The sequence below is a fragment of the Lacipirellula sp. genome (genome assembly GCF_965279485.1).
Classification (GTDB): Bacteria; Planctomycetota; Planctomycetia; order Pirellulales; family Lacipirellulaceae; genus Lacipirellula.
In genome coordinates this window covers 3,681,100-3,738,770 of record NZ_CBDIIC010000002.1, presented here as the reverse complement: position 1 = coordinate 3,738,770, position 57,671 = coordinate 3,681,100, and the positions used below count along the sequence as shown (strand labels likewise).

General features: G+C 62.1%; 46 protein-coding genes (2 of these 46 only partly in view). 21 read left to right on the top strand and 25 right to left on the bottom strand.

Going from position 1 to position 57,671, the window contains the following annotated elements; all coding sequences use genetic code 11:
* A protein-coding gene (locus ACQY7R_RS22610) for a hypothetical protein (RefSeq protein WP_428307817.1) crosses the window boundary here: on the bottom strand, positions 1-1,012 show its 5' portion. It extends 314 nt beyond the left edge of the window; the window shows 1,012 of its 1,326 coding nt (coding positions 1-1,012); its start codon is at positions 1,010-1,012; its stop codon lies off the left edge, out of view.
* A gap of 206 nt (positions 1,013-1,218) precedes the next feature.
* Here ACQY7R_RS22610 and ACQY7R_RS22605 point away from each other — a divergent pair, with 206 nt between their 5' ends.
* Genes ACQY7R_RS22605 through ACQY7R_RS22595 form a run of 3 tightly spaced genes read left to right on the top strand, consistent with a single transcriptional unit; the run spans position 1,219 to position 5,334 of the window.
* Positions 1,219-2,952, top strand: a complete 1,734-nt coding sequence (locus ACQY7R_RS22605; RefSeq protein ID WP_428307816.1) for an Hsp70 family protein — start codon at positions 1,219-1,221, stop codon at positions 2,950-2,952.
* On the top strand, positions 2,945-3,658 hold the full coding sequence (locus ACQY7R_RS22600) for a hypothetical protein (RefSeq protein ID WP_428307815.1): 714 nt from the start codon (positions 2,945-2,947) through the stop codon (positions 3,656-3,658). Before ACQY7R_RS22605 ends, ACQY7R_RS22600 begins: the two co-directional genes overlap by 8 nt.
* Positions 3,658-5,334 (top strand): J domain-containing protein, encoded by a 1,677-nt coding sequence (locus tag ACQY7R_RS22595; RefSeq protein WP_428307814.1) that lies wholly within the window; start codon positions 3,658-3,660, stop codon positions 5,332-5,334. The genes ACQY7R_RS22600 and ACQY7R_RS22595 overlap by 1 nt, the downstream gene beginning before the upstream one ends.
* A gap of 124 nt (positions 5,335-5,458) precedes the next feature.
* On the opposite strand, the gene ACQY7R_RS22590 is transcribed toward ACQY7R_RS22595, so the two are convergent.
* The 8 genes from ACQY7R_RS22590 to ACQY7R_RS22555 form a co-directional block, all read right to left on the bottom strand.
* Entirely contained in the window at positions 5,459-6,925 is a 1,467-nt protein-coding gene (locus ACQY7R_RS22590) for an Nramp family divalent metal transporter (RefSeq protein WP_428307813.1), read from the bottom strand.
* 116 nt (positions 6,926-7,041) lie between these two features.
* Positions 7,042-7,389 (bottom strand): ArsR/SmtB family transcription factor, encoded by a 348-nt coding sequence (locus tag ACQY7R_RS22585; RefSeq protein WP_428307812.1) that lies wholly within the window; start codon positions 7,387-7,389, stop codon positions 7,042-7,044.
* Positions 7,376-7,834, bottom strand: coding sequence for an SRPBCC family protein (locus tag ACQY7R_RS22580; protein ID WP_428307811.1), 459 nt, complete (start codon positions 7,832-7,834; stop codon positions 7,376-7,378). The genes ACQY7R_RS22585 and ACQY7R_RS22580 overlap by 14 nt, the downstream gene beginning before the upstream one ends.
* 258 nt (positions 7,835-8,092) lie before the next feature.
* Positions 8,093-9,595 carry a S1 RNA-binding domain-containing protein gene (locus ACQY7R_RS22575; protein ID WP_428307810.1) on the bottom strand — a complete coding sequence of 501 codons (1,503 nt, stop codon included), beginning with the start codon at positions 9,593-9,595 and terminating at the stop codon, positions 8,093-8,095.
* Between the two features lie 207 nt (positions 9,596-9,802).
* Positions 9,803-10,867 (bottom strand): amidohydrolase family protein, encoded by a 1,065-nt coding sequence (locus tag ACQY7R_RS22570; protein WP_428307809.1) that lies wholly within the window; start codon positions 10,865-10,867, stop codon positions 9,803-9,805.
* 339 nt (positions 10,868-11,206) lie between these two features.
* Complete coding sequence (gene fhcD / locus ACQY7R_RS22565) at positions 11,207-12,094, bottom strand: formylmethanofuran--tetrahydromethanopterin N-formyltransferase (protein ID WP_428307808.1); 888 nt, start codon at positions 12,092-12,094, stop codon at positions 11,207-11,209.
* 89 nt (positions 12,095-12,183) lie between these two features.
* Positions 12,184-13,272: a hypothetical protein gene (locus ACQY7R_RS22560; RefSeq protein ID WP_428307807.1), complete on the bottom strand. Its 1,089-nt coding sequence runs from the start codon at positions 13,270-13,272 to the stop codon at positions 12,184-12,186.
* 340 nt (positions 13,273-13,612) lie between these two features.
* Positions 13,613-14,800, bottom strand: a complete 1,188-nt coding sequence (locus ACQY7R_RS22555) for a TlpA family protein disulfide reductase (protein WP_428307806.1) — start codon at positions 14,798-14,800, stop codon at positions 13,613-13,615.
* A gap of 293 nt (positions 14,801-15,093) precedes the next feature.
* Here ACQY7R_RS22555 and ACQY7R_RS22550 point away from each other — a divergent pair, with 293 nt between their 5' ends.
* Positions 15,094-16,587, top strand: a complete 1,494-nt coding sequence (locus tag ACQY7R_RS22550) for a hypothetical protein (RefSeq protein WP_428307805.1) — start codon at positions 15,094-15,096, stop codon at positions 16,585-16,587.
* 108 nt (positions 16,588-16,695) lie between these two features.
* Here the strand turns inward: ACQY7R_RS22550 and tnpA are convergent, their stop codons facing one another.
* Positions 16,696-17,148, bottom strand: coding sequence for an IS200/IS605 family transposase (gene tnpA / locus ACQY7R_RS22545; protein WP_428307804.1), 453 nt, complete (start codon positions 17,146-17,148; stop codon positions 16,696-16,698).
* Positions 17,149-17,616: 468 nt separating this feature from the next.
* Between tnpA and ACQY7R_RS22540 the strand changes: the two genes are divergently transcribed.
* Positions 17,617-18,111, top strand: a complete 495-nt coding sequence (locus ACQY7R_RS22540) for a pyridoxamine 5'-phosphate oxidase family protein (protein WP_428307803.1) — start codon at positions 17,617-17,619, stop codon at positions 18,109-18,111.
* A gap of 165 nt (positions 18,112-18,276) precedes the next feature.
* Here ACQY7R_RS22540 and ACQY7R_RS22535 read toward each other — a convergent pair whose 3' ends face one another.
* Positions 18,277-19,338: a 3-isopropylmalate dehydrogenase gene (locus ACQY7R_RS22535; protein ID WP_152097142.1), complete on the bottom strand. Its 1,062-nt coding sequence runs from the start codon at positions 19,336-19,338 to the stop codon at positions 18,277-18,279.
* Positions 19,339-19,728: 390 nt separating this feature from the next.
* Between ACQY7R_RS22535 and ACQY7R_RS22530 the strand changes: the two genes are divergently transcribed.
* On the top strand, positions 19,729-20,319 hold the full coding sequence (locus tag ACQY7R_RS22530; protein WP_428307802.1) for a hypothetical protein: 591 nt from the start codon (positions 19,729-19,731) through the stop codon (positions 20,317-20,319).
* Between the two features lie 141 nt (positions 20,320-20,460).
* On the opposite strand, the gene ACQY7R_RS22525 is transcribed toward ACQY7R_RS22530, so the two are convergent.
* From ACQY7R_RS22525 to ACQY7R_RS22510, 4 genes are all read right to left on the bottom strand, one after another.
* Positions 20,461-21,897 (bottom strand): sulfatase family protein, encoded by a 1,437-nt coding sequence (locus ACQY7R_RS22525; protein ID WP_428307801.1) that lies wholly within the window; start codon positions 21,895-21,897, stop codon positions 20,461-20,463.
* A 59-nt stretch (positions 21,898-21,956) separates the two neighbouring features.
* A complete protein-coding gene (locus ACQY7R_RS22520; protein WP_428307800.1) occupies positions 21,957-23,861 on the bottom strand; it encodes a sulfatase family protein in 1,905 nt (634 codons plus the stop codon).
* 175 nt (positions 23,862-24,036) lie between these two features.
* A complete protein-coding gene (locus tag ACQY7R_RS22515; protein ID WP_428307799.1) occupies positions 24,037-24,612 on the bottom strand; it encodes a tRNA-(ms[2]io[6]A)-hydroxylase in 576 nt (191 codons plus the stop codon).
* Between the two features lie 109 nt (positions 24,613-24,721).
* Positions 24,722-25,588 (bottom strand): SDR family NAD(P)-dependent oxidoreductase, encoded by an 867-nt coding sequence (locus tag ACQY7R_RS22510; protein WP_428307798.1) that lies wholly within the window; start codon positions 25,586-25,588, stop codon positions 24,722-24,724.
* A gap of 107 nt (positions 25,589-25,695) precedes the next feature.
* Here ACQY7R_RS22510 and ACQY7R_RS22505 point away from each other — a divergent pair, with 107 nt between their 5' ends.
* On the top strand, positions 25,696-27,024 hold the full coding sequence (locus ACQY7R_RS22505; protein ID WP_428307797.1) for a hypothetical protein: 1,329 nt from the start codon (positions 25,696-25,698) through the stop codon (positions 27,022-27,024).
* Positions 27,025-27,161: 137 nt separating this feature from the next.
* On the opposite strand, the gene ACQY7R_RS22500 is transcribed toward ACQY7R_RS22505, so the two are convergent.
* The 4 genes from ACQY7R_RS22500 to ACQY7R_RS22485 all read right to left on the bottom strand — a co-directional run bounded on the left by ACQY7R_RS22500 (position 27,162) and on the right by ACQY7R_RS22485 (position 33,026).
* A complete protein-coding gene (locus ACQY7R_RS22500) occupies positions 27,162-28,532 on the bottom strand; it encodes a dihydroorotase (protein ID WP_428307796.1) in 1,371 nt (456 codons plus the stop codon).
* A 74-nt stretch (positions 28,533-28,606) separates the two neighbouring features.
* Entirely contained in the window at positions 28,607-29,740 is a 1,134-nt protein-coding gene (gene corA, locus ACQY7R_RS22495) for a magnesium/cobalt transporter CorA (RefSeq protein WP_428307795.1), read from the bottom strand.
* Positions 29,741-29,763: 23 nt separating this feature from the next.
* Positions 29,764-31,389, bottom strand: a complete 1,626-nt coding sequence (locus ACQY7R_RS22490; protein WP_428307794.1) for a sulfatase family protein — start codon at positions 31,387-31,389, stop codon at positions 29,764-29,766.
* Between the two features lie 134 nt (positions 31,390-31,523).
* Complete coding sequence (locus ACQY7R_RS22485) at positions 31,524-33,026, bottom strand: sulfatase family protein (RefSeq protein WP_428307793.1); 1,503 nt, start codon at positions 33,024-33,026, stop codon at positions 31,524-31,526.
* Between the two features lie 301 nt (positions 33,027-33,327).
* Between ACQY7R_RS22485 and ACQY7R_RS22480 the strand changes: the two genes are divergently transcribed.
* The 8 genes from ACQY7R_RS22480 to ACQY7R_RS22445 all read left to right on the top strand — a co-directional run bounded on the left by ACQY7R_RS22480 (position 33,328) and on the right by ACQY7R_RS22445 (position 43,065).
* A complete protein-coding gene (locus ACQY7R_RS22480; protein ID WP_428307792.1) occupies positions 33,328-34,293 on the top strand; it encodes a metallophosphoesterase family protein in 966 nt (321 codons plus the stop codon).
* Between the two features lie 431 nt (positions 34,294-34,724).
* Positions 34,725-35,276 (top strand): sigma-70 family RNA polymerase sigma factor, encoded by a 552-nt coding sequence (locus ACQY7R_RS22475; protein WP_428307791.1) that lies wholly within the window; start codon positions 34,725-34,727, stop codon positions 35,274-35,276.
* Entirely contained in the window at positions 35,273-37,102 is a 1,830-nt protein-coding gene (locus tag ACQY7R_RS22470; protein ID WP_428307790.1) for a LamG domain-containing protein, read from the top strand. The genes ACQY7R_RS22475 and ACQY7R_RS22470 overlap by 4 nt, the downstream gene beginning before the upstream one ends.
* Entirely contained in the window at positions 37,099-38,136 is a 1,038-nt protein-coding gene (locus ACQY7R_RS22465; RefSeq protein ID WP_428307789.1) for a DUF1559 domain-containing protein, read from the top strand. Before ACQY7R_RS22470 ends, ACQY7R_RS22465 begins: the two co-directional genes overlap by 4 nt.
* Before the next feature lie 45 nt (positions 38,137-38,181).
* The gene (locus tag ACQY7R_RS22460; protein ID WP_428307788.1) at positions 38,182-38,358 is read left to right on the top strand and encodes a hypothetical protein; all 177 of its coding nucleotides are present in this window, start codon (positions 38,182-38,184) and stop codon (positions 38,356-38,358) included.
* A gap of 113 nt (positions 38,359-38,471) precedes the next feature.
* Complete coding sequence (locus ACQY7R_RS22455; protein ID WP_428307787.1) at positions 38,472-40,004, top strand: PEP-CTERM sorting domain-containing protein; 1,533 nt, start codon at positions 38,472-38,474, stop codon at positions 40,002-40,004.
* A 99-nt stretch (positions 40,005-40,103) separates the two neighbouring features.
* Positions 40,104-41,666 (top strand): PEP-CTERM sorting domain-containing protein, encoded by a 1,563-nt coding sequence (locus ACQY7R_RS22450; protein WP_428307786.1) that lies wholly within the window; start codon positions 40,104-40,106, stop codon positions 41,664-41,666.
* A gap of 100 nt (positions 41,667-41,766) precedes the next feature.
* The gene (locus ACQY7R_RS22445) at positions 41,767-43,065 is read left to right on the top strand and encodes a Gfo/Idh/MocA family oxidoreductase (protein ID WP_428307785.1); all 1,299 of its coding nucleotides are present in this window, start codon (positions 41,767-41,769) and stop codon (positions 43,063-43,065) included.
* Between the two features lie 127 nt (positions 43,066-43,192).
* Here ACQY7R_RS22445 and ACQY7R_RS22440 read toward each other — a convergent pair whose 3' ends face one another.
* A complete protein-coding gene (locus tag ACQY7R_RS22440) occupies positions 43,193-44,344 on the bottom strand; it encodes a rhomboid family intramembrane serine protease (RefSeq protein ID WP_428307784.1) in 1,152 nt (383 codons plus the stop codon).
* 198 nt (positions 44,345-44,542) lie between these two features.
* On the opposite strand from ACQY7R_RS22440, the gene ACQY7R_RS22435 reads away from it, so the two are divergent.
* The gene (locus ACQY7R_RS22435; RefSeq protein WP_428307783.1) at positions 44,543-45,403 is read left to right on the top strand and encodes an EcsC family protein; all 861 of its coding nucleotides are present in this window, start codon (positions 44,543-44,545) and stop codon (positions 45,401-45,403) included.
* Positions 45,404-45,554: 151 nt separating this feature from the next.
* On the top strand, positions 45,555-48,302 hold the full coding sequence (locus tag ACQY7R_RS22430) for a PAS domain S-box protein (protein WP_428307782.1): 2,748 nt from the start codon (positions 45,555-45,557) through the stop codon (positions 48,300-48,302).
* 228 nt (positions 48,303-48,530) lie between these two features.
* Here ACQY7R_RS22430 and ACQY7R_RS22425 read toward each other — a convergent pair whose 3' ends face one another.
* Together ACQY7R_RS22425 and ACQY7R_RS22420 are read right to left on the bottom strand one after the other, a co-directional pair.
* Complete coding sequence (locus ACQY7R_RS22425) at positions 48,531-49,325, bottom strand: ABC transporter ATP-binding protein (protein ID WP_428307781.1); 795 nt, start codon at positions 49,323-49,325, stop codon at positions 48,531-48,533.
* 5 nt (positions 49,326-49,330) lie between these two features.
* Positions 49,331-49,549, bottom strand: a complete 219-nt coding sequence (locus ACQY7R_RS22420; protein WP_428307780.1) for a DUF1992 domain-containing protein — start codon at positions 49,547-49,549, stop codon at positions 49,331-49,333.
* Between the two features lie 235 nt (positions 49,550-49,784).
* Between ACQY7R_RS22420 and ACQY7R_RS22415 the strand changes: the two genes are divergently transcribed.
* The 4 genes from ACQY7R_RS22415 (at position 49,785) to ACQY7R_RS22400 (ending at position 54,025) form a co-directional block, all read left to right on the top strand.
* Positions 49,785-50,810: an HAD family hydrolase gene (locus ACQY7R_RS22415; protein WP_428307779.1), complete on the top strand. Its 1,026-nt coding sequence runs from the start codon at positions 49,785-49,787 to the stop codon at positions 50,808-50,810.
* A 109-nt stretch (positions 50,811-50,919) separates the two neighbouring features.
* Positions 50,920-51,852: a YybH family protein gene (locus ACQY7R_RS22410; protein WP_428307778.1), complete on the top strand. Its 933-nt coding sequence runs from the start codon at positions 50,920-50,922 to the stop codon at positions 51,850-51,852.
* On the top strand, positions 51,849-53,459 hold the full coding sequence (locus ACQY7R_RS22405) for a hypothetical protein (RefSeq protein ID WP_428307777.1): 1,611 nt from the start codon (positions 51,849-51,851) through the stop codon (positions 53,457-53,459). Before ACQY7R_RS22410 ends, ACQY7R_RS22405 begins: the two co-directional genes overlap by 4 nt.
* Positions 53,460-53,575: 116 nt before the next feature.
* Complete coding sequence (locus ACQY7R_RS22400; RefSeq protein ID WP_428307776.1) at positions 53,576-54,025, top strand: hypothetical protein; 450 nt, start codon at positions 53,576-53,578, stop codon at positions 54,023-54,025.
* Here ACQY7R_RS22400 and ACQY7R_RS22395 read toward each other — a convergent pair.
* The 3 genes from ACQY7R_RS22395 to ACQY7R_RS22385 all read right to left on the bottom strand — a co-directional run.
* The gene (locus ACQY7R_RS22395) at positions 54,017-54,913 is read right to left on the bottom strand and encodes a hypothetical protein (protein ID WP_428307775.1); all 897 of its coding nucleotides are present in this window, start codon (positions 54,911-54,913) and stop codon (positions 54,017-54,019) included. The two genes, ACQY7R_RS22400 and ACQY7R_RS22395, sit on opposite strands and share 9 nt — an antisense overlap.
* A gap of 303 nt (positions 54,914-55,216) precedes the next feature.
* On the bottom strand, positions 55,217-56,887 hold the full coding sequence (locus ACQY7R_RS22390) for an alkaline phosphatase (protein WP_428307774.1): 1,671 nt from the start codon (positions 56,885-56,887) through the stop codon (positions 55,217-55,219).
* A gap of 187 nt (positions 56,888-57,074) precedes the next feature.
* A protein-coding gene (locus tag ACQY7R_RS22385; protein WP_428307773.1) for an MFS transporter crosses the window boundary here: on the bottom strand, positions 57,075-57,671 show its 3' end. The gene runs 741 nt beyond the window's last position; the window shows 597 of its 1,338 coding nt (coding positions 742-1,338); its start codon lies off the right edge, out of view — the gene reads right to left on this strand; its stop codon occupies positions 57,075-57,077.

Here is a 57,671-nt window from a genome sequence, read left to right as displayed (position 1 = left end):
TCCTCAGCCGCAGGCCTAAATGGCTTGAGCCACCGAGCAACGACTCGATGTAGTTCGTGTCGAGATCGATCGTGATGTCGCCGGCCGACGTGAAGGGGCCGACTTTGTTGCCGATGACGCTCGTGACTGCCGACTCGTCGCCCAGCGACGCCAAGCCGTCGCCGGCGTAGCCCAGTGCTTGAATCGTCATGCCGCTGGTACTGGTCGTCGCATCGAGTTTGAGCTTTGCCGAAGTGATGTTCGCGCCAGCGGGTATCTGGCTAAGCGGAAAATCCATGAGAACGTCGAGAATCGGGAAGCTTGTGCCCGAACCGCCGTCGATGTCGAGCGTCGCCGCCGTCGCGTTCCCCAGCGGGTAAGCGTTGCCCGGCTTCAGTTGCACGTCGAAAGAGGGCGCGATGCTCACCTGTTGCGTCGGCGGTTCGTTGGGGTCGATCAGGTTCCAGTCGAGGTCGCCGAGATACAGAAGGTTATCGGCCGACCCGATGAAGACCGCAGAGTTGGAACGGCTCCATGCGGCCTGGTTCTGCATCGCCTCGGCAAACAGCGCGAATAGCTGCGTCGAAGTAAACGGCGTCAGATCGCCGTCGAAACCATCGCCGTCGTTTGCGTAGACCGTGAAGAGGCTAGTCGAGCTATTCCCCATCTCGACGCCGAGTGCGATCTGATCTTTGGAGCTCCCTGAGTCGGTCAACTCTAAGGCGATGAACCGCCCGATCGGCGAGACGTTCGGATAAGCTCCCGAGAGCGACCCGGTAATGCTCACCGGAATCGTCGTGTTGGGCACAAAGTAGTGAAAGATCTCGTTGGCTGTCGGTAGATAGGTGAAGTCGTCGCTGTCGAGCATCACGGAGACGGTGATTCCCTCGCCTGCGACGCCCGCGGGCAGCGACGACGAGGAAGGGAGCGTCCCGACGCCCCGTAGCTCGTAGGAGACCGCATAAACCGAGGCGTTCCCCAAGAGGCTACACCAAACGACCGCCAACAGAGAGCTCGCGAACCTGCCGCTCATCGGAACGCCCCTAAGAATAGCGTGGAGGGAATCATCGGGCGGGGGTCAGTTTAGGCGAACCTGCAGGCAACATCAAACTCTCAAAGGCAGTAAGGACTTGGACTTGGCGATAAATTACAATGCTTCTGGCGTCTCGGGCCGCGAAATAGCAACGAGGCCGCCAATTTCAGTATCGCCTCCGAATTGAATGGATCGCCGCGGATTGTATGGCTGCACTTATTGGAATTGATCTGGGGACCACCAACTCGCTGTGCGCCGTCTTCCGCGACGGGCGGCCGGTGTTGATCCCGAACAGCGTCGGGCAGCTGTTGACGCCTTCGGTCGTGGGACTGGTCGACGGCGATCGCATCGTCGTCGGAGCCGCGGCGAAGGAGTTGCGCGTCACTCAGCCCGAGCGGTGCGTCTCGTGCTTTAAACGGTGGATGGGTTCCGACAAGTCAATCACGCTCGGCGAACGGTCGTTCACCCCGGTGGAGCTGTCGAGCTTCGTGCTCAAGTCGCTGCGTGAAGATGCGGAGCACTTCCTCAAAGAACCGGTAACCGAGGCGGTCATCACCGTGCCGGCGTACTTCAACGACCACCAACGGAGCGCCACCAAGCAAGCAGGGCAATTGGCGGGGCTCACGGTGCGGCGGATTCTTAACGAACCGACGGCAGCGGCGCTCACCTACGGGTTCCACGACCGGACGGCGGCGAAAAAACTGCTGGTGGTCGATCTCGGCGGCGGGACGTTCGACGTTACGCTGATGGACGTGTTCGAAGGGGCGCTCGAAATCGTCGCCACCGCGGGCGAGAGCTTTCTGGGCGGGGAAGATTTTACGGAACGGCTCGTGGCCAGCGTCCTCCGCACGCAGAACATCCAGCTGGAAGTCGCCGAGTTGCAGCGGCCGCTGCAGGTAGCGCGGTTGCGCCAGCTGTGCGAAGAGGCGAAGCGGACGCTCACCACGCAAGAGAAAGCCTCGATTCGCTTGCCAGATGAGCAAGGGCAGCTCGACGACAAGTCGCGCCGCGTCGAAGTGAGCCGCGAGCAGTTTGCGAAGCTCGCCGCGTCGCTGTGCGAACGCCTCAAGGGGCCGCTCGGCAAGGTGCTGCGCGACGCAGATTGCCGGCCGGAGGCAGTCGACGACGTCATCTTCGTCGGTGGCGCCACCCGGATGCCGGTGATCGCCGACTTCGTCGCCGATTATCTCGGCTGCCAACCGCTGGCAACGTTCAATCCGGACGAGGTCGTGGCGCTCGGCGCCGCGGTACAGGCGGCGCTGATTGCCGACGACCAAGCCGTCGAAGACATGGTGATGACTGACGTTTGCCCCTTCACGCTCGGCGTGCAGACGGCGAAGGAGTTCGGCTCGGAAGTGAAGTCGGGCTACTTCACGCCGATCATCCACCGCAACACGACGATCCCAGTTTCGAAGGAGATGACGTTCGGAACGATGCACGCCAATCAGCGCGAGGTCGTGGTCGACGTCTACCAGGGCGAGAACCGGCTCGTCGAAAAGAACCACAAGCTCGGCGAGCTGAGGGTCGTCGGCATTCCGCCCGGCCCGGCAGGGAAAGAGATCTGCATCCGCTTCACCTACGACGTGAACGGCATCCTCGAAGTCGAGGCGTATGTTCCTGGCGCGACGCAGAAATTCCGCACAGTGCTCACGCAGCACGCCCACCATATGAGCGCCGAGCAACTTGCCGAGGCGGTCGAGCGACTGCAAAACCTGAAGTACTACCCGCGCGAAGATGCTGAAATCCAGAATTTGCTCCGCTTCAGCGAGCGGATTGTTGGCGAGGTGAGCCCCTTTCAGCGCGGACAACTGGAAGAGGCAATTGACAGCCTCGAATCAGCGATGGGGCAGGGCGATCAGGAACTCGTGAGCTTCTCGCGGCAGGGGCTGCTGCAAATCCTGGCGCTGTTGGGCTACGAATTTGGAGCCGTCGATGAGTAGCGCGCCTCCCAGTGATAACGACAAACTGCTCCAGTACGTCGAACGCGCGCTCCGGCAGAACCCGCTGCAGGAGAGCGCCGCGATCATCCGCCGCCGTAACCGGCTGCTCGGCCTCGAAGCGGCCGTGACGCCGAAGGCCAGCGGAGGATCAGGTTCCGTCGATCCGGGAGCACAACGGCAAACGCTACTGAAGCAAATCGAAAAGATTCGCGCCACCTTCTGGACGATGAAGCTCGACACACTGCGGGAATCGCTGGCGCAACTCGACGCGAAGGAATTCCCCGACGTCGACGCGGTCGTGCGGCGGCTGACGCTTGTCGCCAAGCATCGCGACCAAATCCCGCGAATCTTGGGGCAGAAGGATTTCGATTCCGACTTCTTCCGAGTGTTCAAAGAAGTGCTGATCGCAGCGCCGCGAGATTCGGCGATTGTGAAGGAGAAGGCGCTCGTGGCATTTTGCGAGCGGAAGCTCCGCAAGCGCGGCACGCGGATGATCAAGCTCATCGAGCGGGAGCTGCCGTACTTTCATCAGCTCGAGTCGCAGTGGCTCAAGTCGCTGATGGCTCAGCGCGGCAGAGTGAGCGCTCCGCGGTCCACACAGGACCACTTCGAGGAAGGACGCTCCGGATCCTCGTTTCCGTGGTGGGGATACATCGTCATCATTTCACTCATTCGATTGGTCCTAAGCATAGCGTCGGATAAGTAATGAGCGACGAGAACGTCGAGGTCGACTGGAGCTTGCTCCCGCATGAGCCGCTGAAGTTTTTCAGCCTGGCTCCGACGTTTGATCGGAAGGATTTGAAGCGGGCTTACAACCGGCTGCTGCGCCAATTTAAGCCGGAAAAGCATCCAAACGAGTTTCAGCAGATTCGCGCGGCGTACGAGTTGCTCGATAACCAACAGCGTTACGGCGCCGCCGCGACGTCGCCGCCGGAGTACAAGTGGCAAACGGATGACGCGGCGGCGAAACCTGCGACTTCCGCGTCGCAACGGCCCGTCGAGTCGGCGGCAGCAAACGCCCCCGAACTTCCCGCCACGCCGGCGCCGCTGCCGCTCCACCAGCGAATCCGTCACGAGCCGCTGGCGAACGTCTACCGCCAGTTAGCAGAGAAGCAGCACAAGCTGCCGTACGATTACTACGCCCTTGCCGTGATGTCGGACGCGGTTGATCGTAAGGATGGACAACAGTTTCTCCGCTGGTTGCTGCAAGGACTCGTGGAACATCGCCGCGATCGAGCGCTACTCAACTTGCTGTACGAGTACCTCCGCGGGCCGCTCGCCATCGAGACGGTTGCAAAGATTCTCGTCGCGGTATCGAAGACGGTGCGAACCGACGAATTCTTTCCGCTGACGGAAAGTCTATGGCATCGTTTGCTGCGAGAGCGACCGTTCGTCGAATTTCGCAAGACGTTCGAAGCGTGCGAGACGAACCTGCGCGATATCTGCATCGACGCTCGGCTGGCGTTCACGGTTGAGATTCTCGAGTCGGCCATTTGGGTCGCCGATGGGGACTGGATTGCCAAGGCGTTCGGACTGATTGAAGAGAACTTCCAGCGGATTCCGCCGCAGGTGCAGAACGATCTCGACCTGCTCGACTTTCTGCGGAACTACGTGGCGGGCCGGCCGAATTTGGCGACGGCTCATCCGCTACGGCGGCGTATCGACGAAGCGCTGCGGGATTTTTTCTCGGGAGATGCGGCCAAGCGCGATCGGACGGTGTTGCAGTGCCAAGTGGAAATGGCGGCCGATCCGGCGGCGACGCTCGAAGCCTTCCCGCTTAAATCGGAAGAGGATTACTCCAATTTTTATACGCTCTGGTGTTATGTATCAGGCGACGTCGCCGAACGGCACGTTGCGGATCAACCGCAGGCAAATATCAGCGCCTGGATATCCCGCGGAAGGGCGCTGTACGAGAACATCGAACGGCGCGTGAAAAGCTCGGTGCCTTACCGTCGTTGGACCGGAGCCAGCCTCGTGTACTCGTTGCTCATCGCGCTCTTCTACCTCTTCGTTACAGTGATTCCACTGATCCCTGTTCTAGTGCTCATCGGGGCAGGCATCGGCGGCGGATTTATTAATGTGTTCTTGCCGCTCGCGACGATCGGCATCACGATCGGCGTAGCCGTCTTTGTCCACTTCCGCTATTTGCGTCCGCGCTGGCAGCAACACGAACAGACGCATGCCACGAATTGCTACGCGGCAGTTAGTCGCGAAGAGTTGGCGGCGTTCCTACAACGGTCGCAGTTCTCGCATCCAGAGTTGCGCGATTTACTGTTCAATGCCGACATTACTAACTTGACGACGGCGCAGAACACGGCTGATCACTTTCAGCAGGACTATGCGCTCGCGATTTATGCAATGGCGCTCCGGTTTCAGGTATGAGCTACAGGCTGCCTCCAGCGATGTTCTCTCTGCGATTTCCTTTGCGCCTCCGCGCCTTTGCGAGAGATCTTCTTGATTTAGGTTGACGCTGTGAGGTTCGCTCCGGCGGGTCGTTGACCCGCGGCTACTTGGCGAGCGTTTGCCACAGGCCCCAGCCGGCGATGCTGGAGACGCCGGTGAGGATGAGCGCCGACGCGATGCCGCAGCCGAGCATCCACCAGCGGGTGCGATAGGCGGGCGGCAGTTGGAAGTTGAGGTACAGCCCGGCAAACATCGCGATGCAGACGCCGAGGCTCGTCGCGAGAAAGTTAACCGTCTGCGTCATGACGTCGAAGTCCATCGGACTCCAAATGACGACGTTCGTCGCGATGAACACGTAGCCGCAAATCACGAGCTGAATGTTGCGCTGGTTCCACTGCCGTGCGGGCCAGATCGCACGGAAGTATTCGGTCACGCCGCGGGCGTAAACGTCTGGATACGACTGCAGCGTTCCCCACAAGGCGGCGACGACGCACAGATAGTAGACCCACACGAGCGAAGGGTGGATCGCGTTCCAGATTTCGGCCTGATCGGTGAGCAGCCCCCAGTCTTTGAACTGAGCAATGTCTTCGCCCGCTTGCTGCTTCGGGAAGAGGACCGCGGCGCCGGCGATCATGAATGCGGCGCTCACCACGAGCAGCACGAAGGCGCCGAAGGCGACGTCGTAGCGGATTGGTCCGGCGGCGCGACGTATTTCTCGCACTTGCTGCGGATCAGTCGGCAAGTAATCGCCTGGTTTTCCGGCGGCGGCGCGCTCCAGCAATTCTTTACGGTCTTTGTGGCCCGTCATCCCCCAGCCGTGCAGGGCGATGAAGTCGGGATAGACGAGATAAGTCATCACGCTGCCGCCGACGTAGCCCATCGTCACGGCGATGAGCGGCCAGACGCTGTCGCGGAACAGCGGGGGCGCCGACTTAGGAACACTGGGGATGTGACCGATCGAGAAGAGCCCCTTGAGCGCGGCGAACCAATCGGGCCGCACGAGCAGCGTGCCGATGCACGTGCCGGTGACGAGGATGCCGCAGATGATGACTTGCTGGCGTTCAAGGCTGCGATAGCTCGTCGGCAAACTAAGCAGCAGCGCGATTGAGATAAAAATCGTGGCAAGCACGCGGTTCGTCACGCCGTGATCGCCGCTGCCGAAGAAGAGGTAACTCATCAACTCGCCCGAGGGGCGCGCGAGGGCCCCCCACAGCGGCCCGGCCGCTCCAAGCTCGAGTGCGATCAATAGAAACAACAGCCAACCGCGCGGGCCGGGGAGTTTTACCAACCGCTGGCCCGGCGACTCGCCGCTGACGGCGGTGTAGCGGCCGAGGAAGTAGGTGACGCAGACGCCTTTCGTGAGCGCCGCCAACAGAACAAGCCAGAGCAGGCCGTAGCCCATCCAGGCGCCGGTGCGCACGACGACGATCGTCTCGCCGGCGCCGATCGAGACCGAGGCGAGAACCGCCGCGGGACCGAACATGCCCAGGAGGCGAACGAGCTTGCCGGGCGACCAAGGTTCAGCCAGCGGGCCCTGGAGCGGGGCTGGCGCGAGAGGAGAGTTTGGCATGCATCGGATTGTAGATGCGGCAGCGGGGCGTGGAAGGGGAAACGTAAATACTGGAGGCGTAAAGACGGCGCCTTAAGCCCCTCGTTGGATCGCTCCGGCGGGTCGTTGACCCGCGGCTACTTTTCGACGAAGTCTTTCAAACGCGTGAGGGCCGCGTCCCATTGCGCGGAGACGGCGGCCAAAGCGCGTTGCGCTTCCTCCAGCGAGCGCGGCTGCAGCGCGTAGAGCGTTTCGCGGCCACTCCGTTCGCTGCGGACGATCCCTGCGCCTTCCAGGACTTTGAGATGCTTCGTGATCGCCTGCCGCGTGACGGTCGCCGTTTCCGTGAGTTGCGTGATCGACTGCTGCGAGCCGTCGGCCAGCCGCACGACGATCTCCAAGCGCGTGCCGTCGCCGAGCGCCGCGAACAAGGCGGCAGTTTTCAACAACCGAACCGTGGCGGCTTGGCGGCTACTTTTCGACATACGCCTTGATGTTGTTATTGAGCTGCGCGGCCCAGCCGCCCGAGTTCATGCGGTATGCCTCGTCGCGGCGTCCGGCGGGAATCTTGTCGAAGCCAGACTCGACGACTTGCAACAACACGCCGCCGTCTTTCGATTCGAGCGTGAACTCCACGAGCGTCCGTTCTTCGGCAGAGTAATCGACCTGCGGATCGATCGCGTAGGGCCGCCAGTAAAACGAAAAGTACGTCTTCGGTTTGATCTCGCCGACGAGCACCTCCATCGTCACGTGCTCGTAGCCCGGGTGCGTGATCTGCCCGCGGCAAAACTCTCCGGGAACGAACGGACCTTCGAGATTGACGCGAAACCACTCGCCGAACTGTTTGGAATCTGTGAGTGCACTCCAGACGCGGTCGAGTGGGGAGTTGAGCTGTACTTGCTTCTCAATGCGATCGGTGGAGGAGGGCATGGGCTTCTGAACCTCGGATTCAAGCGGAAAATTACGCAACCGTTTAGTTGCATGTTATTCCACCAGTAGCCGCGGGTCAACGACCCGCCGGAGCGGTGATCGAAAGCGGAAAGAATTGAACAGAGAGCGGCGCGCAAGCGCACTGTTCGGCATCGCGAGCCAACAACTGCGCGAGTTGAGACCGTGAACCGGTGGGCAGCTAGTGGGGTAAACAGGAGACCGTAGCGAGTGCCGCTTCGGCTGGTCGTTGACCCACAACTACCACTTGAGGCCGAACTTTTCGCCGCCGCTGGGGGCGCTGACGCCGCCCTTAAGGCTTTCGTTCGCCTTACGACGCTGTTCTTGCCGCTTGAGATCTTCCGGCGTCGGTTCGCGCTCTGGTTCGGGCTCGGGGCGGCGGTGCTCCGGCTTCTCCGGCGCTGCGATGAGCGCCTTCAACGAGAGGCTGATCCGCTGCGCATCGGGGTCGACCGACAGCACTTTGGCCTCGACCTCTTGGCCCTCGCTCAGCACGTCGCTGGTCCGCATCACTCGGCCGTGACCAAGTTCAGAGATATGAATGAGACCTTCGACGCCTGCTTCCAGTTTCACGAAGGCGCCGAACTGCATCAGCTTCGAGACGGTGCCCTTCACACGGGAGCCGATGCCGTACTTCGTCGTGACGTCCGCCCAGGGGTTCGCGCCCATGTCACGGTAGATGAGCGAGATCTTACCGGTCTCGGGGTTTACCTTCTCGACGCGAACCTTCACGGCTTGGCCAACCTGCAGCACTTCGCTGGGGTGACCGATGCGGTCCCAGCTCATCTGGCTGACGTGGATGAGGCCGTCGACGCCGCCGAGGTCGACGAACGCGCCGAAGTCTTGCAGGCTGCGGACCGTTCCTTCGCGGATTTGGCCGGGGGCGATCTCGGCGAGAATCTTCTCGCGATTTTCCTTCCGCTCACGCTCCATGAGGGCGCGGTGGCTGAGGACGAGGTTCTTGCGGCTGCGGTTGGCTTCGGTGATGACGCAGGCGAGACGCTGACCGACGTAGTCTTCGGCGTTCTCGACACGGAACATCGAGATTTGGCCCATCGGCATGAAGCCGCGGATGTTTGAGACGGTGCACTCAAGGCCGCCCTTGTTGGCGGCGGTGATGACGACCTCAATCACCTGACCTTCGTGGACTTCGTCCCAGTTGCCGACGCTCACCGCAGCCGCAGAGCGATTGATCTCGTAGATCCCTTGCTCTGTGTCGAACTTGGTGACGACCATCTCCATCTGGGCGCCGACTTCGGGGGCCGTTTCGAACTGCTTCAGCTGAGCAACGCCCTGGCTGCGGCCCATGCCGAGGTCGAAGAAGACGTCTTCGCCGTGGATGCTGACGACGGTTGCGTTGACGCGAGTTTCCGGAGGGAGTTCGGCCTGCGAGGTCGCGGCCGTGGAAGATTCCATTAGCTGGTCAACCGAACCTTCGGCGAGGGCGGCCTGCAGCTCCTGCTCCAGTTCGGGCGGCAGCTGGGCGCGGATGTTCGGCGGCGGATAATTCTTGCGGCCCTGGTCGACGACGCGACCGGGGTTCGCCGGGCCAGGATTCACTGGCTTCGGGGCGAGCGCAGGGGCGTCGGCTTCGCCTTCGCGTTGGCTGCCGATTTGGATGCGTTCGCTCGGCCGCTGACCGTCGGCGCCGAGATCGGCGTTGGCAACTTCAGCGGGAGGCGTCGCAGGGCTCGACGGAGTAACGGTCGGTTGAGATTCCGTCGGATCGTGATCGGCGGTCATAAACTCGGCAGTCCAAGGAGAAGTAAAACGACCCACATCGGGCCGCGCCCGACCGCGCAGTTTAACCAGCGGGTAGCGGCCCTGGCAACGGGTGATGCGAGGGTAGTTGGAAGTAGTCGGGAAGATGGGCGCGGCGGCGGAATTTGGGCAAATAGCGCGCCGTGGGAGCCCATTGATTCGACACGCGAGAAGCCCGCCCTCAGGAGCTCATTCTGCAGTAATGGAAATGTGTTGCCGCTGGAGCCTTTCTGCGACCCCAGGGATCAATCGAGCCGCGTTTTCGTTGTAAATTTTCCGCAAAACTTCGTTCGGCAGATCGAGGCCGTAGATGTTCCAGAAGCCTTGTGGCGGGTACTGATCCTCGGCATAGGGGAAGTATTCGTCGGCCGTTTCGAGGAGACGCCAGTGGGGGGCGAGCCGCTTCACGTCGCGTGGGCCATCGGTGCCGAACAAAATTCGGTCGGAATATTTCAGGCAGAATTCGCGGGCCGCGCGGGGCTGGCGGCCAAGTTCGGCGACACGAGCAGCGAGCTCGACGTTGAGGTTAGGGTACTTGTCGAGCCAGCCGCCGAGTTGGGCCAGGTCCTCCGGACTATTGGCGAAGTGGGCGCCGATGAACACCGTCTGGGGGTGGCGTTCGACCACGCGGATAAACGAGGCCAAGATTTCTGCGTAGCTGGGAAACTTGTCGGCAGGGAAGTGCCAGTCGGGATGGCGGGAAAGTTCTTCGTAACGTTCGTTGAACCGATCGAGCGGCTGGAAGAACGCGGCCGGATCGCCGGCGTGGATCAAGATCGGCAGCCCGAGTTCGCCGCACGCTTTCCAGATCGGATCCCAGCGCGGATCGTCGATAGCGATCAGCGAGCCGTCGGGGTTGCGGTAGGCGAGGCCGAAGTCTTTGAAGACCTTTAGTCCCGAGGCGCCGCGTTCCTTTGCGTCAGCGAGCGCCATGGCCATGCGTCGACCGAAGTCGTGCCGCTGGCAGTCCCACGTAGCGGGTTGGTCGGCCTTGCCATCGCCTTGCCAGTTGATGTTCGCGAAGATGACGAAGCGATCAGGATACTTCGTCCAGAGGAACTTTTTGTGCTCTTCCAAACTCTCGCCGAGTTCGCCGTCGAGGCTCACCGAGATCGCGATGTTTTGGTTGTCCATCAGGCGGACGTACTCGGCGAGCGCCTCGGGCGATTGGCGGAGTTTGTATCGGCAATGGACATGCACGTCGACGGCTGGAAACTTCGCCCGCGCGGGATGGTGCTCGGGGAGGACGAGCATCGACCTCGGCTGGAACTGATCTAACTTGAGCGCTGCGGGCTGCTCTTGGGCTTGGGCTTTTGACGTCTCTCGCAGAGGCGCAGAGGCGCAAAGAAATACGCAAAGAATGCAAATGCGGAACCCGAGAGGCGAGAGCCATACCTTCGTCGAGTAGGCAGATGGAGGGAGAGAGAAGGGATTGGTCGTCATATCAATTCTCTCGTGTGAGCGTCGATCGCTCCGCTCTTCCATCTTGCCAACAAACAACTCAGGCAATCTAAGCAGCTTCTTACTTCTCTTCTTTGCGTATTTCTTTGCGCCTCTGCGCCTTTGCGAGAGACCTATTCCCAAGCCCGCCGCCTAAGCCAGCACTTCACGCAGCCGGAAGTGGAACTTGCCAAGCTTGCCGCCGTAGTTGCCGGCGCTGATCGCGGGAATGCCATCGCCCGCAGCAGCGTGAAGCGTCACTCGCATCGCTGCGGCGACGTGTTGTTCGTCGACGCCATTGATCACGATTTCATACGCACACTCGGCGCCGGCGACGAGCTCCGTCGGCACGCGACCGCGCAGAGTTGGGCAAAAGGCGTCGTTGCTCGACGCGCGAAGTGCTTTGTATTTTGAGCCGACCTTGCTGCCGCTGCGGACGACGCCGCCGGGGAAGGGGGTAACGACGCCCGGCATGTCGGCGATCGCTTCGACCGCGCGACGGGCGGCGGCGAGCGTAATGGCTTGCGTCTCGCCCTGAATAATGATGTTGCCGCCAGCAAGCCCCTTGGCGACGCCGACTTGCTCCTCAGCGATGAACTCGCCGTCCATCACCGGGATCCGCCAATAGCGGCGATCACCGATCAGCTTGCTCTTCTGGTAGCCGTCGCCGAAGAACCGCAAGTTCTTGCCGAGCGGAACCTGGTCCTCGCCCTCGGGCAATCCGTTGAACACGGCCGAGGTCGCGCAGGGAAGCAAGCACTGGCCAGCGCGGTTGAGCATCGCCTTCGCCAGCGCGTCGACGGAAAAGCCAAAGGCGAGCACCGCAGCGCCGGGCCGGGCGTCGGGCGTTTCCTCGGGGGAGAGGAAACGCTCGACGCCGACCTCGGCGTCGCAGCCGATGACGCTCGAACCGTAACCGCAAAACTCACGGAGCGCGGCGTCGAGCCAAAAGTCGTCCAGAGCCGTGACGATCAGCCGCGCGTAGCGCATGCGAAACGCCTCGGCGAAGGTGTCGATAATCAGCGTCGAACCAAGCAGCATGCGAAGGCGCCAAGAACCTAGTAGCCGCGGGTCAACGACCCGCCGGAGCGCCTCATCACATGGGAACGAAAACCGCCTCGCTCTGATGATTAACGCTGCCCGCCATTTTCACTGGCTTGCGGAGGCGCGACAAGCCCTCCGCCTTCGCCTTCAGCAGCGGTTACCAGGCCGCCGCATCCGAGGCCGGAGTTTCCATAGTTTCCGACCGCCGTTTCCGCCAACGGCGACACTCTCCGCACCACCCGAGCGACTTGGCTCACCACCTCAGGAACATGTCGGACTAGAACCCGGTTCGGCAGCACGTAGAGAAAAAATTCGTCACGATCGACGCCTTCGGCTTCCGTTTGCCAATTGACTGATTTCTTCACCGCGTCGCGAATCGCGCTGCGAGCCTCTTCGCTGTCGGCAAGAACCTTGTCATTCAGATTGATCGACCGAGTAACGGGCTGAGTCGACGCCGTGGCCGACGCCCCAGCGCCATCCGCAATGATGCCCTGCTTCGCAGTCCGCATGTGATCCAACAGACGACTGACGCCTGTGTGAACTCGTTGCGTCTGCGAGATGACGATCATCCCGGGCGGAAAGGACAGGGCCTCTCCTTCGCCAGTCCCGTTCTCCATCCACGATTCATGCTCGACCGAAGCGACGATAACTTCGATCAACCGTTCGCAAGTCGCTTCGTCGCCATCCAACAGGTCGTCAACACGGTAAACGACGACTTCCAATCGCTTCTCCGCTTCCTCCTGCGTCGTAATGAGCAGAACTTCTTTATCAATAATGTAAGTCAGATCCTCGCCGGCAGACTTAATAATAAGGTCGAGCGCCGACCGCAACGACACGTTTGCAATTTCGATCGTCACTTCGGTCTCGGGGCTCGCCGCGACGGCATCGAGCGCCGCAGCGTCGAAAAGAATCGGAATCTCGTAGTCTTCCGAGAGGACTTGCAGGATTTGATTGAGAGGGGCCTCGACCTCCGAAATCGACGCCTTGAGCTGCTGATTGAGAGCTGATTCAATCCGTTCGGCAGCCAAATTCGCGGTAGCGTACGCCTTTGGTTTTGCGGATACGGCGATGCTTGCCGTCGTTTGCTCTTGGGCGAAGAGCGAAGCAGCCGTCAGCGCGCTTGCCGTCGCGCCTACTGCCACGAGAAGACGATACCCCGATAACATCTGGCCCATGAGATGCCTCCTCGCCTTCCCCCGCGGGGCAGGCTGTTTGAGAAAAGTTGCCGGCGAGGGGCGGTTCCGGACGCCCGCTCGCAGATGGGCGGCAGTGTAGATCGGCTAGCTAGCGGATGTCAAAAATTTCTTGAATCTGGCTGATTCTGCAGTCTTCTTTGCGCCTTCGCGTGAGACATTCCTAATTCCGATCTCACGCAAAGGCGCAGAGGCGCAAAGGGAATGCGAGGAGAGGAAGGCGGGAAAGCAGGAGCCGCTCAAGCGCACAAAGGACGCAAAAGGGACTCGTGAGAGCCTTTTGCGTCCTTTGCGACTTATTGCGGCAACAATTCTTTGACTATTACTTTGCGGCGGCTTCCTTCTCGGCGGCGGGCTTCTCCGTTGGCGGTCCGAGGAGCTTTTCGAGTTCCTCGCCGAGCACCGGGCCGCGGGCGTTCATGTTGACGACCTTGCCGTCTTTACCCACGAGGATCGCTGTCGGGATGCCGGTGATGCCGTAATAGGTCACGAGCGGGTTCTGCCATTCACGCTCGTCTTCCTTCTTCGGGAAGATCGACGCCCACGGCAGCTTGTTCTCGTCAACGTACTTCTTCGCCGCTTCGGGGGTCGCGTCGAGCGAGATGCCGAGGACGTCGAAGCCCTTGTCGTGGTAGGCCTCATACATTTCGAGAACATTCGGAATCTCGGCACGGCACGGACCGCACCAGGTGGCCCAGAAGTCGACGAGTACGACCTTGCCGCGATACGAAGCCCAATCGACTTCCTTGCCATCAAGAAGCGTACCGGTAATCTCCATCGGATTTCCGAGCAGCGTCAACCGTCGCAGGACGCCAGGGAGGTTCGCCTCGGTCAGCTTCTCTTGCACCTTCTTGTCTTGGCTCTTCTCCAAGACCGGAATCACTTGCTCCAACATCTTAGCGACCGCGTCGTCCGCCGAGCCGTCGAGTCGCATGCTGGTGACTTGGACGATCGAGACGTCGATCGGCTTCGGGCCGGCCTTCACCTTGTTGACGATCAGATCGAGGAAGGCTTGCTGTTGCTTCGCATCAAGTTCCGGCCACTGGTTGGTGGTGTACATGATCGTGTTCTGCCAACCGAGGCCGACGACGTCGTCACGTTTGTCCTCACGGGCGGCTGCTAGCGTCTCTTCAAACTTCTTGAGCGCATCGGGCTGCTCCATTTGGATGAGAGCCTGCAGCGCCTCGAACCGGTACGCGTAGGCCTGGGCGGCCTGATCGTCGGTCGGCTTGGCGACGAGCAGGCGATTCGAAGCTTCCACCAGCGCGTTCAGCGCCTTGACGCTGAACGCCATCTTCTCTTCGTCGGTCTCGCCCTGCGGTTCCGTTTGGGCGAGTTTCTTCATGAAGTCTTCGATCTTCGTCGCGTCGCCTTCCGGCACGGTGAAGAGATCGGCGTCGGCCGTCGCCTGAGCGCGGACCGGCGCGGCGTGCTGCAGAGTCGCTCCCGCTGCCAAAGTCAGCGCCAAGAACCAGAGGACGCGAAAAGAACCAAGGAGAGAGCGTGTCATGCAGAGGTCTCGCTTATCGGAGCGCTGAGGTAGGTGGCCGGGTAGATGCTGCCGCCGCGGCGAAAAAGGCTTGCGAAGCTGTCATTTTGGCGATCTGGGGCGTGAAGGCAAGCGAGTGGCAAAATAGGCGATTTTCCGACGGCGCTGCGACGGTGCGCGATGCAGGGGCGGGAATCGCCGCCGATAGCGAGAAACAAACGCTGTAACACTCGGCCTGACCTTGCGCCTCCCAATGCAGCGAGGCCGATTGCCTGCCTCGGAACCTCACACAGTTTCAAGCAAAGGCCTCTCCCATGTTTTCCAAACTCCTTCGCCGTCGTCAGAAGACGTCCCCATCGTCCACTCCTTCGCGGTTCCGCATGGAAATGCTGGAGAATCGCCAAATGATGGCCGGCGACGTCGCCGCCTCGGTGGTGAACGGCAACCTTTACCTCAACGAAGCCGTCGGCGCCACGGGACTCGATAACGGCGTGCGAATCTATCAGGTATCGCCCGGCATCGTGCGAGTGCAGGGGGCCGAGGCGAACAACAGCGACGGCTCGCTGAGCCGTGTCAATGGACAGCTTTATCAAGACTTCGCGATCAGCGGCGACTTGAACGTCAACCTCGGCGCCGGCAACGATCGGCTGCACCTAGGCTTCGACGGCGGGTCGAGCGCTCCGAACTTCAACAACGTCAACATCAACATGGCCGCGCCCGATTTGGTGGTCGCCCAGAAGGCTCAGGTCGCCAAGGGCGGCATCGGCGGAGTCTTCGACCCTCCAGACGCCGATCAATTCTTTGGCTGGGGCTTCAACGCCCGCGGCGCCGTCAACGTGAACACCGGCGTCGGCAACGACTGGGTCTTCATCAGCAATTCCTTCCTCGGCGACGGACTCGGGGCCGACAATCTCACGATCAACACCGGCGCCGGCGCCGATACGGCGTCGATCAAAGGAACAACGCTGCTCGGCAACCTGCGAATTCAAACTTACACGAACGTCAACGAGAACGACTCCGACATGGTTTGGATGGACAGCGCGCTCGACAGTTCGTTCAACACGCGTCCGACCTATATCACCGGCGACGTGAGCCTCTACACCGGCGCCGGCGCCGACAACCTGTGGCTCGGCGACTCGACGGATCCGTACTTCACCGGCCTGGGCTTCATGACGCTCGGCAACTTCCAGGCTTACCTTGGCGCCGGCGACGACGTCGTCGACATCTCCGCCGCGAAGTTCGGCAATGGCGCTGCACACTGGAGCAACTTGCTGCTTTACACGGGCGCCGGCGCCGATGACGTGACCGTCGACTTCGACCGGAGCTTGATCGACGTCGGCGATCCGATGCCCGAGATCAACGGCTCGCTCATCATCCAAACCTATGATTCGCTTGCCGAGACCGACGCCGACAAGGTGACGATTCCGATCGGCCAAGTTGGCTTCGCCACCTACATTTGGCTCGGCGGCGGCGACGATCAGTTCAGCCTCACCGCCGGCAACTGGGGGAGCTACGTGATCGTCGACGCCGGCGCCGGCAACGACACCGGCTTCGCCGCGGGCTTCCTATATGAAACGGCCGAGATCCGCCTGGGCGAAGGCAGCGACAATATGACGATCGCCCACCTGCGGGCGAAGAAGCTGACCCTCGACGGCGGCGCTGGCGTCGGCATCGACCGGCTGACGCGGACCTCGCCCTCGGCGGTTGATCAGTTGTTCCAGAGCGGTTGGGAGTACATCAACGGCCGGCCGACTTGGCTGGATGATTTGGTGTTCGATTCGAACATGGCGGTAATGTCGCGACGCTAGGAGCGAGTGACGAGAATTGAGGTTCGAAAGGGGCGGGCGCGAAATCGCGCTCGCCCTTTTTTCGTTTGAGGTGGCGAAGACGAAGCAGTAGTGGGGCGGAGCGGGGATTTAATCCCACAAGTACCGCTCGTCAAAGTCGATTTCATACCGCTTAAGCAGACATCGAAATTCATCCTGAAACGGCTCACGGCGATGATGGTCGCGTTGGCCGGCGATGTAGCGCTGCAGGTCCGCCAATTGAGACTGGCCAATGGAGAAGGCGCCGTAGCCGTTTTGCCAAGCAAAGTCGATGTACGCGGCGCCTTGTTGTTTCATCCAATGCGAAGAGTCTTGCTTGATCCCTTGGATGAGATTGCTCACCGATGCGGTGCGAGCCAACGAGCAAGCAATATGAATGTGATCGTCGGCGGCGCCGATGCCGTGAGTGGGACAGTGAAGCGTTCGGGCGACCGTGGCGATGTATTTGAAGAGGTCGCGTTCGATCGATTCGTCGATGAAAGGTTCACGATTTTTGGTGCTGAAGACAATGTGGAGCAGGATATTAGAAATCGATTGCGCCATGGCACGCAGCACCCAGTTGCTGAATCAATTTGCAGTAGTTGTCTCGCAACTTATATTACCACAAACAATCCGCAAAAATACAAATTTGGCCTGGCATTCAGGCCTGTAAGGCCGCGCCATGACAGCCCAGGGCGAAGCCCTGGGTTGGCGCGTTGCCTCCATTCCGTAGCCCTGAAAGGGCGCGCTTGGCAAATCTTGGCGCGCCCTTTCAGGGCTACGCTCTTCTTTGCCAACCTTCTACCCAGGGCTTTGCCCTGGGCTATCGCAGCGCGTCCCTTCGGGACTGGAGACCGCGAGCGAATACATATTGAGCGTTCGGTATTCGCCGACAGGATCTGTCGCTCGCGCGTTGTGGGGTCTTTATGCTGCACTTACGCCCATTGGTACGCTCGGTCCGCGATTTGCTCATGGCTTGCTACGCCGCACACAAATTGGCGAACCGCAACACCTATCGCTAGGAGAACCACCATGTCCGCCGCGCCTGACGACAAACTTCGGGAACTGCTCGACGACTTCGATGCCGCCATGTTGGTCACGCGGCGGCCCAATGGGGCGCTCAGGTCGCGGCCGATGGCCGTGGCAGGACTCGACGCCGACGGGACGCTCTGGTTTCTCACGCAGGACGATTCGGGGAAGATCGACGAGATCAACACCGACCATCACGTGAACGTCGCGATGCAGTCGTCGCTGAAGTTCGTCTCGATCAGCGGCAAGGCGGCGCTCGTGAAAGATACCCGCAAGGTCGAGGAGCTATGGAACGAGGCGTGGAAGGTCTGGTTCCCCGGCGGGAAGGACGATCCGCATCTCGTGCTATTGAAAGTGCAGGGCGAGACGGGCGAGTACTGGGACAACAGCGGAGCGAGCGGGATCAAGTACCTCATCGAGGCGGGGAAGGCGTACCTCAGCGGCACGCGGCCTGATGTGGAGGGGGATCCGAAGATTCATGCAAAGGTGGCGCTGTGATCGGCTAACGTCGATAACCTCGTGGCGCACCCTTCGCGAAGTCATCCTCCGCTGAGGAGCGACTGACCATGCCCTGAAGAGGGAAAGAAAAAACCCCCGTCCTGGAGGGCCGGGGGCTGATGATCGGTTCGGAACGTGAACGCGTTATCGCGATGCGATGAGCGGCTACAGCGCCTCGACGACCAAATCGCCGACTTCGCTCGTCGTGTAACCCATCTTGCCGGCGTTCTGGCTCTTCATCTTCGTCGCGGTCACTTTCATGATCGCGTCCATCACGCGCTTCGCGGCCTTCGGGTGGCCTTGCTGATCGAGCAGCATGCTCACGGCGTTGATGGCGGCGATCGGGTTGATCTTGCCCGTGCCGGTGTACTTCGGCGCGCTGCCGCCCATCGGCTCGAACATGCTGACGCCACCCTTGTCGGGGTTGATGTTGCCGCCGGCGGCGACGCCCATGCCGCCTTGGATGATGCCGCTGAGGTCGGTGATGATGTCGCCGAACATGTTCGTCGTGACAATCACGTCGTAGTACTCAGGGTTCTTCACGATCCACATGCAGCAGGCGTCGACGTGGTTGTAGTCCTTCTCGATGTCCGGATACTCGGCGCCGACTTCCTGGAACGTCCGCCACCAAAGATCGTGGCTGAGAATGACGTTGGTCTTCGCGACCAGCGTGAGCTTCTTCCCCTTCGGGTTGTTACGCTTCTTGCACAACTCGAAGGCGTAGCGGATCGCCCGCTCGCAACCCTTGCGGGTGTAGAGGGCCGTTTGGGTCGCGACTTCGCTCGGCGTTCCCTTGTGCATGAAGCCCTGGACGCCGCAGTAGAGGTCTTCGGTGTTCTCGCGAACGACGACGAAGTCGATGTCCTCGGGGGTCTTGCCCTTGATCGGGCACTCGACGCCGGGGAACAGCTTCACCGGGCGGAGATTGATGTACTGGTCGAGGCCGAAGCGGAGATCGAGCAGCAGCTTGCGTTCGAGGATGCCCGGCTTCACGTCGGGATGGCCGACGGCGCCGAGGAGAATGCAGTCGAACTTGCGGAGTTGGTCGAGGGCGTCGGCGGGCAGAGCTTCGCCGGTCTTCAGGTAGCGGTCGCCGCCCCAGTCGAGGTCGGTGAGTTTGAGGTCCTTGTCGAAGCCTTCGAGCTTGGCGACTGCCTTGAGGACTTTGACGCCCTCGGCCGCTACTTCAGGTCCGGTGCCGTCGCCGCCGATGACTGCGATGTTCATTGCTACTTTCCGTTGTCGTTGTGATGCTTGAGAATTGATTGCTTCTCGCAAAGGCGCTAAGACGCCAAGGGAACGCAAAGAAGAAACCGGGAAGGAAGAATCGGCGGGAGGCTCGCATGCCTCCAACGGCTTCATCTTCTTCTTTGCGAAACTTTGCGCCTCTGCGTCTTTGCGAGAGACTTTACCGCTCGCCGGCGAGGGCAAGCGAATCCTTGATTTTAGCGGCTCGGCGGGGGGTGCGAAACGGGCCCCAAACGGCGGAAAAGTTTGACGTAAGTCCTTACTAGTCCCTAGAATCAGCGGCGACCTTCGGGGGCGAACCGCGGATGACGGGGCTCGCGGCGCCGGAGGCTTCTTCTCGATTGAGGGTTGCCCTCAAAGGTGGTCGCGATGGGCGTGGGTCCAACTCTGCTGGGCGGAATCGTTGGAGCGGCCGTGGGCGTGGGCCTGCATACGTTGCTGGAGACCGGGCTGCTTGGCAAACCGATCGAGGCGTCGTGGTTCGCGATCATCATCGGGCTGCTGACCGGCGTCGGCGTCCGGCAAGCGAATCGGCAACACATGGAGCGCAGCTATCTCCGCGGCGCGATCTCCGGCATCGTCGCGCTGGCGGCGATTTATGGCAGCACGGTGGTCATTGCCGAGATCATGAAGAAACGCGATGTTTCCATCGCCGCAAAGCCCCCTACGATTGCCGTCGACGACGAGACGACTGGGGACGAAGCAGCGGACGGCGCGGAGGCCACTGCGGAAGAACCGGTGGAGGAGACGACTGAGGAAGCGACCAATCCTGCACTCGCCGGCATGGGGACGATGCCGACGCGAACCTCGGATCTCAACCCGTGGCAATTCGTATGGATGGCGATTGGAGCGCTGGTGGCGTATGAGCTCGGCCGCGGCGCCGGAGCGCCGAAAACCGCCGAGCCGGTCGACGCAATGCCGCCCGAAGGCTTAGGCCGCGCGACCGATCCGAGCGAGTAGCCGCGGCTCAACGAGCCGCCGGAGCGGTGATCGCAAGATTAAAAGCATCAAATACAAAGGCGGAATCACAACGTGTGATTCCGCCTTATTTTGTTATGGCCTGTCGAAGGAACATCGCTCCGGCCGGTCGTTGACCGGCGGCTACTTGGGGAGATCCTGCTTCACTTCTTGCCGGCCGATTTCGCGGACGTTCGTTGGCTTCACGTCGGTGAGCGAATCGCCCAAGTCGTTGCGGGCTTCGTCCATGTAGCCGCGCATCCGCTTGGCGATGTTTGGATGCTGATCGAGCACCGACTTCGTTTTGGCAATGTCGCGCGAGAGATCGTACAGGGCAGGGGGGATCGGCGTGTCACCGACTTCGGTGTCGCGCCATAGGCCGTAGTAAATGTTCTCGTTCTTGAGGACGTTCTTCGCGCGGAACTTCCACTTGCCGCTGCGGACGCCGTGGAGTTCGTTGCCGAAGTAATAGAAGTACGCTTCCCACGGCGACTTGGCGTCTTGCTCGCCGTATAGCAACGGCGTGATGTCGTGACCGTCGATGATGCGATCCTGCGGCGTCTCGCCGCCGGCGATCGCGGCGAAGGTCGGTAGCAGGTCCATTTGCGAAGCGAGTTTCTTGCACTCCGAACCCGCCGGCACCTTGCCGGGGAACCAGGCGATCGTCGGGACGTTGAGTCCCCCTTCGTAGGTCCCCCCCTTGCCGCCACGGTAGGGGGTGTTGAGGCCGCCTTCTTCGCCACGAAGCAGCCAGCCGCCGTTGTCGGAGCTGAAAATCACCAGCGTGTTGTCGTCGATGCCGAGCTCCTTGAGCGTCTCGAAGATTTGGCCGACGCTCCAATCGACTTCGCTCACTGCGTCGCCGTAGAGGCCACGCTTGCTCTTGCCGCGGAACTCGGGCGACGCCGCGAGCGGGATGTGCGGCATCGTGTGGGCGAGGTACAGGAAGAAGGGCCCGTCCTTGTGACGCTTGATGAAGTCGACCGCCTCGGTCGTGTAGCGTTTCGTTTGTTGATCGCGGTCGATCGGTTCTTCGAGCAACTCGTCGTTGCGGTAGTAGCGGTACGGATTCATGTCGTTGCTGAAGTACACGCCAAAGAATTCGTCGAAGCCATGCTTCACCGGGCTGAATGCTGGCGGATCGCCGAGATGCCACTTGCCGACGAGGCCGGTCGCGTAGCCGACCTTTTTCAACACTTCAGGAATGAGCACTTCGTCGGCGCTGATGCCGAACGGCGAGTTCGGCCACAACACGCGGCTCGGCGAGACGGTTCCATCGGCGCGAGGGGCGATGACGTCGCCCATGCCGACGCGGACCGGATAGCAGCCGGTCATGAACGCCGCCCGCGAGGCAGTACAGGTGGGCGCTGCGGTGTGGAAGTTGGTGAGCCGCATCCCTTGCTCGGCCATGCGGTCGAGATTCGGCGTGCTCATGTCGACGGCGCCGAAGCAGGTGAGATCGGCGTAGCCCATGTCGTCGGCGAGGATGACGATCACGTTCGGCTGCTGCTCGGCGGCATGCAGTGCGGGGAACGCCAGCAGGCAGGCTAGCAAGGCGTAGAGGGCTTGGTGAATTCTCATAGGTGGTTCCGCTTGGTGGACTGTTCTGACTGATTCAAAGAAGCGGTGCAAAGGAATCGTTACTCAGCAGGCGCCGTGCGAAGTACGAAGCGTTTATCAAAGCGGTTCGCCCAGGGCTTGAGCGAGTTAGCCGGCTGGTTCTGCTCGTTCATACCTTGGAGCTGCTTTTTCACTTCACGATTCGCCGCAGCGAGCGCCGGCACGGCCGGGGTGCCGGCGACGTGCAGGTCGAGCACCGTCGCCGCTTCGGCTTGATCCCATGGGCTGCCGCCGGCGCGATAAATTTCGATGAGCGTTGCCAGCGCTGCGTCGCGATCGGCGTCAGCGAGCGATTCTTCGTTGAGCGTGCGCTCGGCGGCGAGGATGCGAATCGAGTCGTCGACCGGTGCGTCGGCGCCTTCGGCTCCCTTCGCTTCCTTCAACAAGTCGAGCGGTAAGCCGGTCTTGCGAATGCTTTCCACCATGCGCTGGTACCGCTCGGCGCCGTCGGCGTCACGGAAGAACTTGTAGCGATTTTCTCCCTCCGGCACGATCCGCGAGAGCATCCCCTCCGGGACGACGCCCAAGTCGCGCACGTCAAGCATCCAAGCGTCGAGCGCCGCCGATAGCTTGGCGAACCGCTCGGCCTGCGCCGGGTCGGCGGCGAGATTGTTGAGTTCATACGGATCAACTTCGGTGTCGTAGAGCTCTTCCACCGGCTTGTGTTCGCGCATAAACAGGGCCTGCGTCTCGTTCAACTCGCCCGCAGCGGCGAGGCGGCGCCACTCGCGCATGATGTCGCTGTTGTCGCCATAGCCTTGATGCTGCGAGTAGGGACGATCGGGCCGGTAGTTGCGGATGTACTTGTAGCGGCCGTCGCGGATCGCGCGGATCATGTCGTACGATTCATCCATCCGATCACGGACGCCGTAGACGTACTCGCGCGGCGCCGGCAGGTTCGGGCCGAGGAACGGCTGGCCTTGCATGTAGCCGGGGATTTTTACGCCGGCCAGATTGAGCACCGTCGGGCCGAGGTCGACAAGGCTCACGAGTTGATCGCGAACCTCTCCCGGCATGCACGGCACAAGATGCCGCCACTTCTCGGGGACGTAGACGATTAGCGGCACGCGCATCCCCGTGTCGTAGAGCCAACGTTTGTGCCGCGGAATGCCGGCGCCGTGATCGCTCCAGAAGAAGACGATCGTATCGTCGGCAAGGCCCGCTTCCTTAATCGCGGCAAGGTGCTCGGCGACCCACAGATCGAGCGACGAGACGACGTTGTAGTACCGAGCCCAATGCTCGCGGATCTTGGGCGTGTCGGGGTAATAGGGCGGCAGCGTCAGCTTCGCGGGATCGTGGCGATCGCCGACGGCAAGTTTCGAGGTGACTTGCGAGTACTTCGGCTCGTCGCCGCGGATGCTGCTTTCATGCGTGCCGACGAAATTAAACACTGCGAAGAACGGCGTCGAGTCGGTCGGGCGATTCTTCCAGCTGGCGTCTAAACTCGATTCGTCCCACGAGCCGGCCGGCGTCTTGAAGTTGTAATCTTGCTTTTCGTTGTTCGTGCAGTAGTAGCCATCCTCGCGGAGGTAGGTGGGGAAGGGGCGAATCTTCTGCGGAAGCTTCACCTTGCTCCGCATGTGATGCGTGCCAAGCGCGGCGGAGTAAACGCCGGTGATGATCGAGCTGCGGCACGTCGCGCAGACGGGCGAGGGGACGAAGGCGTTTTCGAAGCGGATCCCCTCGGCGGCCAGCCGGTCGATGTTGGGCGTGCGGGCCTCTTTGTCGCCGTAGCAGCCGAGGTGGGGGCTCATATCCTCGGTGCTGAGCCAGAGGATGTTTGGGCGGTCTGCGGCTTGGGCGCTGGTTTCGAAACCAAGAACACAGCAAGCAGCGGCGCTAAGCAATAGGAACGCGGCGGAGGCCCCACGCGCAAACACTTCTGGTTCCCTCCCCTTGAGGGGAGCAACGAGCACGGTCGCCATTGGCGAGCGAGCGCAGGCTGTAGTCAGTGCGAAGCACCGGGTTAGGGAGGGGTGAGCGCAGCGGGTACCAGCGTTCGCCCCCCTCCCCAGCCCTCCCCTCAAGGGGGAGGGGGCCAGACAATTCATTTCGAGGCTGGCGGCGACTACTTGCTGCTGACTCATTGTTTGTTGTTCCTTAGCTGTGCATCCGCGGTAGTTCTTCGCCCTCGGCGATGATCGCCGCTTCGAGAGCCGCCAGTTCGTCAAGCCGTCGCATCACTTCCTTTTCCGGAGCGAAATTCATCGCGAGCCGCGTGTAGGTCGCGTGGTGGCGAGCTTCCGATTCGAACAAGCTGCGATAAAAGGTCGCAAGCTCCTCATCCTCGACATGGTTCGCGAGAGCTTGAAAGCGTTCGCAGCTGCGAGCTTCAATCAACCCGGCGACGAGCAGGCGATCCACGGCCCGCTGCGGTTCTTGCTTGCTGCAAAGGTCGTTCAGCTTGCGGCCGTATTGGCTTGGCTTGAGCCGGCGAAACTTCACGCCGCGGCGTTCGAGCAGATCGATCACCAGATGAAAATGCTCAAGCTCTTCGTTGACGATCTCGGTCATTTCCTGACAGAGCTCGCGATCTTCCACATAGTGGAAGATGAGATTGAGCGCCGTGCCGGCCGCCTTCTTCTCGCAGTGGGCGTGATCGATAAGGACCTCGTTGAGGTTCTCGTCGACCTGGCGGAACCAGCGGGCGTCGGTTTTTGCTTGCAGGTGAAGCATGGGGCAGGAATGTATGACTTGGAATTGATGATTTCTGACTTAGAAAGCGAGCCGGGGCGTCCTCGCCCCCGGCGCGATCGCACTATCATCCCTGCTCGCGTCCCGCGCTTCAACCGACTCCGTCGGCATCACCGCGAATAATGATGCGTTGATATCGCCTCGCGATGACGCGGAACAGAATCCGCGGGGCTAACCTTTTGATTCGCCACAACCAACGGGCGCGGCGGCCCGTGATCGCGTACAGCCGGCCGTGAGCCGACGCGGCGAGGGCCACCCGCGCGACGCTGGCGGCGTCGATCTTCGCGGTGCGCGTAAGGTACTCGGCCTGGGCTCGATGCCGTCGCAGCGTGAATGTGCCGCGCTCCAACAGCCTCGTGCGGAAGAACCCTGGCGCGACCGCGGTGACATGGACGCCGTGCGGTCGCAGCTCGGCATACATCGCTTCTGTGAGCGCGACGACGGCCGCTTTCGACGAAGCGTAAGCGCCCATCGCCGGGGCGGGGAGATAGGCGGTGATCGAGGCGATGTTGATGATCGCGGGTGAGTGGCGAGTGGAAGTCTCTTGCGAAGCGGCTGCGGAGGCTTTCAACCATGGCGTCATCACATGACAGCCAGCCAGCAGGCCGAGGTAATTCACTTCGATCACTCGACGCCACGCGGCGAGGTCGCCGTCGCCGACTTCCGCCGACATGCAAACGCCAGCGTTATTGACGAGCAAATCGAGCCGCGGCCAATCGTGCTGTAATCGCTCGCGTAGCGCGGTCCAACCGGCGGCGTCGGTAACGTCCATCGCGACTGCTTCGCCCGCGGCGCCAAATTGCCGCACCTCGGCGACCGTCTGCTCGGCGCCGGCGAGTTCGATGTCGACAGCCACGAGATGCCAACCGCCCGCTCGGGCCAGCTGGCGGCAAAATTCGCGGCCAAGTCCGCTGCCGGCGCCGGTGACGATCGCAAGACGGGGAGGGGAGGGGGACATGCCAGCATTCGGGAGGTTGGAGAAGCCTTCCATGATAGCACGATTGCCGTCGCGGCGTTCGCGCGGCGCCGGTACACTCCGCGGCCGATTCCGTAAGGGCCCGTCCCATGTGGCGATTTCTGCGAACTCTCGTTCTTTGCGCGTCGGCAGCGCCGTGCCTCGCGGCGGAAGTTGCGCCGAAAACGCCGGACGCCCCGCCGAACGCTCCCGCGGCTGCGAGCGAGAATCCTGAAGACGCCCCCGCCGTACGCATCGCGAACAATCACTGGGAGATCGGCCCAATCGCCGGCGCCGAGCAGTTTCCCGTCGCCCTTGGCGGCTACAGCGTCGTGGCGCTCCGCGATGCGCGCGAGTGGCTTCCCGGCCGCGGCGGCGAGGCGACGCGTTTCGACGGACTTGAATACCACTTCGACAGCGCCCGCGAACGGCACATCTTTCTCTCCGCGCGAGAATCGTACATCCCGATGCTCGGCGGCGACTGCCCCGTCACTTACTTTGAAACAGGGCAGCGCGTGCCGGGAAAGTTCGAATGCGGCACGCTCCACCGCCGTAGGCTCGTCTTCTTTGCGAACCCCGCGATGCAGCAAACGTTCGCCGCGAATCCAGAGAAATATGACAACGCCGATCTCGTACTCAACGGCAACTCGGTCGTCAGCATGCTCGACGACCACAAGTGCGTGCCCGGGAATCCGGCGACGGTGCTGATTCATCGCGGGCTGCGTTACTACTTCGCCAACGATTTCGAGCGGCGGAAGTTCCTCAAGGCGCCTGGTCGCTACGACGGCAGCGGCGACCTAGTCGAGCGCCCGAATCTGTTGATGCCGGATGTCGCACCGACCAAAGCCCAACTAACGGCGCAGGCATTTCAGCAACGGCCGACGTCGCAGCTCAACGGCTTCCGGCCAGCGAACAAGGACGATCGCGACGGGGCGCTCGGAGCCTTGCCGGCGATGTCGGGCTACTGTCCCGTGTCGCTGCGGCAGGATGGCAGTTGGGTCCGCGGCCAAGCGGCTTATGGCGTCGAGTTCCGCGACATCACCTTCCTCACCGCCGGCGCCCGCGAACAAGAAATGCTGCAAAGCGATCCGACCGAGTACTTGCCGGCCTGCTGCGGCGAGTGCGCCGTGTCGCTCGTCGATCGCGCGGAGCACGTGCGGGGCAGCGTCTTTCACGCTGCTGAATTCGACGGCAGGCTGTTCATGTTCGCCGACGGAGCGATGAAGGCGAAGTTCAAAGCGAACCCAGCGAAGTACGCGATGGTCGACATCGCGGCCGAGGGATTCTGTGCGGTGACGCTCGTCGACAAAGAAGAAAAGGTTCCGGGCGTGCAGCAGTTCGCGACGTGGTACGACGGGAAAACCTACCGCTTTGCCGGAGCGGCGGAGAAGGCGAAATTTCTCGCTAATCCGGAGCAGTACGCCGAGGATGCGGATTAGGCGCTTGGTCCCTCTCCCTCGAAGGGAGAGGTTAGGTGAGGGATTTTTCTCTCGCGAAGTCGGGGGCGCAGACTTCACTCGGAATTGCTGCGTTGGGAATCCCTCCCCTGGCCCCTCCCTTCAAGGGAGGGGAAAAATCACGTCGCCCAATACCCGCCTCTTGCGTGATCGAATTTCGCCGCGTCGCCATGCACTTCTTCGTTGAGACGCCCATCGCGGAAGACTTCCCGCCCGCGAACCCACGTGCGGACCGGCAGGCCGACGAGTTCGACGCCGTCCCACGCGCTCCAGCCGCATTTGGTGAGTTGCTCCGCATTGCGAACCGTGTGGCGGCGATTGAGGTCGACCAGCACGAGATCGGCTTCGTACCCCTCGGCGATGCGGCCCTTGTCGACGATGTCCCACACGCGGGCCGGAGCGTCGCACATCCAGTGGACGACTTGCTCCAGCGAGCAGCGACCGCGGTGGACTTCATTCAGCATTAACGCGAGGCTGTTCTCGACGATCGGCATCCCCGACGGCGATTGCGGGTACGGCTTTTGTTTCTCTTCCCATGTATGCGGCGCGTGGTCGGTGGCAATCACTTGAATCCGTCCGTCGCGCAGCGCGTCCCAGAGCCGGCGATTGTCGTCGGCGCTCTTCAGCGACGGGTTCATCTGGGCGAGCGTCCCCAGCCGCGAGTAGTCGTCGGTATTCAGCAGCAAGTGGTGCGGGCACGCCTCGGCGGTGATGACGCGGCTCGCAACGTCAGTCCCGAGTCCGTCGTAGGCGCCGGTTCCTGCGAAGTAATCGCCGAGCACGTCCGTTTCATCGCCCGTCGATACGTGCAGCACGTGGAACCGATGCCGATGGCGAATCGCGAGGTTGATCGCCCTGCGCGTCGCGATCACCGCGGCGCGGACGTCGCGAATCTGCGAGTGGACTGCCACGTCGGCGACGCCGCGGTAACTCTCGGTGTTCGCACGGACGGTGGTTTCGTCCTCGCAGTGGGCGGTGAGCGGCAACGTCGTTTCGGCGAAGATGCGTTCAAGGGCTTCCTGGCCATCGACGAGCAAGTCGCCTGTGCTGGAACCGATGAAAATCTTGATGCCCGGCGTCCGCTGCGCGTGCTTCAGTTCGTTGATGTTGTGCGGCGTGGCGCCAATGTAAAAGCCGTAGTTTACCAGCGACTTCTCGGCGGCGAGCGCGAGCTTCGCGTCGAGCAGTTCCTGCGTCGTCACGTTCGGAACCGTGTTCGGCATCTCCAGAAAGGTGGTGACGCCTCCCTTGGCACACGCCCGCGAGGCGGTCGCGAGATCTTCCTTGTGCGTGAGCCCCGGTTCGCGGAAGTGAACCTGATCGTCGATCACGCCCGGCAACAGGTGAAGCCCTGCGGCGTCGACGACTTCATCGGCCGTGGTCTGAATCGCGGGATCAATCGCGGCGATGCGGTGATCTTCGATCAGCACGCTGACGGCGGCGACGCCATTGGGGAAGACGACTTGGGCGTTTTTGATGAGCGTGCGCAAGGATAGGCGGAGGGTTCGAGGTTCGGAGTTCGGGCGTCAGGGCTTGAGAAGAACGGAATAAGGCGCCGCCGATTCTACTCTTCATCTTTCCGCTTGCCTTTGCCGATCCAGCCGCGGCGGCGGAAAAACCATAACTGCCCGAGCGCGACGACGGCCATCAGGCCCATGGCGAATGGGTACCCGTACTTCCAGCGCAGCTCCGGCATGTCCCAACCCGATTCGTGAGCGTCGAAGTTCATACCATACACGCCCGCAATAAAGCTGAGCGGCATGAAGATCGTCGAGATGATTGTCAGCACCTTGATCGTCTCGTTCATCCGATTGCTGATCGACGTCGCGTAGTAGTCGCGGAGGTCGCTGCCGGCGTCGCGGTAGTTTTCGAGCGTGTCCATGATCTGCACGGCGTGATCGTGGCAATCACGGAAGTGGATCAGCGTTTCTTGCGTGATTTGCTCAGGCGGACTGCGGACGAGATCGTCGATCGCATCGCGCAACGGCCAGACGATGCGGCGCAGTTGCCGTACGTCGTGACGCAAATCGCGCATTTGCGCGATGCACGCCGGCTCAGAATCGGCCTCGACGCGATCGTCCAATTCGTCAAACACTTCGCCGAGTTGTTCGAGTACCGGGAAGTAGGAGTCGATCACCGCGTCGATCAAGGCGTAGAGTAAATAGTCGACGCCCGACGAGCGCGTCGTACCATTGGTGACTTGCAATCGCTTGCGAACGATGTCGAAACAATTCCCGGCATGCTCGCGCCAACTAAGCACGAAGCCTTTGCCGGCGAACATGCTGACCTGTTCCAGGCAGAGGTCGCCGTTGTAAGTGGGAATTTGCGTGACTGCGAACAAATGGTGCGGGTAGTCTTCGACCTTCGAGCGTTGCGGCACGGTCGCCATGTCTTCCAGCGACAAGCGATGAAGGCCGAGCAGTTCGCCCATTTCTTCAATGAGCGCCGCATCGCCGAGGCCGACGGCGTCGATCCACATCACCGGATACTTGTTGCGCAGCTCGCGAAGCTGCGCGACCGTTGCGTTGCGCTTCTCGACGATCTGGTCAGGACCGTACGCCGTGACGTGGAGCAACGGCGCCAGCGCGCCGTCGGGAACGATAACCGTGCCGGGGCGCGTGTGGGGATGGATCGTGTGATCGAACCGCTTCCGCTGCCGAGCCCGATGGTTCGCGCCGTTCTTCGATTTCTTCGACATACTCGGCGGGTGAGACCGCCCTGTTAGGTGGAACTGTGGGCGGATTGTCTCATCTGGCGACGCTTCTGCCGATTCTCGATCTTCTGTTGGCGTCGCGATTTTAGTTCAGGTTCGTCGAGCTTCGGCGGATCGTTCTCGGTCACGCCGAGTTCGCTACGAAGCCGCGTCAGTTCGTCGCCGAGGCGCTGCCGTTGGCTCGCGTACTCAGGCTGGCCGTAGACGCTGTGGAGTTCGTCGGGATCGCTGACGAGGTCGAACAACTCCCACTGCTTTAATTTGAAGTAGTGAATCAGCTTGTAGCGGCCATCGGTCACGCCGTAGTGCTCGGCGACGTTATGCTCGGCTGGCGGACCTTCGTAGTACTGGTAATAAAAAGCCTTCCGCCAATCTTCGGGCGTTTCTCCCTTGAGAAGCGGCACGATGCTCGCCCCCTGCATGTCGTCGGGGGCGTCGACGCCGGCTGCGTCGAGGAACGTTTGAGCGAAGTCGACGTTCGAAACGATCCGCTCTTCAACCGTCCCCGGCTTCGCGACCTTGGGCCAGCGAATCAGACACGGCGTCCGCAGCGATTGCTCGTACATGAATCGTTTGTCGAACCACCCATGCTCGCCGAGGTAGAACCCTTGGTCGCTCGCGTAAACGACGATCGTGTCGTCCGCGAGGCCCGCCGCGTCGAGGTACGCCAACAGTTCGCCGACGCTGTCGTCAACCGACTGCACCGTGCTGAGGTAATCCTGCATGTAACGCTGGTACTTCCAGCGAACCAGTTCATCACCCTCCAGCTTCGCCTCGGCGAACGCTTTGTTCACCGGCTCATAGGCGGCGATCCACGCCTTCTGTTCGTCGGGGGTCATGCGGCCGAGCATGGTGCGGCCGTAGTCGCTTTGCGGGTCGTAAACCTTGAGATCTTCCTTGAGCCGCATGTCGTCGGCAATCCGCATCGTCGCCTGATTGGCGGCGTCGGCGCGATCGCTGTAGTCGTCGAACAGCGTTTTCGGTTCCGGGAACTTATGGTCGGCGAACTTGCCGACATGCTTCGAGCTGGCGGACCATTCGCGATGGGGCGACTTGTGTTGCACCATCAGCAGGAACGGCTTGTCGGCGTCGCGCTGCTTCAGCCAGTTGAGCGCCTTGCCGGTGATGACGTCGGCAACGTATCCCGGCTCGGTAACGCGGCCGGCGGCGGTGTCGAACTTCGGCGAGTAGTAGAGTCCTTGGCCAGGCAACACTTCCCAATGGTCGAAACCTTGCGGCTCGCTCTGCAGGTGCCACTTGCCGATGATCGCGGTTTGGTAGCCCGACTTCTGCAGCAGCTTGGGGAAGGTCGTCTGCTTGCCGTCGAAGATATCGCGGTTCGTGCAGAATCCGTTCTTGTGGCTGTACTTTCCCGTGAGGACGCACGCCCGGCTCGGTCCGCAGATAGAATTAGTGACGTAGCAGCGATCGAAGCGGACGCCTTCTTTGGCGAGGCGATCAATGTTCGGCGTCTCGTTGAGCCCGCCGCCATACGCGCTGACTGCCTGGTAGGCGTGATCATCGGTGAAGATGAACAAAATATTCGGCTGCGAAACAGCTTGAGCGATTGAGCCAAGCAGAGCGGCGATCGCTAGCGCCATGACGGCGACGACGCAAGGTCTGGAGCAAGGCATGTGGACCCGGGTGCTGTGAGGGAGAGGCCAGCGCATAGCTCCCCATTCTACCCAAAGTTGCGCTCGTCGGTAGCGGCGCGGCATGGGGGCGATAAGGAGCGGCAATGCCGAGAAACCAGGGACTTCTGCGGCCCTTAGTTCCTCGCTTGCCGGCGACCTTGCCCGGGCGGGCGGACGCTGGAGCCTGTTTCTCGCTGCGTCAGGACGTCGCCGAATTGCTCGCGAGCCCGCTCGGCGGCGGCGGTTAGGCGGGCGACGATTTCAGGGTGCTCGACAGCAACGTCCTTCGTTTCGCCGACGTCGTTCTGTAAATCGTATAGCGCGACATCGGTAGCAACTTGCTTGTACTCGACAGGATACCCCCCCTTGCCGCCCGACTTGCCGTCGAGCGTGCGATATGGATGCTTCAGATGCAGCTTCCATCGTCCGTCGCGGACCGCGTGGAGCTCACGGCCGTAGTAACAGTAGAACTCTTCATGCGGCGTTTTGGCGCCATCAACCCCGGTGATGAGGGGCCAAATATCTTTGCCGTCGATCGGGCGATCGGCAGAAGGCTCGTCGCCGAGCAGCTTCGCCACCGTCGGCAATAGATCGAACGTCACGCAAAACTCATCGCACTCCGTGCCGGCCGGAATCGTGCCCGGCATCCGCATTACGCAGGGAACGCGGTAGCCCCCTTCGAACATCGTTCCCTTTCCCTCGCGGAGCGGACCGGCCGAGCCGGCATGATCGCCGTAGTTGAGCCAGGGACCATTGTCGGCAGTGAACACGACGAGCGTCTTTTCATCGAGGCCGTTCCGTTTGAGCGCGGCGAGAATCTCGCCGACCGACCAATCGAGTTCCATCACCGCGTCGCCGAACAAGCCGGCGCCGCTCTTGCCTTCAAATTCGGGCGACACGTACAGCGGCACGTGCACCATCGAATGCGGCACGTAGAGAAAGAACGGCTCCTTCGCGTGCCGATCGATGAAGTCGACCGCGCGGCGAGTGTAATCCTCGGTGAGGTGCGTTTGGTCCTCGCCGGTCACATCTTCATCGACGACTTCGTCGCCATCGAACAATCGCAGATTCGGGTAATTATTTTTCTTCTTCGGCGATTCGGGCGGCAACTCTTCGCCGCGCGGGCCGCGGGGCCACATGTCGTTTGAGTAGGGCAGACCGTAGTATTCGTCAAACCCATGCTGCAGTGGCAGGAAGCGGCGTCGATCGCCGAGGTGCCACTTGCCGAAGACGGCGGTGGCGTAGCCATGCTCTTTGCAGAGTTCAGCGAACGTCTCCTCCTCTTCGCTGATGCCAATCTGCGAATCGGGCCGCAGCGCGCCGAGAATGCTCACCCGCTCGGGATAGCAGCCGGTCAGCAGCGCTGCTCGCGAGGCCGAGCAGACGGCGGTCGCCGAGTGAAAATCGGTGAACTTCCGCCCCTCGGCCGCCATGCGGTCGAGATTCGGCGTCTTGTACGCAGTGGCGCCGAAGGGGCCGATGTCGGCGTAGCCCATGTCGTCGATGAAGATCACCACAACGTTGGGGCGCTCGGACCGCGCCGCGGCTTGCGAAGACGTTGAGCTAAACGCTACGAAAGCCAAACCGACGACCGTAAGCAATCTCGCAACGAGCACGCGCTGGGGCACAACATTCATCGACGAGATTCCTCGCATGACGCATCCAAGATGAAAAGACTTCGGCTGCAAACCTTCCTCTAGCCTACAGCATTTGCCGGGCCAGTGGTAACGAACGATGCGTCAACGACGGCGGCAGGGCAGGGCGTTCAGCGCATTCCACGAATCCACACGGCTAGCCGCGGGATCCGACGGGCGCAACACTGTCTCATTTCACGGCCTCTCTCTGCTCCAGGAGTTCATCGGCTTCTGCTATGCTGAATGGCGATCTTGTCGTCCTGGCGGCCAACGCCGAGCGAGAACAATCGCAGGAGTTCAACAGATGCCTACCGATCCTCAATCGTCGAACATCATCACCCGTCGCAGCTGCCTACAGTGGGGTGCCTTTGGAGCGGCCGCGGCGCCGCTGCTCAGCTTCGGCGCCGGCTCGGCCGTCGCAGCCGCGCCCGCGGAGCGGCAACGGACATTACGGTTCGCGCATCTGACCGACATTCACGTGAAGCCTGAGCAAGGGGCTGGCGATGGTTTGGCCCAGTGCCTGCATCATGTTCAATCGCACAAGGATCCTGTCGAACTGATCGTCACCGGCGGCGACGCGGTATTCGATGCGTTTGGCGCCACGCACCAGCGGAGCCAGCAACTCGCCGATCTGCTGAACGCGGTCTTCAAGCAAGACTGCTCGCTCCCAATGCAACATTGCCTCGGCAATCACGACGGCCGCGGCTGGGACGATTCGGAGTTCGCCGGCAAGGCATGGGCGCTGGAGATGTACGGCCTCGCGAAGCCGTACCATACGTTCGAACAGGGCGGATGGAAGTTCATCGTTCTCGACAGCGTCCGTCCGTTTGAGAAGCGGTACACCAGCGGCCTCGACGCCGAGCAGCGGGCTTGGCTCGAAACCGAACTGGAGCAAACGCCAAAGACGACGCCGATTGCCGTTGTCTCGCACATTCCGATTATTTCAGTCACGCCCTTCTCGTTCGACCACGCCGCCGTCACCGAAGACTATCAGCGCGTGCCTGGCGGGTTGATGCATCTCGACGGCACGGCGCTCCACGCGTTGTTCAAGAAGCACGGCAATGTGAAGCTCTGCCTCAGCGGGCACATGCATCTGAACGATCGCTGCGACGTCGACGGGATCAGCTACATTTGCGACGGCGCCGTCTGCGGCGACTGGTGGAACGGCGATCCGCGGCGAAGCGACGAAGGCTACGGGCTAATCGACCTCTACAGCGACGGGACGTTTGAGCACGCATACTTGCCATTTGATTGGAAAGTGCGCGCGTAAGCGGCGACGCAGCGGGTAACCATCGCCGCCAACGACAACGATTAGTCGGAGGGACAACGCCCTCCGGGCTGGCGGCGCGGAGAATCTTTCCACGCTACGCCGCTCAGCGTTACGCCGCCCGGACCGCGTAGCGGTCCGGCGACTACTCTCCTGTCTCTCGCATTCTTGCGCTCGATGCGGCGTCGCTTGGTGGTTTACCGAAGACATGAAGCCTTCGGCTCGCCTTGCTCCGCGAGATAGCTCGCAGTGCTGGTACCCGCGAATTCTCGGCAATTCTGGCCGGCGGGCGAACTTTAGGAAGTTAATATGAATTTTTCTGTAAGGTTCCCTGCCGCCGCCGCATAGCGTTCGGGGCAGGAAGGGCGGACGACAGTGCATGATGCGCTGATGATTTCTATTTCCGCATTTCCACCAACCCCGGTTTGGCCGCCGTGAGCGAAAAGCCGCTGAGCCCTGATCAGTTTGTCGTGCTCATCGCACGACATGAACGCCGCGTGCGGTCGTTCATCGTTTCGCTGGCTGCCGCTAGCGCCGACGCCGTCGACGAAGTCGTTCAGGCAACTTATCTCGTCGCTTGGCAGAAGCTCCAGACGTTTACCTACGTCGAGGCGACCCCCGACGAAGAATTGGTGAGATGGATGTGCACGATCGCTCGATTCGAACTGATGAGCTACTCGCGACGCTATGGGTCGTCGCGGGTCTCGTTCGACGACCGCTTGATCGAGCAGATCGCCGCCGTCCACGCCGAAACTTCCGACTACCTTGAGTCCCGCCACCAAGCACTACGAGGCTGCCTGGAAAAGCTGCCGCAGCGTCAGCGCGAAATGCTTGGCCAGCGTTACTGGCGCGGGCTTTCGATCCAAGAACTCGCTGCCGGCCGCGGCCAGGACGTCAACGCCGTTTACACGGCGCTCTCGCGCATTCGCAAAGGGCTGGAACGCTGCATTCGCGTTTCGTTACGCCAGGAAGGCTACCCTCAATGAGCATCGATTTTCCCAACGACGAACTCGAACCGCTGCTCGATCAGCTGGCGATCGCCGATCTCGACGCGACGGAGTGGGAACGCCTGCGGACGTTAATCACCGACAACTCGGCGGCTCAACGGCGCTACTTGGAAGCCATCCACCTGCGCGAGGGTCTCGCGTATTTGCTGTCGCACGAACCGCTCGCTTCGGGCGATGCCTCGGCCCCTTCGCCGGCGGAACTTTCCGCCGGGCCGGGCCTCGCCGCAGCATCGCGACGCGATGAGTCAGCGGAGACCGCCTCGTCGGCGTCGCGTGTTCGTCGGCTCACGGCGCGTTGGTTCCCCTCTTGGGCTGCGGCTGCCGGCATCGCCTTCGTCGCCGGGGCAGCGGCCGTGGCCCTTTTCCAACAAGGCTGGACGCCACTGCTCGCAAAGAAAGAGCAAGAAGCCCCGCGAGCAGTCGCTCCGGTGACCGCCTCGCCCGCGCCGCTGCTGCAGGAAACGCAACTTGGCAAAATCAGCGGCCTGTCGCTCGACGCCTCGGCCGAAGCGATTAGCTCGTCGATGCAAGTCGGCCAAGTGCTTCGCTGCGGCGAAGTGGTGCAGCTACCCGTTGGCTTCATGCGGATTCAGCTCGACGACGGGCCGGAACTGCTGATTGAAGGTCCGGCGGAGTTTTCGCTCGTCGGCAACGAAAGCGTCTTCGTCCGCAGCGGCCGGCTCTCTGCACGCGGCGGTCAGCGGCTGCTACTGCAAACGCCGCTGCTCACCGCCGAGTGTCTCGACGCCAGCGTTGCGTTCGAAGCCTCTGACGACGATTCCGCCTCGATCTACGTCTCCGAAGGGGTCGTCACGCTGATGACGACGCCGCAGGAGCGCGTGGAAGGCGAGAAGATTCGCGTGCTCCACTCGGGCGAGGGAATCGTCGCCGAGCCGAGCAGCGCGAAAGGCGCCCTCCGCACGACCGATCGCGGCCCGTTGCCTCGGATCGTCACCGAGTGGAGCGACATTGAAAAGCAGCTCAGCAAGTACCAGCAGCTCATCCTCGGCGATCGGCCGGTCGCTTACTGGCCGCTGTACCGCGTCCGCAAGAACCGCCGCGTGCTCGACCTAACGCAGAACGGCCACGACGGGTTGCCGATTGGCAACTGGCCTGCCGAGCTGAAAGAGAAAGACGACACGGGCGATGCGGAGCGCGGCGTTTATTTCAACGGCGAAAGCTACATCGAACCCGACCGCAAGCCGCCGGTGAATTTGCAAAACGGCTTTGCCATCGAGGGCTGGGCTCGCCCCGAGGGGCCGGCGCAATACCAAGCGATCTTCACCTCGCGGTGGGTGCTCGAATCGTACACGCCGAATCAACAGTGCTTTGGCATCACGCTCTACGCTGGCGACAACAACCAGTGGGAGTTCTGGACCGGCGTCGGCAAACGAGGCCAGTTGTGGAATGTCATGGAGTCGCCCAAGAAGATCGACCGCGAACAGTGGTCGCACGTCGTCGGCGTCTTCACGCCGACGGAGGTTTCTGAACCTGGCTTCATGCGTGGCATCGGCCGACTGTACGTCAACGGCGAAGAGGTGCTGCAGCATGAACAAGAAGTATCGCTCACCGACTTCGATTGGCCAGCGCGGATCGGCGCCGCCGAGTTCGTACCGCGCTATCTCACGTCGTGGCTATTCAAGGGTCGCTTGAGCGACATTGCTCTTTACGGATATCCGCTCGAACCGCAGCGGATCAAGGAACACTATCAGGTCGGCCAGCCGACGGTTTCCACGAAGACCTCCGCGCTTCGCCCGTCCTCGCCTTGGCTGTTGGCCTCGCTCGGAAGGAGATCGGCCCCATGAGTTGTTCTCTTCGCACTTCAACGTTTGCGTCGCAACGGCGCGGCGATTGTCGACGGGGCTTCACGCTCGTCGAATTGCTGGTGGTGATCGCCATCATCGGCGTGCTGGTGGCGCTGCTGCTGCCGGCGGTGCAGGCGGCGCGTGAAGCGGCGCGACGGAGCAGTTGCACGAACAACTTGAAGCAGCTTGGCCTAGCTATGCTCAACTACGAGAGCGCCAAAAAGCTGTTGCCGGCCGGACAAACTTCACGAATTGCCAGTGGCCCGACGGATCCTGCTTATCTCTCTGTGCAGGTGCAATTGCTCCCTTACTTCGAGCAAGAAGCGTTGCGTCGGCAGATCCGTGAGAAAGAAAACCAATACAGCGATGCGAACTTGCTCGCGCAAGCGAATCAACCGCCGACGTACCTTTGCCCGACCGACAATTCATCGGCCCGCTCGATGCCGCTAGGCTGGACGAACTACTTCGCGAATTCCGGCACTTGGGTCCGTTGGAAAGGCTGGGACGGCGTCTTCGGCCCGGTAGTGGGCGAAGGAAACGCCGACGCATTGCCGGCGATCTCCTTGGCGCAGGTCGCTGACGGCACGAGCAACACCGCCGCATTCTCGGAGGCGGTAGCAGGGCTCGCGCCTGACATTGCTTCACCCGGCGCCGGCGACCCGCTCGGCGATTGCTACGAGTTCGGCGGCCTGCCTTCGTCGCGCACATTGGCCGGACTGCGAAGCGCATTCCTCGCAAAAAGCTCCAGCACCGCCTCGATCCCTTGGAGCGGCGAGTGGCGATACCGCGGCTATCCCTGGGGCGAAGGAACGATGTGGCGCAGCTGGTACAACCACATCGTTCCACCGAACTCGACCTGCTGGCTCCCCGCCGGCGATTTTTGGGAACTGATCGCGCCGGCCAGCAGCCGTCACACGGGGGTCGTCAACGTCGCGATGTGCGACGGGAGCGTTCAAACCGTCGCCGACGGCATCGACGTCGAGGTCTGGACAAGCCAAGGGACGCGCGACTCTGGCGACGGCAACGGCTCGTAGTTCTCGCGGTTCACTCGGCCCACCGCGTACATCAGGAGAGACAATATGTCCGCATTTCAAAAACTTCTTCGCAATCCCGCCGCGTTTGCGCTGGCAGCTTTGCTGACAACTTCCCTCGGCTGCGGTTCGGCGGAGACCGCCGACAAAACGCCCGAAGACTTGGAAAAAATTCGAACCGAAATGAAAGCCACCACGGATCGCGAGTTGTCGGGCAGCAAGTAACCGTATGGTCTTGACCAGCGATTCAGATTGTTTCAGTCAAACATCAGTGAAGTTACATCTCTACTAATTCCCAAGCTATCGCAGCTCGGCAACTTCAAAGGGTGACCCACATCATGAGCTCTGTCGGAACGATTCGGACTCGCATCATCGCTCTTGCAGCGTTGGTCGTTGCATTGCCAAGCCTCGCATCATACGCAGGCGAATTGGCGATGCAGAGCAACCTCGTCCGCGATGATTTCGCCAGCGGCACGAACTGGCTCACGCCGAAGGCTTGGAATGCAATTCCCAAGTTTGAGACCGAAGCCCCCGGCGACGCCACCTCCGAAGGGTACGACTGGTTCTACACGCAGGTGGCCCACACGAAGGACTGGTTCTTTGTTCGCTACCATCAGACGTCGGGCTTCGCCGGCGATTTGCAGTACACGCTGTTCGACACCGACTCGAACGACGAAACCGGCTGGCTTGGCCCGAGCAACACGCTCGCCATCGGCGCCGACCGCGTGTTGAGCGGCGCCTCGTTGAAGGACGCTGCGTGGAATCACCTTGAATGGACGCCGTGGAACAACGTCACCGACGTGAACGGCGCCGTCGACATTATGGCCGCTATTCCGCGTTCGCAGATGAACGGCGCTACCGCGTTCAACTTTGTGAACTACATCCGCGGGGCTAGCGGCAGCGACTGGTACCCCAACGCCGCGAACAATTTTCCCGGCGACTATTTCCGCTACGAGACGGGCGTCTTCGACACGACTACGGCCCTCGGTCGCACCTGGTCGATCATCGAACCGACGCATCGTGAAAATCGGAACGTTCAGGCGCAGATCATCGGCACGCCGACGACGATGACGTTCAACGGCGTCTATCAGACCTCGGCGGATTTTGCCGCCGTCACGGCCCTGACGCCCGTCGTCGGCACGAAGGTGAGCTACGATTTGGCGCTCACGCACGAAGAGCGAGACAACGACGGCGACGGCGACGGCGGTACCTGGACGGCCGAAGCCCTGGGCGCCTTCACCAGCAGCGTCAACGATCCATCGGACAGCTTTCTGGTGAGCACCCGCGTCGGCGCCCGCCCGTTCGACGGCCCGGCCACGCGAATCATCCACGAACGACCCGGCGACGCCGATGAATCTGAGCAGACCAGTTCTTCGCTCGCCAACAACCCGCTTACGGGCGGCGTGCAAATCGAATGGTACTTCACGTCGGAGACGACAATCGAGATCTCGGTCTTCTCGAAAGATGGCACGACGCTGCTCGGCCCGAAGTACACCGATACGATCTCCAGCATCAACGACATTCACGGCTTTCGCCTGAACTTGTTCGACTCCGAGCAAACGATGACGATCAGCGACTTCCACGTCGCGGTCGTCGCGCCGACGCTCGACGGCGATTTCAACGGCGACGGCTATGTAGATGCGAAGGATCTCAACGACCCAACGCTTGGCTGGAAGGCCCGCTTCGGCGTCGACCTGAATGGCAACGACTTCCTGACCTGGCAGCGGAACTTTGGCGCCGGCACGCCGCCGGCCGTCGCGGCAGTGGCCGCCGTCCCCGAACCGTCGACCGCGTTGCTGGCGCTGATGGGCATTGTGGGGGCAGTGCGCATCAGCCGCCAGCGCCGGCTGCCTCTCGGCGATCTGGCTTAGCGGATCTATAATCGGCGACGGGTCGCCCCGCGGGTCGCTTTGATCGGCGGGCCGACTCGTTGCCGCTCTTCTGAACCCTTCACGCTGAGGTGACATCCGATGCAAAAAATCTTCTCGCTGCTAACCGCGGCGATCGTTTCGACTGCGTGCGCCGCTGAAGCGAACGCCCAACTCGTCTTCGGCTTCGAGAACGGGCTAACCGGCGACGGATTCACGCTGCTGCAAAACTCCGGCAGCATCACGAAGTGGGTGGCCACCAGCGACGTCATCGACGTCGGCAATGGATTCAATCTGCTCTCGGCCACGCAAGGAACTCATCGAGTCGCGATCAATCCGTGGGCCGATCGCGACAACTTTGGCAACGCTCAACACAAGGCGATGGTCTTGCGCTCGCCGACGTTCCAGCTCACCGGTGGAAACCTTCAAATCGACAAAATTGGCGGCATGCGCTACGGCGAGAACGGCAACGCCGGCGACGTGGCCCAGGGCGATCCTTTGAACGCCGGCGAGCTTGGCTCGATGCAGCGCAACACGGCGTTCAACTTCGGCGGAGCGGGCGAGGTGCAAGACGGCAAGTACATGCAAGGCTTCGCTCTCCGCGACGCCCTCAATGGGCAGTATGTGCTGATCAAAGCCAGCAACGTCATCAACGACGGCAAAGCTCGCCCAACCGATGCTCCCTCGCGCAGCGTGTGGGACACGATCACGTTCACGTCAGCCGAGTTAGCGCCGTACGCCAACAACGGCCGTCGTTATCAAATCGATTTCGTCGACTCGTTCGGCGAAGGTTCTTGGGCGCACATCGGCTTTGACAACGTGCGCGTGCCCGGCACGCTGTCGGCGTTCGCCAAAGGCGACGTCAACGGCGACGGAGCGACCAATAGCGCCGATACGTCGATTCTGTTCAGCCACTTCACCGGCTGGCGCAGCGCCGTCCCGATGGCCAAGCCAGATGGCTTGGCCCGTGACGACGGCGACTTCGACGGCAACGGCGACGTCGACGGCGGCGATGTGCTCCAGCATGTCGCGAACATTGGTCTGACGGCGCCTGCTGTCGGCAAAGCGAAATTGGTCTACAATCCAGCCGATGGTTCGGTCTCGTTTAATGCGAGCGGCGCGGCAGGCGGCAAGATCACTGCGTTCCGTTTGCTGAGCGACGCGGCAACTCCTTTCACGACGGGAATGGCGACGTTGCCGAGCGTGGGAACGCCGCTCTCGACGGACATTGCATCAGAACTCTTCTGGGTCGATACGACGCTCGCTGGATTCACCGGAACCGTCAATCTGGGCTCGATTCTTTCCAACGGCCTGAGCCTGGCGCAAGCCGAAGCCGCGCTCGCCTCGGCCAAGTACGTCGGCGCCGCTGGAACGGGCGAGCAGAGCGTGACGCTTTCGCTCGCGGGAGCGATCGTCGGCGACTTCAATGGCGACGGGGCCGTCAATGCAACAGATTTGAGTGATCCAACTTTCGGCTGGAAGGCCCGCTTCGGCGTCGACCTCGACGGAGCCGACTTCCTAGCCTGGCAACGAAATTTCGGCGCGGGCTCCGCGAGCGCGGCTGTCTCGGCCGTTCCAGAACCGTCGACCATGCTACTTGTTGGGTTAGGCATCGTGGGGGCGATGTCCATCCGGCGCCGAGCTGGCGGCGCATTCAAGCGGTAGCAAGACGCGAAGGGGAGGGGGAGAACGCCTCCCCCTCCCCGCGCGGCTTTGTGTAGAATAAGAGGCGGCATGCGATCAATCCCGATAAGGCGAACGAATCATGGCTGAAACGAACCAACACCCCACCCGGCGTTCTTTCCTCGGCAACTCGGCGCAGCTCGGCGCCGGCGCCGCCGTGTTAGGAACGCTCGCAATGCCTGGTACGGTTCACGCCGGCGGCACCAATGTGCTGCGGGTCGGCCTCGTCGGTTGCGGCGGCCGCGGCACGGGGGCGGCTCTCGATGCGTTGTCGGCCGACGGCCAGGCAGAACTCGTCGCCGTGGCCGATACGTTCCAAGACAAAGCGGATGAAACGCTCAAGCAGCTCCGCGACGTCAAGCAAGTCGCCGACCGGGTGAAGGTGACGCCTGAGAATATTTTCATCGGCTTCGACGCCTACAAAAACGTCGTCGACTCGTGCGACGTCGTCCTGCTGGCGACGCCGCCGCACTTCCGGCCGGAGCATTTCGCCTACGTCATCGATCAGGAGAAGCATTGCTTCATCGAAAAGCCGGTCGCCGTCGATACGCCGGGCCTGAAGAGCGTCATGGAGACGAGCCGGAAGGCGAAGGAGAAGAACCTCGCCGTCGTGTCGGGCCTGTGCTGGCGGTACGACCACAAGGTCCGCGAAGTAATGCGGCAGATCCTCGAACAAGAATCGATCGGCGAGATCGTCGCCATCGAATCGTCGTACAACACGAGCAACCTCTGGCATCGCGGCAATAATCCCGAGTGGAGTCCGATGGAGTACCAGGTTCGCAACTGGCTCTATCACACGTGGCTTTCGGGCGATCACATCATGGAGCAGGCGATCCACAGTCTCGACAAGACGGCGTGGCTACTCGGCGACCAATCGCCGGTGCAGGCGATGTCGCTCGCCGGCCGGCAGCAGCGAATCGATCCGCTGTATGGCAACGTGTTCGATCACTTCGCCGTTTTCTACGAATACCCGACCGGGCAGCGCGTTTACTTCACCTGCCGCCAGCAAGATGGTTGCAGCATGCGGACCGACGAGCGCGTCCTCGGCACCAACGGTCAGGCCGAGGTGTTGCGTGGCGACCTCTTCAATCGCAAAGGCGACCGCAAGTGGCGCTACAAGGGCGAGCAGCCAAGCATGTACCTCGTCGAACATCAGGAAATGTTCGATAGCATCCGCAAGGGCAAGCCGATCAACAACGGCGAGTACATGTGCAACAGCACCGGCATCGCGCTGCTTGGCCGGATGGCGGGTTACACCGGCCAGACGGTCACCTGGGAGCAGATGATGAACAGCACCGAGCGGCTGGGGCCGAAGGACTACGCCTGGGGCGATGTGCCGACGGAAGTCGTGGCGATTCCGGGCAAGACGACGCTGGTGTAGCAAGTGCTGCGGTTCTTCTAGCCCCGGGCTCCGCCCGGGGGTCGCGTCGCGTGCAGCGACGTCACTCGGAATGGAGAGCCACCCCCAGGCGGAGCCCGGGGCTAAGTAGCGGCGGCCTTGTTCGCCGTCACCACGCCGCGTCGTCGATCTCCACCTCGCCTTCGCTCAACTGCCGCTGCGCAACGACAAGCACTTTGTCGCGCGCGGCCGCAAGTTGCGGCGGCAGGTTGATGCTGCGAATCGCGTCCACGAGATCAAACGCCTTCTGCGGCTTCGAGAGTTCCACCAGGCACACCTGCGCCAACTTGATCCGCACCGTATGCGAACCCTCGGGAAAGCGGTTGATGAATTCCGCCATCATCGGCGCTGAATCAGCCCACAACTTTTCCTTTTGCAGGCCGGCGATTAGCTCGAGCAGTTCGCCCCGGTCGGGGTCGAACCGCAGATTGCGATGGCGAGCGCGTTGCAAGGTGAGCAGGGCTTGCTGCGGTTGGCCAATCTTCAGGTAGGCGGCGAACTTGCGTTTCGCTTCGAGGGCTTGGTCGGCGACGTTTTCGACGCGTTTTTCGGAGATCGACTCTTCCTCGCGTTTTTTCCGCTTGTCGCTGCCGTACGTGCCGCTGAGGACCGACAGCAAATCGTAGTCTTCGCACTCGACGACGCCCGTCTTCAGCAGCACGACCCCGAGCACCGCCCCCATAGCAGCTCCCATGAGATGGGCTGCCGACCCTATCGCGCCGGCGCCGAAGAAGATGCAGTAGACGACGTCGATGCCGACGTAAAGCGCCGCAAAGATGCCGACGCTCACCTCGAACGTGATAGCGCGGAGGCCTGCGAACACGAAAATAGACAACTGATTCACCGGCGCCCAGACGCACGCCATCGCCAGCAGCCCCATGATCACCGCCGACGCCCCCAGCGTACCTTCGACGTCGGGCGCGACGAGCGGGAAGACCGCCTGCTCGATCGCCGACTGCCCGACGGCAATGCCGAGGTAGATGGCGAGAAACCGCCACCACCCGAGCTTCCCCTCGGTAATCAACCCAAATGTCCACAGGAAGATCATGTTGCCGATCAGATGTCCGAAGTCGGCGTGCATGAACGGCGACAGCAGCCACTGCACCGGATGCAGCCCAGTACCATACTCCAGCAGCCAGCCATTCTCGCGGATGACCCACTGCTCGACGCCCGCCACAAATGCCACGACGTTCACCGCGATCAGCACGCCAGTGACGATCGGCAGGTGGTAGAGCAGGGCGTCGCAGGAGTAAGGAAACATGGCGGCGGAGGGGTGGATGCACGCGGAGAAGAGCGGAGAAACTGCACCGGCAGCCGGCATCATAGAATAGTCACCCGGGAATAGGGAGTTCCAGAGCGAACTTGCCGCGTACAATGCTGCGGCGTCAGATCAACTGATTTCCTGCCGATACGTCTTGATTGGCGATCTGGCGATCGACGCCCCCGGAGCAGTACCTGAATGGCAGACCTTTCCGAACACGATCTTGCCCTCCTCGCCGGCGCCGTTGCCCAACTGGAACGTCCTGGCCTCGCCGCCCGCCTTGCCGGCATCGTCGGCACGCCGGTCGAGCGGTTGATTGAACGCCTCCCGGAGGGGGTTCAAAGCGAGATCAACGGCGCGACCGAGCACGCCCTCACGAAGGCGCTCGCCGTGGCGGCGAAGACGCTCGACGACGAGAGGCCAAAGGCCCCCTGGAACCTCGCCCACAAAGTGGCAGCGACGGCCAGCGGCGTGGCCGGCGGAATGTTCGGGGCGCCGGCGCTGTTCGTGGAACTGCCAATCACGACGATGATCATCCTCCGCTCGATTGGCGACATCGCCCGCTCGAAGGGGGAGAAGCTCTCCGATCCCGAAACGCGGCTCGCCTGCCTGGAAGTCTTTGCTTTGGGTAGCGGCGACGACCGGCGGCCAGGGGGCGCTGTTGAAGTGATTAACCCAGGCGCCCGCGACGAAGAAGGGCTGATTCGGGTCGGGTACTTCGTCACTCGCGCGGCGCTCGCCCAGCAGGTGACAGTCGCCGCCGAGATTCTCACCAAAGGATCGACTGCGATCACCAGCACGGCGATGACGCGGCTGATCTCGAACATTGCCTCCCGATTCGGCGTCGCCGTCTCGGAAAAGGTCGCCGCCCAGGCCGTGCCGATCGTCGGGGCAATTGGCGGCGGACTGATCAACGCGCTGTTCGTCGACCACTTCCAAAACACGGCCGACGCCCACTTCACTGTGCGGCAGTTGGAGCGGAAGTACGGGGTGGACAAGGTGCGGGCCGAGTACGAGCGGATCGCTCGCGGCGGGGTCGAGCGGCTGGGCGAACGGTAGTTTCGCTCAAAACGGCCAGCGGGAGTGCCTTTAGGGCGCCGGAATCGACCGCTACCCCCGTCCACCGAGACGGCGATAAGCTATATTCGCTCTCAGCCGACGGCGCCTCGCGTGGCGCCGCGTTCTCTCAGGTTCGGGCCAACCGCTGCGCATGCCCCAATTCGCGCGTTCACTTTATCCCCATCTCGTCGCGTTGGCGGCCGTGGCCGTCGCCGCCGCCTTGCGCTGGGCGCTCTTGGACCTGCTACCGCTGGGAACCGTGCCGTTCATCACGATCTTTCCCGCCGTCGCCTTGGCGGCATGGTACGGCGGCGCCTGGGCCGGCGTGACGGCGATCATCGCCGGCTACTTCGCGGCAGACCTCCTGTTCATCGAGCCGCCCGGACTCTCGCTCCTTAACCGCAGCGAACAAGGCCTCACCGAGCTCGCCGCCTTCGGGCTGATGGCCGGCCTCATCGTCGTGATGGCTCACCGCCTGCATCGCTCAAGCGCGAAAACCAAGTCGCTCACCGACGAATCGATCCGCCAAGGCGAAATGCTCCGCATCACGCTGGCGAGCATCGGCGACGGCGTCATCGCGACCGACCCCAAAGGGCTCGTCACGTTTCTCAACGCCATCGCCGAGCAACAAACGGGGTGGAGTCTCGACGCCGCCCGCGGCAAGCCGATCACCGAGATCTTCCACATCGTCAACGAACAGACGCGGCAGATCGTTGAGAACCCGTGCGAGAAAGTGATGCGTACCGGCAAGATCGTCGGCCTCGCCAATCACACGATTCTCATCGCGCGCGACGGCAGTGAACGACCGATCGAAGATAGCGCGGCTCCGATCATCGACGCCGCCGGCGTTATCCAAGGCATGGTGCTCGTCTTCACCGACGCCACCGTCCAACGTCGCACGCAGGGAGCGCTGCAACAACTGGCGTCGATCGTCGAGCACTCCGACGACGCCGTGATCAGCAAGAATCGCCGCGGCATCGTCACCAGTTGGAACGCCGCCGCCGAGCGGCTCTACGGCTTCACCGCCGCGGAAGCGATTGGTCAGCACATCAGCATGATCGTCCCCAAGTCGCACCGCGACGAGTTGGAAGTGATCATGGAACGCCTGTGGCGCGGCGAGCCAATCCAAGATTGGGACACCGTACGGCTCCGCAAGGATGGCACGCCCGTTGACGTTTCGCTGCGGATTTCTCCGATCCGCGACCGTGACGGCGAAGTGATTGGCGCCTCGAAAGTGGCCCGCGACATCACCCATCGCAAACGATCGCAAGACGCGCTCCGGTTCGTCGCCGACGTCAGCGCGTCACTCGCCGCGTTAATAGATCGTGATAGCGCGCTGCAAAAGGCGGCTGAGGCGATGGTGCCGTTCTTCGCCGATTGGTGCGTCGTCTACGCCCTACGGCCTGACGGCACGATCGGCAGCCCCGCGTCGGCGCATCGCGACCCGGCCAAGCGGCAGCTCCTCCGCGAATTTCTCGCCGAGTATCCGGTCGATTGGGAGTCGCCGTCGATCACCGTGCAAGCGTGGCGAAGCGGCCGCACGCAGTACATCCCCACGATGCCTGACGCGCAGGTCGACAGCCTCGGCACGACCGATCGTCTGTTGCATGCGCTGCGGTCGCTCAACCCGAGGTCGGTCATCAGCGTGCCGATGCGTATTCGCGAGCGGACGATGGGCGTCATCAGCTTCTGCAACGCCGAGCACAGTCGGCAGTACGACGAATCGGACGTGTTGCTGGCGGAAGATCTCGCCCGCCGCGTTGCCACGGCGCTCGACAACGCCCAGTTGCTTAACTCGGTCCGCGAATCGGAACGACAAAAGGACGAGTTCCTCGCGATGCTGGCCCACGAGCTCCGCAACCCGCTCGCGGCGATTCGCTTCGCCACCGAGGCGGCGCGGCTTCCGGCGAGCGACGCCGGCCCGGAAATGCTCGACGTCATCAATCGGCAAGCGAGCAACCTCACGCGATTGATCGACGATCTGCTCGACATCTCCCGCATCAGCCAAGAGAAAATTTTGCTCCGTCGCGAACCGATCGACGCCGCCGAAATCGTCGAGCAGGCTGTCCACTCGGTGCAGCCGCTGGTCCAGGAGCAACGGCAAACGTTGAAGCTAGAACTTGGCGCCGAGCCGCTGCCGCTGTACGTCGACGCGACTCGCGCCGAGCAAATTATTGCGAACCTGCTCACCAACGCCGCGAAGTATTCTCCTGCCGGCAGCGAAATCATCGTGCGGACGCATGCGTTCGAGGGCGAGGCGGTCATCGAAGTCGTCGACCGCGGCATCGGTATCTCCGCCGAGATGCTCCCGCACGTGTTCGACCTGTTCGCGCAGGCCGACCGCACGCTTGATCGCTCGCAGGGTGGACTCGGCATCGGCCTCACGATCGTTCGCAAGCTCACCGAAATGCACGGCGGCGCCGTCTCCGCTCAGAGCGACGGGCCAGGGCAGGGGGCGAAGTTCACGGTGCGACTGCCGCTCAACGAAACGCAATCGCCTGCAGCGACCGCCAACGACGATGCAGTCGCTTCCCACCCGCCGCTCAACGTACTGGTCGTGGACGACAATCGCGACACCGCCCAAGCGGAGGCGATGCTCCTCCGCATGCATGGCCACCAGGTGACGATCGCCCACGACGGTCGTAGTGCGCTGGAGCTCTTCGAAAGCATTCGTCCCGACGCCGTGCTGCTCGACATCGGCCTGCCAGTGATCAACGGCTACGACGTCGCCGCCCAGCTGCGCGAGCAGGGTCACTCGAGCGAGCTGCTCATCGCTGTTTCAGGCTATGGCCAAGCGGAAGATCGCGAGCGCTCGCTGCGGGCCGGGTTTGATCATCACTTGGTGAAGCCGGTCGACGTGCGCGAGTTGATGCGGATTCTGCACGCGCCGCGGGGTTAGAGCGCCAATTCCATTGGGTTGGGTGGCCCCGACACTCGGCCACGGTTGACGCTCCACTCCTCATCGTCCTATTGGCCGAGTGTCGGGGTCGCGACAGCGACATGAGGTCAGTAGTACTCAAGCCGACTCGCCTCTTTTTGCCTACGGCAACACCGACACCCCGGCGGTTGGTTTAAATGATTTGGGCAACCGAATTCGCCGAGGTGTCGGTGCTACCCACGGCGATACCTACGCCTGCCAAATCGGCCACAAACGTCCGCCGGACTTTTCCAGGCGATCGACTTTAATGCCGTAGATCGACTCTAGCAGCGAAGCTTGCACCACCTCCGCCGTCGGCCCCGCCGCGGCGATGCGGCCATTCTGCATCACGAGCGTCGACTCGAAGCTCGGCATGATCTCCTCGACGTGATGCGTCACCAGCAACAACGACGGGCTGCTCGGCGCGGCGGCAAGCTGCTCCAGCCATGCCAAGAACCGCTCGCGCACGCCCGGGTCCATGCCGGCGCATGGTTCATCGAGCACAATCAGCAGCGGATCAACCATCCGCGCGCGGGCGACGAGCGTCTGCTGCCGCTCGCCTTGGGAAAGGACGCCGAACGGTTTTTCGGCCAGGGACTCGCAGCGCATCTCGCGGAGCAATTTGCGAGCAGCTTCAAAGTCGGCATCGGTCGGCTGGAGTTCGCCAATGCGCCGCAGGCCGACTTGCGCTAACCGCCCCGACACCACCGTCTCGATAGCCAGTTCGTTCGGCGGAATCCGCGGCGCCAAGTCCGAAGCGACCCAGCCAATCGATCGCCGCAGCGTGCCGAGGTCGACCAACTCTTCGCCGAGTCGCCGCACCGTGCCGCTTGTCGGCCAGAGGTAGCCGCAAGCGATTCGCAGCATCGTCGTCTTGCCGCAACCGTTGGGCCCCAACACGGCCCAGTGCCGCTGGCGCTCGAGCCGCCAGCTGACGTCGACCAAAATGTCTGCCTGCTGCCGGCGGAAGCCGACATGCTCCAATTCAATCAGCGGACTTTGCATGGCGTTCAGCGTTGCCAACCATCGCGAGGGTCGGCGGGAAGGTTCTCTTGGCGAAGCTTGCGGCGAATCCACCAAAACGGGTCGTACGGTTCATCGATCAGCGGCGACGGCTTGCCGAAGCCCGGCAGGTTGTCGAACTCGCCCGCTTCGATCGCGGCGAGCAGCTTGTTCTCGGCGACGACTTGCATCGCCCGTTCCGAACCCAGCGGCATCAACTCAGCCATCATCGACTCCCCATCTACGCAAATTGGGTAGCTCGCAGTTCCTCCAAGTCTAGAGACAGCCGCCACGGCCGACCAGTTCGCTCTCGCCGAGCCTGCCGAATGTAGCGATTGCGCAATCGACCGGGGCGAACTGGCGAATTTGGCGGAGTTGTTGGCCTCGCTTCGCTCCGCGGCCGTACGATCATGGGGCATCTTTAGGGGTTGGATTCTGTTTTCCACGGGAGCGCCTCGCACGATGGCAGCCAGCTTGAACCACCCGCTCGCCGGCCGTCTGCGCTGCTTGGCGACATGCAGCGTCCTGCTAGTCGCTCTCCTTGCTGCCGGCGAATCTCGCGGCGACGATCCGCTTCCCTCCTGGAACGATGGCCCCGCGAAGCAGGCGATTCTCGACTTCGTTGCGAAGGTGACCAAAGTCGGCGGCCCCGACTTCGTCCTTCCCGCCGATCGCATCGCCACGTTCGACAACGACGGCACGCTCTGGGTCGAGCAGCCGATGTACACGCAAATTGTCTTCGCGTTTGATCGCATCAAAGCGGCGGCGCCCGATCACCCCGAGTGGAAGACGACCGAGCCGTTCGCCGCTGCCCTCGCCAACGACTATAAGGCCGTGTTCGCCGAAGGGGAAAAGTCGGGCGTCAAGCTGCTGATGATCGGCCACGCCGGGATGACGCCCGACGCCTTCGAGCAGATCGTCGTCGACTGGCTCGCCACCGCAAAGCATCCTCGCTTCGACCGGCCGTACACGCAGCTGGTCTACCAGCCGATGGTCGAGGTGCTTGAGTTTCTGCGGGCCAACGAATTCAAAACGTTCATCGTCTCCGGCGGCGGCATCGACTTCATGCGGCCTTGGACTGAGAAGGCCTACGGCATCCCACGCGACCAAGTCGTCGGCTCGTGCATTGAGGTGAAGTTCGAACTCATCGACGGCCAGCCGACGCTCATGCGATTGCCAGCGGCGAACTTCGTCGACGACGGCCCCGGCAAGCCCGTCGGCATTCAACGCTTCATCGGCCAGCGGCCGATCTTGGCGTTCGGCAACTCCGACGGCGATTTTGAAATGCTGCAATGGACCACCGCCGGCGACGGCCCGCGGCTCGGTCTCATCGTCCATCATACCGACGGCGTGCGCGAGTACGCCTACGACCGTGATTCAATGGTAGGCCAACTCAAGCGAGGCCTCGACGCCGCGAAGCAGGAAGGCTGGATTCTTGTGTCGATGAAAGATGATTGGAAGAAGATTTTTAGTTTTGAAGAGGATTGATCAACTTCAAACTGTGAACGATTGACTCACCCCGAGCACCGCTCGGGGCTTTATGAATTTGAAAATGCCCCAAACCGCATACTATCCACTGCCAGGAGCACCCAATCCTATGTCCCGCTCAATCCACCGCAACCTGCTCGCGGCGCTGCTCATCGCCGCCGTCGGCACCTTGCCGGCGTTCGCCGCGCCGGCGAAGCCACTCGACCCCGCGCTCGCCGCCATGGTCGCGACGTTCGAAAAGGCGTTCAACGCCCACAACGCCCCGGCGATGAGCGCCTTGTGGACGCCCGATGCCGTCTACCGCGCCACGAACATCGGCGTCGAAGTCACCGGTCGCGATCCGATCGCCTCTGCCTACGCCGCTTTGTTCCAGGAACAACCGGGCAGCACGCTCAAGCTCACGATCTCCGAATCGAAGATCGACGGCAAAACCGCCTCGCTCCTCGGCATGGCCGAGGTGACGCAGCGCGGCCAACTGCCGACTCGCTCACTATTCCGCGCCTCGCTCGCGCGGGTCGGCGCCTCGTGGTTGTTCTCGAACGTCGAAGAAGCGGAACTGCCGGCCAATTCGCCTACCGGCATGAGCCAACTCGGCTGGCTCGCCGGCACGTGGATCCAGCAGCTTCCCTCGGGTGACGTGAAGAACACCTACCACTGGGTCGACGGCGGCGCCTTCTTGGTTCGCAACTACTCGCGGGTCAGCAAGCAAGCGCCGGCCGCTTCGGGCACGCAGATTTTTGGCTGGGACGCCGAGCAGCAATGCATTCGCACGTGGCTGTTCGATTCCAACGGAACGTTCGGCGAGGGATACTGGGAACGGCAAAGCTCGAACAAGTGGGTCAACAAGATGGCGCTCAAACTGCCCGACGGCCGTCGCGGTTCGGCGACGCAAATCCTCACCCGCAGCGGCGACAACGAGCTGACCCTGCAGTCGGTCGATCGCGAGATGGACGGCCAGTTCCAACCGAACACCACCCCCGCCAAGATGTCGCGGCAAATGACGGGCAACGACGACGCAGCGGCGAAGGGAGCCAAGCAATGAAGTTCGCTCGCACATTTAAACTGCTGGCGGCGTTTGGCGCCGCGGGATTCATTGGTTTTAGCCTCGTCGCTCTCGAATCGGCTCACGCCGTCGGCTTTCACGGCGGCATGGGCGGTGGCTTTCACGGTGGAATGGCCGGCGGCATGGGAGGCGGCTTCCATGGCGGCATCCCCGGCGGCATGGGTGGCTTCTCGCCTTCGATCGGCGGCTTCGGCGGGTATGGCGGCGGCAGCTTTCACGGCGGCACGGGCGGCGGCTTCATCGGCGGCATGTCGCCGAACTTCGCCGGCGGCCCCGCCTCGCGCGGACTCGCCACCTACGGCGGCATGGGCCTGCCGGCGAACATCGCCCGCCCCAGCTATCGCCCCGGCACCGAAAACACCTTCGGCGCTCTCGATGGTTTTGACCACGGCGGCATCCCCGGCCTCGCCCCGCAAGTCGACGCACGGCAGATCCTTGGTCAAACGCCCACTGGCGCCGACGTCGGCAACTTCCTCGGCCTGAAAGATGGCGGCCCGCAAGTCGGCTCGCTTCGTTCGGAGATTTACCGCAACCCGCTCATGGCTGAAGTGAACCCGCAGGTGCGCTCCGGCGGCACGATGCCTGCCGAAAATCGCATGGCGCCGCCCAACTTGAACCCAGCCGACGATCCGCTGATGCGCGGCAGCGAGTGGGCCAAGGGCCACGCCGGCAATTTCCCCTCGTGGAGCGGCGGCCAAGCCGAAGTTCCGCGCGGCGCCGCGAACACGCTCAACGGCAAGATTGCCAATACGTTCGCGCCAGGCAACGCGCACGCCCAGAACCTTCATAACTGGATCGACAATCATCCCCAACGGGCTGATGACTGGGAAACGCACGCCAACCAGGTGCGTCAGAACTGGAACCAGAACCATCCGTGGAACGGCGTCCGTCCCGGCAGCGATTGGTGGAGCAAGTACCACCCGAATCTCGATCACTGGTACTACCACCACGGCTGGCAGAACCACGATTGGTGGTACTGGTGGGGCGTGCCGACGTGGGGCGCGTACGCCAGTTGGTTCCCCTGGAGCTGGGGCGAGCCGGTGTACTACGACTACGGCCCCGGCGGCAACGTCGTTTACGAGGATCAGAACGTCTACGTCGACGGCGAAGACGTCGGCACCGCGGCCGACTACGCCGAATCGGCCGCGCAGCTCGCCACGGTTGATCCGCAACAGGAGGCGGCGACCAAAGACGACGAACAATGGATGCCGCTCGGCACCTACGCCGTCGAAACGAGCGCCACCGACACCAGCACGTCGCGTCTGTTGCAACTCGCCGTCGATAAGGCGGGGATCGTCAGCGGCACGATGTTCAACAGCTCGACCGACAAGATGTACGTCGTCCAAGGCCGCGTCGACAAGCAGACGCAGCGCGTCGCGTTCACCATCGGCGACAAGAGCGACGTCGTCATGGAAACGGGTATTTTCAACCTTACCAAAGAGCAAACGCCGGTGCTGGTCCACTTCGGCCAGAACAAAACGGCGAACTACTTGCTCGTGCGGCTGAAGGCCCCGAAGGATGCGGGCGCGGCGGCTTCGGCAACGGGCGATAGTGCGGCACCGGCGGAGAACCCGCTGGCAGAGTAATCGCGAAGCAACGTACGGAGCTCGTTCCCACGCGGAGCGTGGGAACGAGCCTCCCGACGCCGCGTCATGCCAGTTCAAGGATCAACTAGCAAACATCTTTCTACTCGGTCGCCGTGATGCAAAAGTACGACCGCCTGGAAGTCGTCGTCGCAGTCGTCGCGTTCGCCGTGTTCCTCTTCACGCCGCTAAACCCGGCAGACGATCAACTACTTTTAGTACTGCTCGACGACCCTCGCCTCGCTTGGTTTGTGGGATTGGCGACAATCATCGGCACGCCGCTATCGTTCGCTCTGCCATCGTTGCGAGTGAGCTTCATGGGAAGGTATTGGAAAGTCCCTTCCACAGCCTACGTCTTCCACCGTTGGGTTCTGCGACTCTGCTGCGGCATGATGGCGGGGCAAGTGGCCGCCACGTTCACGCTGGCGATCACTCGCGACGAGCGAATGCTCTGGCTGCTGCCGTTCCAACTGGTCGTCGGAGGAGCATTCTGCCTCGGCACATGGCGGCGCCTGAAAACGCCCGCCAGTAACGAGTTCACCATGCCGTGGTGGCCGTGGCTACGTTGACAGTCGCGCAGGCCGCGGGCGCTTCACGATCGCCAGCGCTGCCAGAAACGCCAATGCCAATGACGCCGGCTCAGGAATCGCAATCATTTTCTGAGCGCTGCCATACCCAGTGCTAAACACCGAGGTCGTTTGCGTCGCGAAGTCGTAGCGCATGAAGTTAGCGCCGCCGTCGCCCCAGACCAAATCTCCGTCCGGCAGAAACGTCAGTCCGTTAAGCCCGCCACTTGCCACAGGAATCGTCTGCAACAAGTCGCCGTTCAACGAGTAACTAGTGATCTCGCGGTCGCCCCAGCCTTGATTTGCGACGAAAATTGTCCCGTCGGCGGCAATGGTCAAGCGAGTGGGCAACGACAGCCCCTTGTTTTGATCCGCCAGCATCGCTTCGACGACTCCGGTCACGCCGTTCAGTCGATCGAGGCGGTTGTAGAAATTGCCGGAGTTCTCTGACACAACGTACAGATTGCCGTCGGGGCCAAACTCAATGCCCAGCGGCAGGCCCGTGAAAAGCGTCGGATTAAAGTGCTGCGTCGAATGCGTATCGTTCGGCCCGACGACGTAGATGTTGCCAAAGAACGGCACATCCATGACGCTCGCATAAAGTCGCCCGTCAGGGCCAAACGCAAGATCCATCGGCGTCGTGGGGTAGGAAAACATCGGATCGCCGGCGAACGTAATCGTCCGCACCAAGGCGCCGGTGAATGGGTTAACCGCCTGGACGACGCGCTGCGATGAATTGCTGAGGTAGATCAGCCCGTCGGGCCCGCGTTCAATGTCGCCGATGCCCGAGGCGGCGAAGACGGTGCTAATAATCTCCCCGCTTACGGGGTCGACCTTCACCAAGCCGCGGCTGTAATCAGAGGCGAGAAGCGTGTAGTCAGCGGTCGGCACGAAAGCATGCACGGATGCGCAGCAGCAGGCCAGAACCAACGAGGCAAGAACAGACGAAAATCGAGTCATTAGCGTCCCTTTCCCAGGTGAAGATGGACGCACAATAAGTTACGCGGGTCGCGTTGTCAAATTAACGCCTCGCCAACTTCGACTCTATTCGGACTTGCACCAATACAAGGCGGACTAACGCGACGCCGAGGCGCAACCTCAAGCCGGTCCGCGCCGCTGGACTGGTCGCTTAAGCGACCAGTCCGAACCCTCGTGAGAGCTTCCGCGACCTTCGACGTACGTCGCGACTTTGCGTTACCGCGAAGTCATGCTCTTCGCGGGCGTTTCAGCAGTAATGAGTTCAATCATCCGCTTCCCCACATCAGTCGAGTGCAGCATCCCGCCAAACCGCTTCGCCGCGTGGTCGGGCCCGAAGGCGCCAAGGATCACCGGCGTGCTCGAATGCGTGCCGGCGCCCCAAGTGACGTGCTGCTGATCCGCGAGCGCCCGGCCCAGCAGATTCATCCGCAAGTTCTCGCCGTACACATAAAACGGCTCGAAGTCGTCGATCTTCGGCACGGTCTCCGTGTTCATGTAAGGATGGCCGGCGACGTAGTTCTTGTTCCGCTCGCGGGCCAGCACGTTCACTGCGTCGTCGAGCGTGATCTTGAACGCCGACGAATCGTTGACGATCTGCATCAACCGCTCGGCAGTCTTTTCCTTCGGCGGCAGCGCGTCGAACTCGGCCATCATCGTGAAGTAGCTCTTCTTCTGCGCGAAGATCTGATCGAGCAACTCCGGCGGCGCGTAGTTGAAGGCGGGCTCGAACGGCACGCCGGCGAAGAGGTCGCCGGCGAGCTTTGTCGACTCCGGCAGCGGCCGGCCCGCATAGCTGAAGCCGAACGAACCGGTTTCGTGATCGGCGGTAACAATCACCAGCGTATCGTCGCGATCCTTGGCCCACTCGTACACGAGCCGCACCGCGGCGTCGAAGTCGAGTAGTTCGTGCAGCAGCACGCCGGCGTCGTTGTTGTGGCCGGCCCAGTCTATTTGGCCCCCCTCGACCATCAGGAAGAAGCCCTTGGGGTTCTTATCGAGCAACTCGATCGCCTTGCCGACCATCTCAACGTGCGTCGGCTCGGTCCGCTGCGGGTTAGCGGCGGTGGCGGCGTCTTCGAGGGCGTCGTTCAGCTCCGAGTCGGCGAAGATGCCGATCACCTTGCCGTCGGTCACCTTCTCGAGAGCGTTGCGATCAAAGACGAGCTTGTAGTCGCCGCGGGCTTCGAGCAGCAGGTTGCGATTGTCGCGGCGCCGCGAGGTGGCAGGATACGCGCCGCCGGTCATCTGCATCAGCGCGGCATAGGTCGGCGAGTTGCGATCGTTGATCGCTTCCGGCACCCAATTGCGGATGCCGCCTCCCATGAGGACGTCGACCTTGTTGTCAAGATAGTCGAGCGCGATTTCGTTCTCGCTCTCGCGGTTCGCCTGATGCGCCGCGAAGCCGGCCGGGGTCGCGTGCGTGATGCGAGTATCGGTGACGAGCCCCGCCGACTTGCCGACGCGGTGGGCCGCCTCGACGATGTTCTCGACCCGCTCGCCGCGATAGTTGGCGCCGATCATTTCCGAACCCGCCAACTCCCCCGTGGCCAACTGCGTCGCCGCCGCGGCGGAGTCAACGACCAGCGCGCCGTGTGGTTGGTTGTTGACGATCGCCACCGTTCCCTCGGCAAGCAGCCGTTCGATCGCCGCCTTACGGTGAGGGACTTGCGAACCCGGCGCGTACCGGGCGTACTGTGTGAGCATGCCGACCTGCTGCGGGCCCATGCCGTCGCCGATCATGATGATCACATTGCGAATGCCAGGGGGTTTGGCAGCTGGCTTCGTGGCGGGAGTGGCGGCGGTGGCCGTTACCGAGGACGTTGGCGCCGCATCTTCGCCGCGCGAGTATGCGGCGAACGCAATTTGACAAACAAGAGCAAGCGGCACGACCGCGCACCGAACGAACCGCCAAGTAGTTCGATGCGCTGACGGAGAAAACGATTTCAACATAGAGGCTGGAACTCGACGGCAGGCGAGGCGGTTCAGAAGGGAGCCCTTAGTATAGCAACCCCGCAAAACCGGGCCCTGCTTCGAATATCGGGAAAGCCGCAAAATGGAGCCCGCGAACCGAGGCTCAAGCGGCCTCTTCGTCTGTCGGCTCAGGAACGCGAGCGGCCAGCCCGACGCCGACAAGCATTAGCGCCCCGCTAGCGGCAAAGAGAATCCCGAAGCGATCAAGCCAGCCGCCGGTCGCCGGGAGGCTGCCCGCGGGCGACTCCATCGCCGCCAGTCGGTCGAATAGGTACCCGCCGCCGAGAATGCTCAGCGAGTAGGCCAGTTGCGTCCACGCGAACCACGCCGCGGCGTAGCTTGCCGTCGACTCGCGCGGACTCAGGCTTAGCATCAGGTTCGGCAGCGTCACATTGAGCCCCGCATAAGCGATCCAGCAAACGTACGCGCCAATGATGAGCCACCAGGTCGCGGGCGTAGCGATCAAGAAGAAAACCAGTGCCAGCGAGACGATGCTCCAACTCACGACGAGCAGACGCACGTTGCCGCGACGGTCGACCAGCCGGCCGAGCCACGGCATCAGCAAGATCTGCACGCCACGGGACGCCGCATCGAGCGAACGTTTTTCTGCCAGTTCTAGCCGCAGCACGCTCGCCAGAAAAATCTGCCGCGGCGATTGAACCAATCCATTGGCGACGGAGAAACAGACGCCGAACGCCAT

What these genes read in the sequence shown, in the direction of transcription:
- ACQY7R_RS22440 (WP_428307784.1), bottom strand. Translation starts at nt 44,344, where the DNA reads ATGTTTCCTTACTCCTGCGACGCCCTGCTCTACCACCTGCCGATCGTC.
- ACQY7R_RS22580 (WP_428307811.1), bottom strand. Translation starts at nt 7,834, where the DNA reads ATGCCCTCCTCCACCGATCGCATTGAGAAGCAAGTACAGCTCAACTCC.
- ACQY7R_RS22585 (WP_428307812.1), bottom strand. Translation starts at nt 7,389, where the DNA reads ATGTCGAAAAGTAGCCGCCAAGCCGCCACGGTTCGGTTGTTGAAAACT.
- ACQY7R_RS22560 (WP_428307807.1), bottom strand. Translation starts at nt 13,272, where the DNA reads ATGGGCCAGATGTTATCGGGGTATCGTCTTCTCGTGGCAGTAGGCGCG.
- ACQY7R_RS22520 (WP_428307800.1), bottom strand. Translation starts at nt 23,861, where the DNA reads ATGGCGACCGTGCTCGTTGCTCCCCTCAAGGGGAGGGAACCAGAAGTG.
- ACQY7R_RS22590 (WP_428307813.1), bottom strand. Translation starts at nt 6,925, where the DNA reads ATGCCAAACTCTCCTCTCGCGCCAGCCCCGCTCCAGGGCCCGCTGGCT.
- ACQY7R_RS22510 (WP_428307798.1), bottom strand. Translation starts at nt 25,588, where the DNA reads ATGTCCCCCTCCCCTCCCCGTCTTGCGATCGTCACCGGCGCCGGCAGC.
- ACQY7R_RS22490 (WP_428307794.1), bottom strand. Translation starts at nt 31,389, where the DNA reads ATGCCTTGCTCCAGACCTTGCGTCGTCGCCGTCATGGCGCTAGCGATC.
- ACQY7R_RS22405 (WP_428307777.1), top strand. Translation starts at nt 51,849, where the DNA reads ATGAAGTTCGCTCGCACATTTAAACTGCTGGCGGCGTTTGGCGCCGCG.
- ACQY7R_RS22525 (WP_428307801.1), bottom strand. Translation starts at nt 21,897, where the DNA reads ATGAGAATTCACCAAGCCCTCTACGCCTTGCTAGCCTGCCTGCTGGCG.
- ACQY7R_RS22415 (WP_428307779.1), top strand. Translation starts at nt 49,785, where the DNA reads ATGGCAGCCAGCTTGAACCACCCGCTCGCCGGCCGTCTGCGCTGCTTG.
- ACQY7R_RS22410 (WP_428307778.1), top strand. Translation starts at nt 50,920, where the DNA reads ATGTCCCGCTCAATCCACCGCAACCTGCTCGCGGCGCTGCTCATCGCC.
- ACQY7R_RS22450 (WP_428307786.1), top strand. Translation starts at nt 40,104, where the DNA reads ATGCAAAAAATCTTCTCGCTGCTAACCGCGGCGATCGTTTCGACTGCG.
- ACQY7R_RS22600 (WP_428307815.1), top strand. Translation starts at nt 2,945, where the DNA reads ATGAGTAGCGCGCCTCCCAGTGATAACGACAAACTGCTCCAGTACGTC.
- corA (WP_428307795.1), bottom strand. Translation starts at nt 29,740, where the DNA reads ATGTCGAAGAAATCGAAGAACGGCGCGAACCATCGGGCTCGGCAGCGG.
- ACQY7R_RS22430 (WP_428307782.1), top strand. Translation starts at nt 45,555, where the DNA reads ATGCCCCAATTCGCGCGTTCACTTTATCCCCATCTCGTCGCGTTGGCG.
- ACQY7R_RS22505 (WP_428307797.1), top strand. Translation starts at nt 25,696, where the DNA reads ATGTGGCGATTTCTGCGAACTCTCGTTCTTTGCGCGTCGGCAGCGCCG.
- ACQY7R_RS22515 (WP_428307799.1), bottom strand. Translation starts at nt 24,612, where the DNA reads ATGCTTCACCTGCAAGCAAAAACCGACGCCCGCTGGTTCCGCCAGGTC.
- ACQY7R_RS22420 (WP_428307780.1), bottom strand. Translation starts at nt 49,549, where the DNA reads ATGGCTGAGTTGATGCCGCTGGGTTCGGAACGGGCGATGCAAGTCGTC.
- ACQY7R_RS22605 (WP_428307816.1), top strand. Translation starts at nt 1,219, where the DNA reads ATGGCTGCACTTATTGGAATTGATCTGGGGACCACCAACTCGCTGTGC.
- ACQY7R_RS22550 (WP_428307805.1), top strand. Translation starts at nt 15,094, where the DNA reads ATGTTTTCCAAACTCCTTCGCCGTCGTCAGAAGACGTCCCCATCGTCC.
- ACQY7R_RS22445 (WP_428307785.1), top strand. Translation starts at nt 41,767, where the DNA reads ATGGCTGAAACGAACCAACACCCCACCCGGCGTTCTTTCCTCGGCAAC.
- ACQY7R_RS22435 (WP_428307783.1), top strand. Translation starts at nt 44,543, where the DNA reads ATGGCAGACCTTTCCGAACACGATCTTGCCCTCCTCGCCGGCGCCGTT.
- ACQY7R_RS22595 (WP_428307814.1), top strand. Translation starts at nt 3,658, where the DNA reads ATGAGCGACGAGAACGTCGAGGTCGACTGGAGCTTGCTCCCGCATGAG.
- ACQY7R_RS22465 (WP_428307789.1), top strand. Translation starts at nt 37,099, where the DNA reads ATGAGTTGTTCTCTTCGCACTTCAACGTTTGCGTCGCAACGGCGCGGC.
- ACQY7R_RS22400 (WP_428307776.1), top strand. Translation starts at nt 53,576, where the DNA reads ATGCAAAAGTACGACCGCCTGGAAGTCGTCGTCGCAGTCGTCGCGTTC.
- tnpA (WP_428307804.1), bottom strand. Translation starts at nt 17,148, where the DNA reads ATGGCGCAATCGATTTCTAATATCCTGCTCCACATTGTCTTCAGCACC.
- ACQY7R_RS22555 (WP_428307806.1), bottom strand. Translation starts at nt 14,800, where the DNA reads ATGACACGCTCTCTCCTTGGTTCTTTTCGCGTCCTCTGGTTCTTGGCG.
- ACQY7R_RS22540 (WP_428307803.1), top strand. Translation starts at nt 17,617, where the DNA reads ATGTCCGCCGCGCCTGACGACAAACTTCGGGAACTGCTCGACGACTTC.
- ACQY7R_RS22570 (WP_428307809.1), bottom strand. Translation starts at nt 10,867, where the DNA reads ATGCTCGTCCTCCCCGAGCACCATCCCGCGCGGGCGAAGTTTCCAGCC.
- ACQY7R_RS22530 (WP_428307802.1), top strand. Translation starts at nt 19,729, where the DNA reads ATGGGCGTGGGTCCAACTCTGCTGGGCGGAATCGTTGGAGCGGCCGTG.
- ACQY7R_RS22485 (WP_428307793.1), bottom strand. Translation starts at nt 33,026, where the DNA reads ATGAATGTTGTGCCCCAGCGCGTGCTCGTTGCGAGATTGCTTACGGTC.
- ACQY7R_RS22455 (WP_428307787.1), top strand. Translation starts at nt 38,472, where the DNA reads ATGAGCTCTGTCGGAACGATTCGGACTCGCATCATCGCTCTTGCAGCG.
- ACQY7R_RS22575 (WP_428307810.1), bottom strand. Translation starts at nt 9,595, where the DNA reads ATGACCGCCGATCACGATCCGACGGAATCTCAACCGACCGTTACTCCG.
- ACQY7R_RS22480 (WP_428307792.1), top strand. Translation starts at nt 33,328, where the DNA reads ATGCCTACCGATCCTCAATCGTCGAACATCATCACCCGTCGCAGCTGC.
- fhcD (WP_428307808.1), bottom strand. Translation starts at nt 12,094, where the DNA reads ATGCTGCTTGGTTCGACGCTGATTATCGACACCTTCGCCGAGGCGTTT.
- ACQY7R_RS22425 (WP_428307781.1), bottom strand. Translation starts at nt 49,325, where the DNA reads ATGCAAAGTCCGCTGATTGAATTGGAGCATGTCGGCTTCCGCCGGCAG.
- ACQY7R_RS22460 (WP_428307788.1), top strand. Translation starts at nt 38,182, where the DNA reads ATGTCCGCATTTCAAAAACTTCTTCGCAATCCCGCCGCGTTTGCGCTG.
- ACQY7R_RS22470 (WP_428307790.1), top strand. Translation starts at nt 35,273, where the DNA reads ATGAGCATCGATTTTCCCAACGACGAACTCGAACCGCTGCTCGATCAG.
- ACQY7R_RS22535 (WP_152097142.1), bottom strand. Translation starts at nt 19,338, where the DNA reads ATGAACATCGCAGTCATCGGCGGCGACGGCACCGGACCTGAAGTAGCG.